General features: G+C 60.1%; 49 protein-coding genes (1 of these 49 cut by a window edge). 32 read left to right on the top strand and 17 right to left on the bottom strand.

Annotated features, from left to right (window positions below; all coding sequences use genetic code 11):
• Window positions 1-230 precede the first annotated feature (230 nt).
• A complete protein-coding gene (locus tag CI807_RS13110) occupies window positions 231-866 on the bottom strand; it encodes a TetR/AcrR family transcriptional regulator (protein ID WP_095014942.1) in 636 nt (211 codons plus the stop codon).
• Between the two features lie 93 nt (window positions 867-959).
• Here CI807_RS13110 and CI807_RS13115 point away from each other — a divergent pair, with 93 nt between their 5' ends.
• The 3 genes from CI807_RS13115 to CI807_RS13130 all read left to right on the top strand — a co-directional run bounded on the left by CI807_RS13115 (window position 960) and on the right by CI807_RS13130 (window position 6,249).
• Window positions 960-2,060, top strand: coding sequence for an efflux RND transporter periplasmic adaptor subunit (locus tag CI807_RS13115; protein ID WP_095014943.1), 1,101 nt, complete (start codon window positions 960-962; stop codon window positions 2,058-2,060).
• Between the two features lie 6 nt (window positions 2,061-2,066).
• Window positions 2,067-5,132, top strand: coding sequence for an efflux RND transporter permease subunit (locus CI807_RS13120; protein WP_095014944.1), 3,066 nt, complete (start codon window positions 2,067-2,069; stop codon window positions 5,130-5,132).
• A gap of 910 nt (window positions 5,133-6,042) precedes the next feature.
• Window positions 6,043-6,249: a hypothetical protein gene (locus tag CI807_RS13130; protein WP_095014945.1), complete on the top strand. Its 207-nt coding sequence runs from the start codon at window positions 6,043-6,045 to the stop codon at window positions 6,247-6,249.
• Window positions 6,250-6,351: 102 nt separating this feature from the next.
• Here CI807_RS13130 and CI807_RS13135 read toward each other — a convergent pair whose 3' ends face one another.
• From CI807_RS13135 to plsB, 3 genes are read right to left on the bottom strand one after another with little or no spacing between them, the layout of a single operon-like run.
• A complete protein-coding gene (locus CI807_RS13135) occupies window positions 6,352-7,041 on the bottom strand; it encodes a DUF4197 domain-containing protein (protein ID WP_017738305.1) in 690 nt (229 codons plus the stop codon).
• A 40-nt stretch (window positions 7,042-7,081) separates the two neighbouring features.
• Entirely contained in the window at window positions 7,082-7,483 is a 402-nt protein-coding gene (locus tag CI807_RS13140) for a YbaY family lipoprotein (RefSeq protein WP_016975828.1), read from the bottom strand.
• A gap of 51 nt (window positions 7,484-7,534) precedes the next feature.
• Window positions 7,535-10,054, bottom strand: coding sequence for a glycerol-3-phosphate 1-O-acyltransferase PlsB (gene plsB, locus CI807_RS13145; protein WP_095014946.1), 2,520 nt, complete (start codon window positions 10,052-10,054; stop codon window positions 7,535-7,537).
• Window positions 10,055-10,236: 182 nt separating this feature from the next.
• Between plsB and CI807_RS13150 the strand changes: the two genes are divergently transcribed.
• A complete protein-coding gene (locus CI807_RS13150) occupies window positions 10,237-10,446 on the top strand; it encodes a cold-shock protein (RefSeq protein ID WP_003219353.1) in 210 nt (69 codons plus the stop codon).
• Between the two features lie 110 nt (window positions 10,447-10,556).
• On the opposite strand, the gene CI807_RS13155 is transcribed toward CI807_RS13150, so the two are convergent.
• From CI807_RS13155 to CI807_RS13170, 4 genes are all read right to left on the bottom strand, one after another.
• Window positions 10,557-10,934: a hypothetical protein gene (locus CI807_RS13155; RefSeq protein ID WP_095014947.1), complete on the bottom strand. Its 378-nt coding sequence runs from the start codon at window positions 10,932-10,934 to the stop codon at window positions 10,557-10,559.
• Between the two features lie 54 nt (window positions 10,935-10,988).
• Window positions 10,989-11,798 (bottom strand): putative RNA methyltransferase, encoded by an 810-nt coding sequence (locus CI807_RS13160; RefSeq protein ID WP_095014948.1) that lies wholly within the window; start codon window positions 11,796-11,798, stop codon window positions 10,989-10,991.
• Complete coding sequence (gene dapE / locus CI807_RS13165) at window positions 11,798-12,949, bottom strand: succinyl-diaminopimelate desuccinylase (RefSeq protein ID WP_095014949.1); 1,152 nt, start codon at window positions 12,947-12,949, stop codon at window positions 11,798-11,800. Before dapE ends, CI807_RS13160 begins: the two co-directional genes overlap by 1 nt.
• Before the next feature lie 228 nt (window positions 12,950-13,177).
• Window positions 13,178-15,769, bottom strand: a complete 2,592-nt coding sequence (locus tag CI807_RS13170) for a glycosyltransferase (protein WP_095014950.1) — start codon at window positions 15,767-15,769, stop codon at window positions 13,178-13,180.
• Window positions 15,770-15,986: 217 nt separating this feature from the next.
• Here CI807_RS13170 and tcdA point away from each other — a divergent pair, with 217 nt between their 5' ends.
• Window positions 15,987-16,796 (top strand): tRNA cyclic N6-threonylcarbamoyladenosine(37) synthase TcdA, encoded by an 810-nt coding sequence (gene tcdA / locus CI807_RS13175; protein WP_095014951.1) that lies wholly within the window; start codon window positions 15,987-15,989, stop codon window positions 16,794-16,796.
• An 11-nt stretch (window positions 16,797-16,807) separates the two neighbouring features.
• Here tcdA and CI807_RS13180 read toward each other — a convergent pair whose 3' ends face one another.
• From CI807_RS13180 to CI807_RS13200, 5 genes are all read right to left on the bottom strand, one after another.
• Window positions 16,808-18,160: an Nramp family divalent metal transporter gene (locus CI807_RS13180; protein WP_095014952.1), complete on the bottom strand. Its 1,353-nt coding sequence runs from the start codon at window positions 18,158-18,160 to the stop codon at window positions 16,808-16,810.
• Window positions 18,161-18,235: 75 nt separating this feature from the next.
• The gene (locus tag CI807_RS13185) at window positions 18,236-18,649 is read right to left on the bottom strand and encodes a SufE family protein (protein ID WP_095014953.1); all 414 of its coding nucleotides are present in this window, start codon (window positions 18,647-18,649) and stop codon (window positions 18,236-18,238) included.
• Window positions 18,646-19,851, bottom strand: coding sequence for an aminotransferase class V-fold PLP-dependent enzyme (locus CI807_RS13190; protein ID WP_095014954.1), 1,206 nt, complete (start codon window positions 19,849-19,851; stop codon window positions 18,646-18,648). Before CI807_RS13190 ends, CI807_RS13185 begins: the two co-directional genes overlap by 4 nt.
• A 64-nt stretch (window positions 19,852-19,915) precedes the next feature.
• Complete coding sequence (gene dapD / locus CI807_RS13195; RefSeq protein WP_095014955.1) at window positions 19,916-20,950, bottom strand: 2,3,4,5-tetrahydropyridine-2,6-dicarboxylate N-succinyltransferase; 1,035 nt, start codon at window positions 20,948-20,950, stop codon at window positions 19,916-19,918.
• Window positions 20,951-20,983: 33 nt separating this feature from the next.
• A complete protein-coding gene (locus CI807_RS13200) occupies window positions 20,984-21,292 on the bottom strand; it encodes an arsenate reductase (protein ID WP_231501198.1) in 309 nt (102 codons plus the stop codon).
• A 257-nt stretch (window positions 21,293-21,549) separates the two neighbouring features.
• Between CI807_RS13200 and CI807_RS13205 the strand changes: the two genes are divergently transcribed.
• Window positions 21,550-23,193, top strand: a complete 1,644-nt coding sequence (locus CI807_RS13205; RefSeq protein ID WP_095014956.1) for a Na+/H+ antiporter — start codon at window positions 21,550-21,552, stop codon at window positions 23,191-23,193.
• Window positions 23,194-23,206: 13 nt separating this feature from the next.
• Here CI807_RS13205 and dapC read toward each other — a convergent pair whose 3' ends face one another.
• From dapC to map, 3 genes are all read right to left on the bottom strand, one after another.
• The gene (dapC, locus tag CI807_RS13210; protein ID WP_095014957.1) at window positions 23,207-24,406 is read right to left on the bottom strand and encodes a succinyldiaminopimelate transaminase; all 1,200 of its coding nucleotides are present in this window, start codon (window positions 24,404-24,406) and stop codon (window positions 23,207-23,209) included.
• A 43-nt stretch (window positions 24,407-24,449) separates the two neighbouring features.
• The gene (locus tag CI807_RS13215; RefSeq protein WP_095014958.1) at window positions 24,450-27,152 is read right to left on the bottom strand and encodes a [protein-PII] uridylyltransferase; all 2,703 of its coding nucleotides are present in this window, start codon (window positions 27,150-27,152) and stop codon (window positions 24,450-24,452) included.
• Window positions 27,153-27,214: 62 nt separating this feature from the next.
• The gene (map, locus tag CI807_RS13220; RefSeq protein WP_012722594.1) at window positions 27,215-27,997 is read right to left on the bottom strand and encodes a type I methionyl aminopeptidase; all 783 of its coding nucleotides are present in this window, start codon (window positions 27,995-27,997) and stop codon (window positions 27,215-27,217) included.
• Between the two features lie 387 nt (window positions 27,998-28,384).
• Between map and rpsB the strand changes: the two genes are divergently transcribed.
• The 23 genes from rpsB to ispD all read left to right on the top strand — a co-directional run bounded on the left by rpsB (window position 28,385) and on the right by ispD (window position 54,535).
• Window positions 28,385-29,122 carry a 30S ribosomal protein S2 gene (rpsB, locus tag CI807_RS13225; RefSeq protein ID WP_003189158.1) on the top strand — a complete coding sequence of 246 codons (738 nt, stop codon included), beginning with the start codon at window positions 28,385-28,387 and terminating at the stop codon, window positions 29,120-29,122.
• Window positions 29,123-29,325: 203 nt separating this feature from the next.
• Window positions 29,326-30,189 (top strand): translation elongation factor Ts, encoded by an 864-nt coding sequence (gene tsf / locus CI807_RS13230; protein ID WP_016975843.1) that lies wholly within the window; start codon window positions 29,326-29,328, stop codon window positions 30,187-30,189.
• 210 nt (window positions 30,190-30,399) lie between these two features.
• Window positions 30,400-31,143, top strand: a complete 744-nt coding sequence (gene pyrH, locus CI807_RS13235) for a UMP kinase (RefSeq protein WP_003189161.1) — start codon at window positions 30,400-30,402, stop codon at window positions 31,141-31,143.
• Entirely contained in the window at window positions 31,140-31,697 is a 558-nt protein-coding gene (gene frr / locus CI807_RS13240) for a ribosome recycling factor (RefSeq protein WP_012722596.1), read from the top strand. The genes pyrH and frr overlap by 4 nt, the downstream gene beginning before the upstream one ends.
• Window positions 31,698-31,714: 17 nt before the next feature.
• Window positions 31,715-32,470, top strand: a complete 756-nt coding sequence (uppS, locus tag CI807_RS13245) for a polyprenyl diphosphate synthase (protein ID WP_016974405.1) — start codon at window positions 31,715-31,717, stop codon at window positions 32,468-32,470.
• Entirely contained in the window at window positions 32,471-33,277 is an 807-nt protein-coding gene (locus CI807_RS13250) for a phosphatidate cytidylyltransferase (protein ID WP_095014959.1), read from the top strand.
• A complete protein-coding gene (ispC, locus tag CI807_RS13255) occupies window positions 33,274-34,464 on the top strand; it encodes a 1-deoxy-D-xylulose-5-phosphate reductoisomerase (protein WP_095014960.1) in 1,191 nt (396 codons plus the stop codon). Before CI807_RS13250 ends, ispC begins: the two co-directional genes overlap by 4 nt.
• A gap of 40 nt (window positions 34,465-34,504) precedes the next feature.
• On the top strand, window positions 34,505-35,857 hold the full coding sequence (rseP, locus tag CI807_RS13260; protein ID WP_095014961.1) for a sigma E protease regulator RseP: 1,353 nt from the start codon (window positions 34,505-34,507) through the stop codon (window positions 35,855-35,857).
• A gap of 74 nt (window positions 35,858-35,931) precedes the next feature.
• Window positions 35,932-38,319: an outer membrane protein assembly factor BamA gene (gene bamA / locus CI807_RS13265; protein WP_028619206.1), complete on the top strand. Its 2,388-nt coding sequence runs from the start codon at window positions 35,932-35,934 to the stop codon at window positions 38,317-38,319.
• A 45-nt stretch (window positions 38,320-38,364) separates the two neighbouring features.
• Window positions 38,365-38,868 (top strand): OmpH family outer membrane protein, encoded by a 504-nt coding sequence (locus tag CI807_RS13270; protein ID WP_003219314.1) that lies wholly within the window; start codon window positions 38,365-38,367, stop codon window positions 38,866-38,868.
• A 3-nt stretch (window positions 38,869-38,871) separates the two neighbouring features.
• The gene (gene lpxD / locus CI807_RS13275; RefSeq protein WP_095014962.1) at window positions 38,872-39,927 is read left to right on the top strand and encodes a UDP-3-O-(3-hydroxymyristoyl)glucosamine N-acyltransferase; all 1,056 of its coding nucleotides are present in this window, start codon (window positions 38,872-38,874) and stop codon (window positions 39,925-39,927) included.
• 111 nt (window positions 39,928-40,038) lie between these two features.
• Window positions 40,039-40,479, top strand: coding sequence for a 3-hydroxyacyl-ACP dehydratase FabZ (gene fabZ / locus CI807_RS13280; protein ID WP_016976866.1), 441 nt, complete (start codon window positions 40,039-40,041; stop codon window positions 40,477-40,479).
• A complete protein-coding gene (gene lpxA / locus CI807_RS13285) occupies window positions 40,476-41,252 on the top strand; it encodes an acyl-ACP--UDP-N-acetylglucosamine O-acyltransferase (protein ID WP_016976867.1) in 777 nt (258 codons plus the stop codon). The genes fabZ and lpxA overlap by 4 nt, the downstream gene beginning before the upstream one ends.
• A gap of 2 nt (window positions 41,253-41,254) precedes the next feature.
• Window positions 41,255-42,394 (top strand): lipid-A-disaccharide synthase, encoded by a 1,140-nt coding sequence (gene lpxB / locus CI807_RS13290; protein WP_095014963.1) that lies wholly within the window; start codon window positions 41,255-41,257, stop codon window positions 42,392-42,394.
• Window positions 42,391-43,023 (top strand): ribonuclease HII, encoded by a 633-nt coding sequence (rnhB, locus tag CI807_RS13295; RefSeq protein ID WP_095014964.1) that lies wholly within the window; start codon window positions 42,391-42,393, stop codon window positions 43,021-43,023. The genes lpxB and rnhB overlap by 4 nt, the downstream gene beginning before the upstream one ends.
• 73 nt (window positions 43,024-43,096) lie before the next feature.
• Entirely contained in the window at window positions 43,097-46,618 is a 3,522-nt protein-coding gene (gene dnaE, locus CI807_RS13300) for a DNA polymerase III subunit alpha (RefSeq protein ID WP_095014965.1), read from the top strand.
• Between the two features lie 128 nt (window positions 46,619-46,746).
• The gene (locus CI807_RS13305) at window positions 46,747-47,694 is read left to right on the top strand and encodes an acetyl-CoA carboxylase carboxyltransferase subunit alpha (RefSeq protein WP_016976871.1); all 948 of its coding nucleotides are present in this window, start codon (window positions 46,747-46,749) and stop codon (window positions 47,692-47,694) included.
• A 131-nt stretch (window positions 47,695-47,825) separates the two neighbouring features.
• A complete protein-coding gene (tilS, locus tag CI807_RS13310; RefSeq protein ID WP_095014966.1) occupies window positions 47,826-49,163 on the top strand; it encodes a tRNA lysidine(34) synthetase TilS in 1,338 nt (445 codons plus the stop codon).
• A 273-nt stretch (window positions 49,164-49,436) separates the two neighbouring features.
• Window positions 49,437-51,068: a CTP synthase gene (locus CI807_RS13315; protein WP_010212443.1), complete on the top strand. Its 1,632-nt coding sequence runs from the start codon at window positions 49,437-49,439 to the stop codon at window positions 51,066-51,068.
• A 5-nt stretch (window positions 51,069-51,073) separates the two neighbouring features.
• Entirely contained in the window at window positions 51,074-51,919 is an 846-nt protein-coding gene (gene kdsA, locus CI807_RS13320; protein ID WP_010212442.1) for a 3-deoxy-8-phosphooctulonate synthase, read from the top strand.
• 157 nt (window positions 51,920-52,076) lie between these two features.
• Entirely contained in the window at window positions 52,077-53,366 is a 1,290-nt protein-coding gene (gene eno / locus CI807_RS13325; RefSeq protein WP_095014967.1) for a phosphopyruvate hydratase, read from the top strand.
• Window positions 53,367-53,549: 183 nt separating this feature from the next.
• Window positions 53,550-53,828: a cell division protein FtsB gene (gene ftsB, locus CI807_RS13330; protein WP_003231201.1), complete on the top strand. Its 279-nt coding sequence runs from the start codon at window positions 53,550-53,552 to the stop codon at window positions 53,826-53,828.
• Window positions 53,825-54,535, top strand: coding sequence for a 2-C-methyl-D-erythritol 4-phosphate cytidylyltransferase (gene ispD / locus CI807_RS13335; RefSeq protein WP_095014968.1), 711 nt, complete (start codon window positions 53,825-53,827; stop codon window positions 54,533-54,535). Before ftsB ends, ispD begins: the two co-directional genes overlap by 4 nt.
• A 90-nt stretch (window positions 54,536-54,625) precedes the next feature.
• Here the strand turns inward: ispD and CI807_RS13340 are convergent, their stop codons facing one another.
• Window positions 54,626-55,525 (bottom strand): LysR substrate-binding domain-containing protein, encoded by a 900-nt coding sequence (locus CI807_RS13340; protein ID WP_095014969.1) that lies wholly within the window; start codon window positions 55,523-55,525, stop codon window positions 54,626-54,628.
• Between the two features lie 109 nt (window positions 55,526-55,634).
• Between CI807_RS13340 and CI807_RS13345 the strand changes: the two genes are divergently transcribed.
• The 3 genes in view from CI807_RS13345 to ispF are tightly spaced (at most 54 nt apart) and all read left to right on the top strand, a layout consistent with a single transcriptional unit that may run on beyond the window.
• Window positions 55,635-56,747 (top strand): S-(hydroxymethyl)glutathione dehydrogenase/class III alcohol dehydrogenase, encoded by a 1,113-nt coding sequence (locus tag CI807_RS13345; protein ID WP_010212435.1) that lies wholly within the window; start codon window positions 55,635-55,637, stop codon window positions 56,745-56,747.
• An 8-nt stretch (window positions 56,748-56,755) separates the two neighbouring features.
• On the top strand, window positions 56,756-57,601 hold the full coding sequence (fghA, locus tag CI807_RS13350) for an S-formylglutathione hydrolase (RefSeq protein ID WP_028619215.1): 846 nt from the start codon (window positions 56,756-56,758) through the stop codon (window positions 57,599-57,601).
• A gap of 54 nt (window positions 57,602-57,655) precedes the next feature.
• On the top strand, window positions 57,656-57,671 hold the 5' portion of the coding sequence (ispF, locus tag CI807_RS13355; RefSeq protein WP_012722614.1) for a 2-C-methyl-D-erythritol 2,4-cyclodiphosphate synthase. Its footprint extends 458 nt past the window's final position; the window shows 16 of its 474 coding nt (coding positions 1-16); its start codon is at window positions 57,656-57,658; its stop codon lies off the right edge, out of view.

A 57,671-nucleotide genomic window follows, 5' to 3' on the forward strand; every position in this document is an offset into this window, starting at 1 on the left:
GGGCCGCCGCCACGCGCCATCCATGGCGCGGGGCGGCTAAACCGGCATCCCTGCCGGTTTACCCCCCAAATCCCTGTCAGATTCCGGCCAGCGTGTTTGACGGGGCGCCTAGGATCAAGATCAAAAGCAAGAGCACGGCGGCCTGACAGCCGGCCTGAGTGGTTGGATCAAAGGCAGGTACGTGTAGGCGTTGGCTTGCCAGCGATGAGGCCCGTCCATGCAACCGGTCTTCATGGCCTGTAGGCCCGCATAAACAACCCCACCACCTCCTGCACATGGGCTTCGGCGGCTTCTTCACTCAGTTGTCCGCCGCAGCCATACAGCAAGCAGAAATTCGCCGTGCCCTTGAGCAGGCAGAAGAAATGCTCGGCCGCCGTAAAGGGCTTGTCGATGCTTAGCGCGCCGTTCTGGTCGATCTTGCCGAGCAGGCGCTCCATGCCTTGCAGCATGCGCATGGGACCTGCTTCGAAGAAGATCTGCGAGAGTTTCACGTCCTGATTGCCGGTGGTCATCATCAGGCGATGCAGGTTGACTGATTCCTCACTGTTGATCAGGCGATGGAACCCCCGCGCGATATTCAACAACACAGTCTCCACAGGCATGCCCGCAGGCAACTCGAAGTACATCACCGGCAGTTGCTCTTCGCACTTGGCCACCACGGCGGCGGTGAACAACGTCTCTTTATCGTTGAAGTGGCTGTACACGGTCAGTTTCGACACGCCGGCCTCAAGGGCCACGGCATCCATGCTGGTACTGGCGTAGCCATTGCTCAAAAACAGGATTTTCGCTGCTTCGAGGATAGCCTGGCGTTTTGCCATGTCCTTGGGGCGCCCGGGGCTATTGGTGTTTACGGGATTGTCGGACATTTTCACCTTTAATACTGGACTGGTGAGTTTGGTATTAATAACATACCCGCCAGTATAATTATTCTTAGCTCCATTTGCGAAAGGTCCTACAGCATGCGCAGTTCTTTCCTGCCCTTTGCGTTGCCTGTCAGTCTGGTCTTCCTGTTGGCCGGATGCGGCCATGAAGAAGCGGCCCAGACTACCATCCGACCGGCCATGGTGGTGCAGCCGCAGCCTTCTTCACAGTCGATGGACAGCTACCCCGGTGAAGTGCGCGCCCGTTATGAACCGGACCTGGCCTTTCGCATCGGTGGCAAAGTCAGCAAGCGGTTGGTGGAAGAGGGCGAGCGGGTCAAGGCCAATCAGGCGCTCGCCGAACTCGACCCTCAGGATGTGCGCCTGCAACTGGAAGCGACCCGTGCCCAAGTCGCCGCCGCCGAGGCCAACCTGAGCCTGGTGCGCGCCGAGCGTGACCGCTACAAGACCCTGATGGACCGTCAGATGGTCAGCCGCTCCCAGTACGACAATTCCGAAAATCTCTATCGATCCGGTGAGGCCCGTCTCAAGCAGATCAAGGCCGAGTTCGATGTGGCCAGCAACCAGGCCGGCTATGCGGTGCTGCGTGCGCCACAGGATGGCGTGGTGGCCAAGCGTGCGGTGGAAGTCGGGCAGGTGGTGTCCGCCGGCCAGACTGTGTTCACCCTGGCGACCGATGGCGAGCGCGAAGTGCTGATCAGCTTGCCGGAGCAGGGTTTCGGCCGCTTCAAGATCGGCCAGCCCGTATCGGTCGAACTGTGGAGTCAGCCCGACCAGCGTTTCAGCGGTCGCATTCGCGAGCTGTCGCCGGCCGCCGATCCAAAGTCGCGTACGTTCGCGGCCCGCGTGGCATTCACTGGGGGCAAGGTCCCAGCCGAACTGGGCCAGAGCGCCCGCGTGTTCATACAGGTCGACGGCGATATTCCGCTCTCGGTCCCACTGTCGGCCCTCAGCGCGGAAAACGGTGCGTCTTACGTCTGGCGTGTGCAGCCCGACAACACCCTCAAGCGCACACCGGTGCGCATCGGTGCCTTCGGTGAAAAAACCGTACCGGTACTGGAAGGTTTGAGCCCTACGGATTGGGTCATTGCTGCCGGTGTACATGTGCTTCACGAGGGCCAGCAAGTGCGCCCTGTGGATCGCTCCAACCGTGTGGTGAATCTGGCGGCCAAGGAGTAGTCCCCGATGGGTTTCAATCTTTCTGAATGGGCGTTGCGTAATCGCCAGATCGTCTTGTTCTTGATGATTCTGCTGGCAGTGGTCGGCACCTTGTCCTACTCCAAACTGGGACAAAGTGAAGACCCGCCGTTCACCTTCAAGGCCATGGTGATCAAGACCAACTGGCCTGGCGCCACGGCCCAGGAAGTCTCGCGGCAAGTCACCGAGCGCATCGAGAAAAAACTCATGGAAACCGGTGAGTACGAGCGCATCGTCTCGTTCTCGCGCCCCGGTGAATCCCAGGTCACCTTCATGGCCCGCGACTCCATGCATTCGGCGCAGATTCCTGAGCTGTGGTATCAGGTGCGCAAGAAGATCAGCGATATCCGCCAGACCTTGCCGCCGGATATCCAGGGTCCGTTCTTCAACGATGAGTTCGGCACCACCTTCGGCAATATCTACGCCCTGACCGGCGACGGCTTTGACTACGCCGTGCTCAAGGACTACGCCGACCGCATCCAGATTCAACTGCAGCGCGTGGCGGATGTGGGCAAGGTCGAGTTGCTGGGCCTGCAGGACGAGAAGATCTGGATCGAACTGTCCAACCTCAAGCTGGCGACCCTCGGTTTGCCGCTGGCAGCGGTACAGCAGGCGTTGCAGGAGCAGAACGCAGTCTCCACAGCCGGGTTCTTTGAAACCCCGAGCGAGCGCGTGCAACTGCGCGTATCGGGTAACTTCAAGACCGTGGAAGAGATCCGCAACTTCCCGATTCGCGTGGGCGACCGTACCTTCCGTATCGGCGACGTAGCCGACATCCACCGTGGCTTCAACGACCCGCCGGCACCGCGCATGCGTTACATGGGCGCAGACGCGATCGGCCTGGCCGTGGCCATGCGTGACGGCGGTGACATCCTGGTACTGGGCAAAGCCCTGGAAGGAGAATTCGCACGCCTGCAGAAGAACCTTCCAGCCGGTATGGAGCTGCGCAAGGTGTCAGACCAACCGGCGGCGGTGAAAACCAGCGTCGGCGAATTCGTGCAGGTACTGGCCGAAGCGCTGGCTATCGTGTTGCTGGTGAGTTTCTTCTCCCTCGGCGTGCGTACCGGCATGGTGGTGGCCCTGGCGATTCCGCTGGTGCTGGCGATGACCTTTGCCACCATGTATTACCTGGGCATCGGCCTGCACAAGATTTCCCTCGGCGCCTTGGTGCTGGCGCTGGGTTTGCTGGTGGACGACGCGATCATCGCCGTGGAAATGATGGCGATCAAAATGGAGCAGGGTTACGACCGGCTCAAGGCCGCCAGCTTTGCCTGGACCAGCACCGCATTCCCGATGCTCACCGGTACGCTGATCACCGCAGCGGGCTTCCTGCCGATTGCCACGGCGCAATCGAGTACCGGCGAATACACCCGTTCGATCTTCCAGGTGGTGACCATTGCATTGCTCGCCTCGTGGGTGGCTGCGGTGGTGTTTGTGCCCTACCTGGGGGAAAAACTCCTGCCGGACCTGGCGAAGATTCATGCGGCCAAGCACGGCACCGATGGCCCGGATCCCTACGGCACACCCTTCTATCAACGCGTAAGACGCCTGGTGGAGTGGTGCGTGCGTCGGCGTAAAACCGTGATCGTCCTGACCCTGCTGCTGTTTATCGGCTCAGTGGCGCTGTTCCGTTTTGTGCCGCAACAGTTCTTCCCGGCTTCCGGCCGCCTGGAGCTGATGGTCGATTTGAAGCTGGCCGAAGGGGCGTCCTTGCGCAACACCGCCGACCAGGTCAAACGCCTGGAAGCCTTGCTCAAGGAGCACGCGGGCATCGACAACTACGTGGCCTATGTCGGCACCGGTTCGCCGCGTTTCTACCTGCCCCTTGACCAACAACTGCCGGCCGCCAGCTTCGCCCAGTTTGTCGTGCTGGCCAAAACCATCGAGGAGCGTGAAAGCCTGCGCACCTGGCTGATCGAAACCCTCAACGAACAATTCCCTGACCTGCGCTCACGGGTCACACGCCTGGAGAACGGTCCACCTGTGGGTTATCCGGTGCAGTTTCGCGTGACCGGCGAACATATCGAAGAAGTCCGCGCCCTGGCTCGGAAAGTCGCTGCAAAGGTTCGCGAAAATACCCACGTGGTCAACGTGCACCTGGACTGGGAAGAGCCGAGCAAGATCGTCTACCTCAATATCGATCAGGACCGCGCCCGTGCCCTCGGCGTGAGCACGGCCAACCTGTCGAAATTCCTGCAGAGCTCGTTGACCGGGTCCAGCGTCAGCCAATACCGCGAGGACAACGAGTTGATCGAAATCCTCCTGCGCGGCACCGTGCATGAACGCACCGAGCTGTCGTTGCTGCCAAGCCTGGCGGTGCCGACCGACAATGGCAAAAGCGTGGCGCTGTCGCAGATCGCCACCCTCGAATACGGTTTTGAGGAAGGCATCATCTGGCACCGCAACCGTCTACCCACGGTGACCATCCGCGCAGACATCTATGGCAAGGAACAACCTGCGACCCTGGTCCAGCAAATCCTGCCGACCCTGGAAGGCGTACGCGCTGAGCTGCCGGATGGTTACTTGCTGGACGTCGGCGGCACGGTCGAAGATTCCGCCCGTGGGCAGAACTCGGTAAAAGCCGGCGTGCCGTTGTTCATCGTGGTGGTGCTGACGTTGCTGATGCTGCAACTGCGCAGCTTCTCACGCACGGCGATGGTGTTTCTGACCGCGCCGCTGGGCCTGATCGGCGTGACGCTGTTCCTGCTGGTATTCCGCCAGCCCTTCGGATTTGTGGCCATGCTCGGCACCATCGCCTTGTCGGGGATGATCATGCGCAACTCGGTAATCCTGGTGGACCAGATCGAACAGGACATCAAAGCGGGCCTGGCGCCGTGGCAGGCGATTATCGAAGCCACCGTCCGACGCTTCCGCCCGATTGTGCTGACAGCCCTCGCGGCGGTTCTGGCGATGATTCCGCTGTCGCGCAGTGTGTTCTTCGGGCCGATGGCGGTGGCGATCATGGGTGGATTGATTGTGGCGACGGCGTTGACCCTATTGTTCCTGCCGGCACTTTACGCGGCCTGGTTCCGCGTCAAGAAGGATGCCCAATAATAAGCGCAAAAACAGCGCCGTCAGCCCGAACCGCGACCGCTTTCGTGGCTTGTATTTCTTCCGGTTGACGGTAATGAGCCCCAAAGGTCTGTTGATTGTTTCGTTTATCGCGCCGCTCACTGCCTTTGCTTCGTGGCAGGGGTATGCCAGGTCATGGCTACCCTGGCATTAGTGGTCATACCGGTGGGGCGGCGTGGATTGTGCTGGCCATTGCGTGTTTTGCACTCTTCTGCTCGGCCGGCTGGTGGGTTCAGTGTTTAGTTGACGGTGTCGATCTCCCAACTGAGTTGTTCGGGATGCGTTCGGACAATACCTCTTGTCATTCACATGGCGATGCAAAGTCGCTCCCCCGCGACAGGAACGAATAGGCCCATCACTCCACTTATGGTGGCCTGGCATACAGGCGCTCTGTGTGGGCTCGCCAATGGCGGCCCGTTCAAAACAAAGTATCGATGGAGTTTCCTATGTTTCTGTTATCTGCACTGGCAAGTTTCAAGGGTGCGGTTTTAGGGTCTTTGCTCAGCAATTTTTTACCCACCAAAGATGGCACGTCGACTACCACCCCTGAATCCGGTCACCACCGTCCAGGCTGGGGGCAACATCGTCCGGCACGACCAACGTTCTCGCGAACACAAAGGGCCAGTCCTCTCAACTTGAAGCCCCATCCACACCCTATTGAGCACCCCCCGGCGTATTTACAGCGACCGATCTCGCCGCTTTTTTCGCTACACCGCTAAAGCGTACCCGGCCCATTTTGAGTCGGGCCGTTTGCTTGAATACTCAGTTGTTTCATACAAGGGAAGGAACCAATTGGTCCAATACGCCACGCAAGATTACCCTGCCATAGATACCAAGTAAGAGGTGTCGCGGTCTGGGATTGGGCCTAAATCTTGAATTTTAAGGAGTGAGTATGCTTGTTTTACCTTTGCTGGCGGTACCGCTGCTGCATATCATGGGGAAAATGATGGGGATGGAGAATGGTTTTGGATCAGGCAAAGGCCATGGCCATGGCCATCAACCGATTAATATCAACATCAACAACGACAACACGTCCTCGTCCCTTTCACAGAACCTTAACGCTGTAAATGTGATGAGCGGATCCAGCATACGCTATTAAGCGTGCCCGCTGGCTCGTCGTATGAGCGCGTCTACATCTGAATAACGTTCCAAAAAAAGCCCTGCTCAAGCAGGGCTTTTTTCACTGACCGACCAGTACGATTCAAAGTGCGCCGAATACCTTTTTGGCAAGGCTGGTGGCCGCCGCTGCCGGGTTCTTGCGAATGGTTTCTTCCTGTTGTGCAATCATCTTGAACAAGCCGTCCAGCGCTTGTTCGGTCACATAGTTTTCGACATTCGCGCTCTTGGCATCCACGGCGCCGAAGGCTGCTGCCTTGCCAGCCAGAGCGTTGTACTGCTGGGCCACACCGACCTTATCGGTAGCGGCCTTGACGATCGGCAGGAACTTGGCGCGGATCTGTTCGCGGCTGCTTTTGTTCAGGTACTGGGTGGCCGAGTCCTGGCCACCGCTGAGGATGCCCTTGGCGTCTGTCACGCTCATGTTTTTCACGGCATTCACCAGGATCGGCTGGGCCTGGGTCACAGCGGATTCAGCGGCTTTGTTCATGCTGGTTTCCAGTTGGGTGACCTGGTCGCCCATGCCGAACATCTTCAGCTTGTCGGCCACTTTGCCCAACTTGCCTGGCAGGCCGATCTTCACTTCCGGGTTGTTGCTGAAACCACCCGGCACCCCCAGTTGTTTCACGGCGATCTGCGCGCCTTGGGTCAGGGCGTCCTTGAGGCCGCCGGAAGCGTCGCCCTGGGACAGGCTGCTCAAGTCCAGGGCCATGGCGTTGGCGCCGAGCAGCAGGCCGGCACACAGGGCAGTAAAACGAAGGGAGTTACGGAGCATGGGCGCTTCCTTTTTGATCTGGCTTAAGTTCTAGAGACTGTCAGTGAGCGACAGCATCAACCCGCAGGCGCAGGGGTTGCGCGTCTTGGCCATTGAGCTGCACAGCGTGCCGTTCGGTGGTGATAAACAGTAGCTTGCCCTCCACTTCGATGCGAGCGCTGACCGAATAAGTATGGCCAGGTTTGACTTGCGCCGGGTCGTAGCTCAGGTGAAACGGCAGCGGTACCTGGCCTTTGACCGGGCCTTTCTGTTCGGCCAGGGTTACGGCCGGAGCGTCCATCAGCGACACGTCCTGCAGGCTGACGCTCAAGGTCGCTGTCGGTGGCAGGGCGATGCGTTGCAGGTAGAACACTTCGCCATCAAGGCTGGCTTTGGGGGCAGGGCTCATGGATTGGCAGGCTCCGAGCAGGGCGGTCAGGCCCAGGAGGATGATTTTTTTCATGGTGTTGCTCCTTTTCAACGGCGCCGGAATCCATCCGGCGCCTCTTTAAATCTAGCGGATTTCTTCAGGTGCACTGGCTTCGGAGTCGACAGAAGCTTCGGCGGCGCCATCCACGCGATGCAACGCCACCTGGCGGATCGACAGGCGAATCTCCGCCGGCAGCACGCGTTTTGCCGCGCCTTCGGCCAGTTCGCCGAGCAGGTCGTGATAACTCAGCTTGCCGGCTTCGTCACGGCGCAGCACATCTTGCTCCAGCAAGGTCTGGATGAAATGTCGGAAAAGGCTCTTGTCGAAGAATTCCGGGGCGTTGAGGCCGTGCAGGATCGACAGGCGCTGGGCCATGATCGTGCACAGGTCTTCCAGTTCTTCGGCGCTGATGCTGTTCTGGCCGCTGTTGAGCAGCAGCGAAATCGCCATATAAAAACGTTGCAGGGTCTGGGCAATGCTCTTGGACAGCAAGGTCAACAGCACAAAGTGTCGCGAACTCGGCGCCGGGCGCAGGTACACGTTGTTTTCGAAACGCAGCAGGCCCTGTTCGACAAAGGCCTCCAGCCATTGGTCGATCACCGTGTCCAGCTCTTCCAGCGACCAACGAATGAACAGTTCCGATTGCAGGTACGGGTACAGCGCGTGGGTGTAACGCAGGATCTGCTCGCGGCTCATCCGTGAGCTGCTCTGGAAGAAGCTCGCCAGCAGCGCCGGCAGGGCAAAGATATGCAAAACGTTGTTGCGGTAATAGGTCATCAGGACGGCGTTCTGTTCGTCCAGGTACAGGATCTTACCCAGGGCGTCGCTCTGTTCCGACAGCAGGTCCATGTCCTTCACATGCTTGATCAGCGCCAGGCCATCGCCTTCGGGCAAGGTGGTGTGAGGCGAGTAGGGCACGCGGCGCAGCAACGCCAGGTACAGGTCCAACTGGCGCGCCATGGCTTGTTCGTCCAGGGCCAGGCGGGTGGTGGACAGCAGCGCCAGGGCCACCAGGTTCACTGGGTTCACGGCGGCGGCTTCGTTCAAATGGCGTGCCACCTGTTCGCCGAGGCGGTTGGTGGTTTCGTTGAGCCAGGCCGGCTTGTAGTTCGGACCCAGTTCCTGGGCACGCCAGTCCGGTTGCTCGCTGTCGAGGAATTCAGCCAGCTTGATCGGCTCGCCGAAGTTGACCGCGACCTGGCCAAAGCGCTGCTTGAGCGCGCCGACCACTTTGAAAATATCGAAGATCGACTCTTTCTTCTTGCTCGCGCCGCGCAACTCGCCCAGGTAGGTGCGGCCTTCGAGTACACGCTCATAGCCGATGTACACCGGCACAAACACGATCGGCATGCGTGAAGAGCGCAAGAAGCTGCGCAGGGTGATCGCCAACATGCCGGTCTTCGGCTGCAACATGCGCCCGGTGCGCGAACGTCCGCCTTCGACGAAGTACTCCACCGGAAAGCCCTTGGTGAACAAGGTATGCAGGTATTCGTTGAACACTGAGGTGTACAGCGGGTTGCCCTTGAAGGTGCGGCGCATGAAAAACGCACCGCCACGGCGCAACAGGCTGCCGATCACCGGCATGTTCAGGTTGATCCCGGCGGCGATGTGCGGGGGCGTCAGGCCATTCTTGAACAGCAGGTAGGACAGCAACAGATAGTCGATGTGGCTGCGGTGGCAAGGCACGTAGATCACTTCGTAACCCTGGGCAACCTTTTGCACACCTTCGATGTTATTGACCTTGATGCCGTCGTAGATCTTGTTCCAGAACCAGCTCAGCACCACTTCGAGGAAGCGGATCGCCGTGTAGGTGTAGTCCGAGGCGATCTCGTTGCCGTAGCGCAGGGCCTGGGCCTTGGCTTTTTCCGGGCTGATCTTCTCCCGCTCGGCTTCATCGGCAATGGCCTGGCGCACCAGCGGCATGTTGACCAGGCCCTTCACCAGGTTGCGCCGGTGGGACAAATCGGGACCGATCACCGCCGTCTTCAGGTTACGAAAGTGCACGCGCAGGATGCGTTGAGCCATGCGCACGGTACGTTCGTGACCTTTATTGTGCTCGATCAATTCACGCAGGTTGATAGGCGCAGAGAATTGCACGCGGGTCTTGCGACCCAGAATCAGGATGCTCAACAGGCGGCGTAGACGCCCGGTGACCGCCCAGCTGTCGGCGAACAACAGCTTCCACGGGCTGGACTCGCTCTCGGGGGACTGGCCCCAGAACACACTGACCGGAATGATTTGTGCATTCTCTTCGGCGTGTTCGGTGAGGGTGTTGACCAGACGCGTCAATGTGGGCGGCGCGCCGCGCTTGTCCTGGCGGCCGAGCCAGTCCGGTTCCGGCGTGAGGTAGAAGAACGCCGCCGGCTCCATCAACGGGCCGACCGAGACCGGCAGCACCGGGCGCGGCAAGCCGGCCTTGGTGCACTCGGCGTCGACCACGGCCAATTCGGTGAGGGAGGGCGATTGCAGGACGTAGAACACCGGCCGGCTGCGGTCCAGGTTAAGGGTCAGGGACGACTGGTTGATCGTCTCCGAGCGAACCCAGAGGTACAACAGTCGGCGCAAGGTGCCGAACACTAGACGGCGGAACGGGGAGCGGGTCATAGGCGTGCTGCTTCAAGTGGAAAAAACCGAGCAGGCGCTCGGGCGGGTAGTGTGCCGTATTCGCCGAAAATCGGCAAAAAAGCAGCGATGTAAACTTGAGTTGATCGTTTTTGAGCCTGTCTTATACTCGGCAGTTCAATGCGAGCGACTCAACAATAAAAATGCATGTGGGAGTAAGACAGATGGCAACGCGTGAAACCGGCAATGTGAAGTGGTTCAACGATGCAAAGGGCTATGGGTTTATCCAGCGCGAAGACGGCAAGGATGTGTTTGTGCACTACCGTGCCATTCGCGGTGAGGGCCACCGCTCACTGGCCGAGGGCCAGCAGGTGGAATACGCCGTGGTGACCGGCGAGAAGGGGTTGCAGGCGGAGGATGTGGTCGGCCTGTAAGGCCGTATGTAGGAGCGAGCTTGCTCGCGAAGATCGCCAACGATAACGCGTTCGTCCTGGATGAACGCGGTGTCCTGAAGTTTTTCGCGAGCAAGCTCGCTCCTACATATTCATGCTGTTTTCCAGGTGATCTGTTCTTCACCGTCTTCGCTGATGCGAATCCAGGTGTCAGCGCTTTCTTCACCTTCTTCCTCAACCCACGTCCCCGGCGCGCAACGCACTTCCACGTTCAGCGCAGCAAACGCAGCGCGGGCGCAGGCGATGTCGTCGTCCCATGGGGTCTGGTCGCTTTCCAGGTACAGGCTGTTCCATTTGCCGACGGCTTTGGGCAGCCAGGTGACGGGCACATTGCCGGCTTTGCATTTGTAGGTCTGGCCTTTCTGGACCCAGTCGGAGCACGGGCCCAGGGCGGCGCCCAGCCAGGCGGCGATGGCCTTGTGGTCGACGTCGGCGTCCTTCAGGTAAATCTCGATATCGGGTTGGCGCATGGATGTTCCTCGTTGCGGGATTCGAAAATCCATTCGCGGGTACTGGAAAGTCAGTTATTGAAGCACGAAATAGTCGTAGCGCATCGACACAGTGACCACCAGCGGCTCAGCCGCCTCAATCACCTGTGCGCGACGCTCGGCGCTGGCACGCCAGCCGTGTGGGGTCATGGCCAGCAGGTTGGCGCGGTCCTGGGGCTCGGCGAGGCTCAGGGTGAATTCCAGCGTCTCGCTGTGCGCCAGGCTCATGCCATCCGGCACCAGGGCCAGGTGCTTGTCGTCGGTGTACTCGCGTACTTCGTCGTACAGGCGCTCGCGCAGTTCCATCAGGTGGCCGCTGGTCGGGCCGACCTTCATTAACCCACCGCCGGGGCTGAGCAGGCGCTTGGCCTCTTCCCAGTCCAATGGGCTGAATACGCTGGCGAGAAACTGGCAGCTGCCTGACGCCAACGGCACACGGGCCATGCTCGCGATCAGCCAGGTCAGCGCCGGGGTGCGCTTGCAGGCACGCTTGACCGCTTCCTTGGAGATATCCAGTGCGTAGCCGTCAGCATGGGGCAGGGCGTCGGCGATTTGCGCCGTGTAGTAACCCTCGCCGCAACCGATGTCCACCCAGCGCTGCGGTGCGCGCTCGGCGGCCAGCTCGGCCAGACGCTTGGCCACCGGGGCGTAGTGCCCGGCGTTGAGGAAGTCGCGGCGCGCTTCCACCATCGCCAGGTTATCGCCCGGGTCGCGGCTGTTCTTGTGCTGCACCGGCAACAGGTTCAGGTAACCCTGGCGTGCGCGGTCGAAACGGTGTCCGGCCGGGCACGCCACGCCATTGTCCACCGCGTTCAGCGGTGCGCTGCAAAGGGGGCACGCGAGCATCAGGCGAGCAACTTGATCAGGGTCTGGTAGTAGATTTCGGTCAGCACATCGAGGTCACTGGCGAGGATGCGCTCGTTGACCTGGTGGATTGTCGCGTTGACCGGGCCCAGCTCGACCACTTGCGTACCCAGCGTGGCGATGAAACGCCCATCCGAGGTACCGCCGCTGGTGGACGCCTTGGTCTCACGCCCGGTGATCGCCTTGATGCTGGCCGAGACTGCATCCAGCAACGCGCCCGGTTCGGTGAGGAACGGCAGGCCCGACAACGCCCACTCCACATGCCAGTCCAGGCCATGCTTATCGAGGATCGCCGCAACGCGCTGCTGCAGGCCTTCAACGGTGGACTCGGTGGAGAAGCGGAAGTTGAACACTGCCGTCAGGTCACCCGGAATCACGTTGGTCGCGCCGGTACCGGAATTGAGGTTGGAGATCTGGAAGCTGGTCGGCGGGAAGAAGGTGTTGCCGTCGTCCCAATGCTCGGCAGCCAATTCGGCCAGGGCTGGCGCAGCCAGGTGGATCGGGTTCTTCGCCAGGTGCGGGTAGGCCACGTGGCCTTGCACGCCGCGTACGGTCAGGGTGGCGCCGAGGGAGCCGCGACGGCCGTTCTTGACCACATCGCCCACCAGCGTAGTGCTCGAGGGTTCGCCGACGATGCACCAGTCCAGGCGCTCCTTGCGTGCCGCCAGGCGCTCGATCACGGCTTTGGTGCCATGGTGCGCCGGGCCTTCTTCATCGCTGGTGATCAGGAAGGCCACCGAGCCCTTGTGGTCCGGGTAGTCGGCGACAAAACGCTCCGACGCCACCAGCATCGCGGCCAGGCTGCCTTTCATGTCCGCCGCGCCACGCCCGCAGAGCATGCCGTTTTCATCGATCAACGCGTCGAACGGGTCGTTCTGCCAGGCCTGTACCGGGCCGGTCGGCACCACGTCGGTGTGGCCGGCGAAGCACAGCACCGGGCCGTCATGCTTGCCGTGGGTGGCCCAGAAGTTGTCCACGTCTTCGATGCGCATCGGCTCAAGCGCAAAACCGGCGTCGCCCAGGCGCTGCATCATCAGCTTCTGGCAATCGGCGTCAATCGGCGTGACCGATGGGCGACGGATCAGGTCGATGGCAAGTTGAAGGGTCGGCGAAAGGTCGGCATGGGCCGTCATGGGGGGAACTCCGGGAAGCATATTATGGGGCGGCAACGTTCTACTGTAGGAGCCGGCTTGCCGGCGATGTTCGCAAGGGCAGCGCGCCTCTTTCAGACAGAGCGCGTCATCGTTGACGTCCATCGCTGGCAAGCCAGCTCCTACAGTTAAAGCAAGGCGTGCAAAACGGCCGTTATCTTATAGCAAAACGGCGGCCAGAGGCCGCCGTTTAGTGCATTGCGCAAGTTTTTACACGGCTGTGACAGGCTCAGCCTTCACCGCAGGTTTCGGCAGCGAAGACAGGAACGCCATGATCAGTGCCGCCACATACGGCAGCGACTGCACCAGCAACATCACCACCCAGAAGCGGATGTCATTGCTCGGCAGGCCTTGCACCAGGTAAATCCCCAGCGCCGCGCCCCACAACAGCAGCATGATGAACATTTCTTCGCGAGCTTCGGAAATCGCCACCCAGAAACCGTGGTTATCCGCGTTTTTCGGGGTACGGAAGAACGGAATGCTGGTGGTGAAGAAGCCATACAGCACCGCCTTGGCAATGGTGTGTGACAACGCCAGGCCGGCCAGGGCCGCGCAAAACGCATCCTTCAAGTTCACGCCTACCGCGCGACGGTAGAGGAAGATGATCTTGCCCACCTTGAACACAAACAACGCCAACGGCGGGATCGCGAAAATCAGCAGCGGCGGGTCAACCCGCGTCGGCACGATGATCATCGCCGCCGACCACAACAACGCGCCGACGGTGAAGAAGATGTTCATGCCATCCGCTACCCACGGCAACCAGCCCGCGAGGAAGTGGTAACGCTGGCCACGGGTCAGCTCGGTGTCCTTGCCGCGCAACAGGCTTGCGGTGTGACGCTTGATGATCTGGATCGCGCCGTAAGCCCAGCGGAAACGCTGTTTCTTGAAGTCGATAAAGGTATCCGGCATCAGGCCCTTGCCGTAGCTGTCGTGGTAATACGCCGCCGACAGGCCTTTCTCGAATACACGTAGGCCCAGTTCGGCATCTTCGCAGATGCACCAGTCGGCCCAGCCCAATTCTTCAAGCACCGAGCGCCGGGTCATGGTCATGGTGCCGTGCTGGATGATCGCGTCACGGTCGTTGCGGGTGACCATGCCGATATGGAAGAAGCCCTTGTATTCCGCGTAGCAGAGCTTCTTGAAGGTGCTTTCGTTCTGGTCGCGGTAATCCTGCGGCGACTGCACCACGGCGATTTTCGGGTCGGCGAAGTGCGGCACCATGTGCTTGAGCCAGTTTGGTGACACGCAGTAGTCCGAGTCGATCACCGCGATCACTTCGGCGTCCTTGGCGGTGTGCGGGATCAGGTAGTTCAGCGCACCCCCCTTGAAACCGGCCAGGGGCGCGACGTGGAAGAACTTGAAGCGCGGGCCCAAGGTTTCGCAGTAGTCGCGCACCGGTTCCCACACCGCTGGGTCCTTGGTGTTGTTGTCGATGATCAGGACTTCGTAGTCCGGGTAATCGAGGGCGGCCAGGGCGTCGAGGGTCTGTTTGACCATCTCCGGCGGCTCGTTGTAGCACGGCACGTGGATCGATACTTTCGGGCGGTAGTCCGAGTCCCCTTCAACCGGCAGGAATTCACGCCGACGCTTGTGGGTCCACACCGCTTCCGCCAGTTTGTGGGCTTCGGTCAGCAACACGATAAACACGCCCAGGGCGCCGAGGGCGAGCAGGATGCCCACGGTGACACTGAACCAGGTGCTGTATTGCTGGCTGTAGTCGTAGCCGATCCACACCAGCACCGAACCGCAGAGGAACGCGATAAAGGTCAGGAAGGTACGGCCGCGTTGGCGCAGCGCCGAGCCGTCGATCATCAACAACGTCAGGGACAGCAGCGCGAGCACCACCGAACCAATGGCCAGCACGCGCCATTGCGGGATCGCGACCACCGGCCCTTCAAAGTTGAATTTCTGCTGGCGCGCGGCGTTGTACACACCCCAGTAAGCGCCCGCCGAACCTTCGTCGCTGACTTTCCACGGCTGATCGAAGGCCTCGATCACGAAGTAGTTGAAGCCCTGGCGGTTCAGCTTGTTCACCAACGTGCGCAGGTAGATCGCCTGGTCGGCGGGGGAGGTTTCATTACCCCCGCGCATGCGGCCGTTGCTCGGCCAGCCGACTTCCGACAGCAGCAGCGGTTTTTTCGGGAACAGTTTCTTCAGGTCGCGGGCACGGTCGAGTACGTACTGGCCGGCCTTGTCCATCGGGATGTATTCCCAGAACGGCAGGATGTGCGCGGCGATCAGGTCGACGTGCTTGGCCAGTTGCGGGTTTTTCTCCCAGATATGCCATTGCTCGGACGTGGTTACCGGCACTTTCACGGCGGCGCGCACCCGGTCCAGCAGCACGATCAGCGCTTCTGGGGTGATTTCTTCACGGAACAGCGCCTCGTTGCCGACCACCACCCGCACAACGCTGCGCGAGCTGTTGGCGATTTCGATGGCGCGCTGGATTTCGCGCTCGTTGCGCTCAAGGTCCGGGCTGATCCAGATCCCCAGGGTCACGCGCAGGCCGAATTCTTCCGCCAGCTTGGGGATATCCCCCAGGGTACCGTCGACCGAGTAGGTACGGATGTTGTCCGTCAGCTTGCTCATGATCTCGAGGTCGCGACGCATCTGGTCGTCGGTCGGGTACTGGTCTTTCTGCGGGTACTGACCTTGCTGGAACGGCGAGTAGGAAAAACCGGAGATCTGCTCAGGCCAATTGGGGGTGGTGACGGGGCGGTTGATCAGCGCCCAGAAACCGGTGAACAGCGCGGCGATTGCCAGCACGATCACCAGGTTGAGTCCAAATTTACGCGATGCCATGGCTATTTCGGGTTCCAAAGGGTGTGGAACGAAAAGAGGTGTCGGCCTGCGCCGAACGGCGCGCATCCTACACCGGCCCTTCCCTGACCGTACAGCAAGCAGAGAAAAACCGGACATTAGTCAGCGAAAGGCCATCTAAGTTCTTTACTTGTAGCTTGTCGCTTCGAACTTGTCGCTCTGTAGTCCATAATGCGCGCCGGTTTTTGGGGTAATGGTCATGAGTACAGAAGATCCGCGGTTTGCAGGCGTCGCCCGCTTGTATGGCATAGAAGGCCTGGAACGCTTGAAAGCGGCCCATGTGGCGATCGTCGGCGTCGGCGGCGTGGGTTCGTGGGCGGCGGAAGCGATAGCCCGTTGCGGGGTCGGCGAGATTTCGCTGTTTGACCTGGACGACGTCTGCGTCAGCAACAGCAACCGGCAGCTACACGCGCTGGACAGCACCGTGGGCAACCCCAAGGTCGAGGTGATGGCTGAGCGCCTGCGCGGCATCAACCCGGATTGCACGGTGCATGCGGTGGCGGACTTCGTGACCCGCGACACCATGGCCGAATACATCACGCCGGACATCGATTGCGTGATCGACTGCATCGACGCGGTCAACGCCAAGGCCGCGCTGATCGCCTGGTGCAAGCGCCGCAAGATCCAGATCATTACCACCGGTGGCGCCGGCGGGCAGATCGACCCGACGTTGATCCAGGTCTGCGACCTGAACCGCACCTTCAATGACCCGTTGGCGTCGAAAGTGCGCTCGACCCTGCGCCGCGACTACAACTTCTCCCGCACCGTGACCCGCCATTACAGCGTGCCGTGTGTGTTTTCCACTGAACAGCTGCGCTATCCCAAGCCGGACGGCAGCATTTGTTTGCAGAAGAGTTTTGTCGGGGATGGCGTGAAGCTGGACTGCGCGGGCGGCTTTGGTGCGGTGATGATGGTGACCGCCACGTTCGGCATGGTGGCGGCCACCAAGGCGGTGGATAAGATTGTGGCCGGCGTGCGCCGGCCTTCAGAGCGGGTCAAAAGCGCCTGATGGGTTGGGCCTCAGGCCAGCGCAAAGTCGTACAGCAGCTTGAGGTTCAGTACCACGATCACGGCGGTAACTGCCCAAGCCAGCACGGCGACCCAGGTGGACACCACAAACTCGCCCATCTTGCGCCGGTCGGTGACGAACCGCACCAGCGGAATCGCCGCGAAGGGCAACTGCATCGACAGCACCACTTGGCTGAAGATCAATAACTGTGCCGTGCCTTTCTCGCCATACAGCGCAGTGACGATAATCACCGGAATCACCGCCAGACCCCGGGTCAGCAGGCGGCGCATCCAGTGCGGCAAGCGCAGGCGCAGGAAGCCTTCCATCACGATCTGCCCGGCCAGCGTCGCTGTCACCGTGGAGTTGACGCCCGATGCCAGCAGGGCCACTGCGAATAGCGTCGACGCAATGCTTAAACCCAACAGCGGCGAAAGCAGTTCAAAGGCCTGTTCGATTTCAGCCACATCCGTGTGCCCGCTGGTGTGGAATGCTGCCGCCCCGACAATCAGAATTGCCGCGTTGATAAACAGCGCCAGCATCAGCGCGATGCTGCTGTCGGTCGTCGCCCACTTGATGGCGTCGCGTTTGCCGGGGTTGTCGCGTGGGTAATTGCGGGTTTGCACGATCGAGGAGTGCAGGTACAGGTTATGCGGCATGACCGTCGCCCCGAGGATGCCGATGGCGATGTAGAGCATGGCCGGGTTGGTCACCACTTCAGTGGATGGGATAAAGCCGTTGATAATCGCAGCGATTGGCGGCGCGGCGGCGGCGACCTGCACCGCGAAGCAGGTGCCGATGACGATCAGCAAGGCAATCACAAAGGCTTCCAGGAAGCGGAAGCCCTTGTTCATTAAAAGCAGCAGCAGGAAGACGTCCAGCGTGGTCAGCAGTACGCCGCCCATCAGCGGAATGCCAAACAGCAGTTTCAGGGCGATGGCGGTGCCGATGACTTCGGCCAGGTCGCAGGCGATGATCGCCAGTTCGCAGATGACCCAAAGGGCGAAGCTGACCGGACGCGGGTAATGATCGCGGCATGCCTGCGCCAGGTCGCGCCCGGTGGCGATGCCCAGGCGTGCCGACAATGCTTGCAGCAAGATGGCCATCAGGTTTGACAGCAGGATGACGCACAGTAGCGTGTAGCCAAATTGCGCGCCACCGGCCAGATCGGTCGCCCAGTTGCCGGGGTCCATGTAGCCGACCGACACCATGTAGCCCGGCCCGGAAAACGCCAGCAAGCGGCGTAGCCAAGTGCCCGTCGCTGGAACATTCACGCTTGCATTGACTTCGGACAGGCTTGGCTGGCGATGCGAGGCGTCGGCAAATCGCCAGGCGGCAGGGGCAGAAGGGAGCACAGGCTTGGACATGGCACAACTCCAGTGGACCGAAAGCGATACTGCAGAGATCGCCGTTCCAGAGAGACGTAGCCGTGAATGAAGAATTTAAGCCTGGCTCACGCTCAGTGTGCGCATGCGTTGAAGGACCGCGTTGAGCCCGTTGCTGCGCGAGGGTGAAAGCTGGCGTGACAAGCCCAGTTGGGCAAACCAGTCAGGCAGGTCGACTGCCTGCAACTCGGCGCCAGACAAACCGTTGACCCGTGCCAGCAGTAACGCCACCAGCCCACGGATCATGCGTGCATCGCTGCTCGCGGCGAACTGCCAGTGGCCATCGTGCAGACGGCCGACCAGCCACACCAGGCTTTCGCAGCCCTGCACGAGGTTGGCGTCGACTTTATCCTCATCCGCCAGGGCCGGCAGGCGCTCACCCCATTGCATCAGCATCCGTGCGCGCTGTTCCCAACTGCCGACAGCCTGAAAAGCCTCCAGCGCGGCCACTGCCTCCACCGGCAAGTTCATCGCAGCATATCCAAGGATTGATCCAGTGCCTCAAAGAAGCGTTCCAGGTCATCGGAATCGTTATACAGCGCCAGGGACACGCGAATCGCCCCCGACAAGTGCATCGCCTTGAGCAGCGGCATGGCGCAGTGATGCCCGGCGCGCACGGCGATGCCTTGCTCGGTCAGCAGGTGCGCGAGGTCGGCGTTATGCACGCCATCGACCACAAAGCTGACCAACGCCACCTGGGGCGAACCCAGCACGTGCACGCCATTGCGCGCTTTGAGCCCGCGCAACAGGTAATCATGCAACGCCGCTTCATGGGCGATCACGGCCTGTTGATCCAGCGAATTCAGGTAATCCAGGCTGGCGCCCAGGCCAATCACGCTGGCAATCGGCGGGGTGCCGGCTTCGAAACCCAGCGGCGCCGGGCGGAAGCTGGCGCTGTGGTAGTCGGCCTGCTGCACCATCTCGCCGCCGAACTGCCAGTGGCGCACGTGGTGCAGGGCCTCGTTACGGCCAAACAGCACGCCGACGCCGTCCGGGCCATACAACTTATGGCTGGAAAACACGTAGAAGTCGCAACCCAGGGCCTGCACGTCGTGACGACCATGGACGATGCCCTGGGCGCCATCGATCACGGTCAGCGCGCCGTGTGGCTGGGCGAGTGCCATCAGAGCGTCCAGCGGCTGCCAGGCGCCGAGCACGTTGGAGAGCTGGCTCACTGCCAGTAGCCGTGTACGCGGGCCGATCAACTCGGCAGCGGCAGCCAGGTCGATCACGCCGTCATCACTCAGTGGCAGTACCACCAGGTTCAGTGCGCGGCGCTTGGCCAATTGCTGCCAGGGCAGCAGGTTGGCGTGGTGTTCCAGGGCGCTGATGACAATCTCATCGCCCGCATTGAATAAGTGCTCCAGGCCATAGGCCAGGAGGTTGAGCGCAGAGGTCGCGCCGTGGGTGAACACGATCTGCCCGCTGTCGCCTGCATTCAACCACTGCGCGACCTTGCTGCGGCTGTCTTCAAACGCCTGGGTCGCATGGGCGCCTGGCAAATGCTGGGCCCGGTGCACATTGGCTGCGCCGTTGGCGTAGTAATGGCTGATGGCATCCAGTAAGGCCTGGGGTTTTTGCGTGGTGGCGGCGTTGTCCAGGTAGGTCTGGTCTTGCCGTTGCAGGGTGGCGATGGCCGGAAAGTCGGCGCGCCAGGGGGAGGGCACTAGCATGGTGTTCAAGACTCGTATAAGCGAGCCCCAGGGTCGGGGCCCGCTAGGGGCATCGAGTGGCTGCTTAGTTGTGAGCGTGCAGCGCTTCGTTCAGTTCGATGGCCGATTTGTGGGTTTTGCACTCCACGGCACCGGTCTCGGAGTTGCGGCGGAACAGCAGGTCCGGCTGGCCGGCCAGCTCGCGTGCCTTGACCACTTTGACCAGTTGGTTCTGCTCGTCCAGCAGCGCAACCTTGGTGCCGGCAGTGACGTACAGGCCTGACTCAACGGTGTTGCGGTCGCCCAGCGGGATACCGATACCGGCGTTGGCGCCGATCAGGCAGCCTTCGCCAACCTTGATCACGATGTTGCCGCCGCCCGACAGGGTGCCCATGGTGGAGCAACCGCCGCCCAGGTCCGAGCCCTTGCCGACGAATACGCCCGCCGATACACGGCCTTCGATCATGCCCGGGCCTTCGGTGCCGGCGTTGAAGTTGACGAAACCTTCGTGCATCACGGTGGTGCCTTCGCCGACGTAGGCGCCCAGGCGGATACGCGCGGCGTCAGCGATACGCACGCCGCTCGGCACCACGTAGTCGGTCATTTTCGGGAACTTGTCCACCGAGAACACTTCCAGCAGCTCGCCACGCAGGCGGGCCTCCAACTGGCGTTCGGCCAGTTCGTTGATGTCGATCGCGCCCTGGCTGGTCCAGGCCACGTTTGGCAACTGCGGGAACACACCGGCCAGGCTCAGGCCGTGGGGCTTTACCAGGCGGTGGGACAGCAGGTGCAGCTTGAGGTAGGCCTCTGGCGTGGAAGTCAGTGCGGCGTCTTCGGCGAGCAGGGTGGCGACCAGCGGCGTGTGGCTTTCAGCCAGGCGATTGAGCAGCGCGGCTTGGGTAGCGTCGACATTCTTGAGCGCATCAGCCAGTTGCAGCGCTTGGCTGATGGTGAAGGTGATCGCCTGGTTGCCTTCGGTGTAGCCGAGGATCGGTGCAACGGCTTTGATGATTTCTGCCGACGGGTTGAGCAGCGGTTGTGCGTAAAACACTTCCAGCCAAGCACCTTGGCGGTTCTGAGTGCCGACGCCGAAGCCCAGGCTGAACAGGGAATTGGACATGCTGTTACCTCTACAAAAATGGTAAGGGCTGGCCTACTTGAGGGCCGCCGAATAACTATCTGGCTTGAAGCCAATCAGGGTTCTGTCACCGAGATCAAGCACCGGGCGCTTGATCATCGAAGGTTGTGCGAGCATCAATTCAATGGCTTTCGACTGATCGAGATCGGCTTTGCGTTCGTCTTCGAGTTTGCGAAAGGTGGTGCCCGCACGGTTCAAAACCACCTGCCAACCGTGCTCATTGCACCATTGGGTCAAGTGTTCGCGGTCGATACCGGCCGTTTTGTAGTCGTGAAACTCATAGTTGACGCCGTGCTCATCGAGCCAGGTGCGCGCCTTTTTCATGGTGTCGCAGGCTTTGATGCCGAAAAGGTGCAACGTTTTGCTTGAAGCGGTCAAGGAATTGCCCCCCTTTGGACCAAGTGGAAACGAAAGGTCACGGATTATGCCATGACCAGCGGTCTCTGGTGCCCCTCGTCATGCTGGCGTGCGACTTATGTGCAAATGCCAGCCGGCAGCATAGGTCGTTAATATGGCACTTCAACGGCGAGTTGTTGCCTGATGTGTGTCGTTGCAAGTCGATTGTCCGGGAAACCCGCGTTATGCAAACCGCCTACACCGTTCTTATCCTGCTGATGCTGGTCAGCGTTTCGCGTCTGGTCGGGCGTGTCATTCCTCTGCCGTTGCCGCTGGTGCAGATCGCTGCCGGTGCCTTGCTGGCCTGGCCGACGCTGGGGCTGCATGTGGCGCTGGACCCCGAGTTGTTCCTGTTTCTGTTCTTGCCGCCGTTGTTGTTCTCCGATGGCTGGCGGATGCCCAAGCGAGAGTTGTGGCGCCTGCGCGGGCCGATCCTGACACTGGCGGTGGGCCTGGTGCTGTTTACCGTAGTGGGCGCCGGTTACTTCATTCATTGGATTTTGCCTACGATCCCGTTGCCGGTGGCCTTCGCCCTGGCGGCCGTGTTATCGCCGACGGATGCCGTGGCGGTGTCGGCCATTTCCCAGAACCGCTTGCCCACGCCGCTGATGCACATGCTCCAGGGCGAGGCCTTGATGAATGATGCCTCGGGTCTTGTGACCTTCAAATTCGCCCTGGCAGCGGCGTTGACCGGGGTGTTTTCCCTGGCGGATGCCAGCCTCACGTTTGTCCTGGTGGCCGTCGGTGGCCTGGCGGTCGGCGTGGCGCTGAGTTGGCTGGTCGGTCGTTTGCGCGCGTGGATGATCGCGCGGGGCTGGGACGACCCGGCAACTCACGTGGTGTTCATGTTGCTGCTGCCGTTTGCGGCCTATGTGCTGGCCGAACGGCTGGGGGCTTCGGGCATTTTGTCGGCGGTTGCGGCGGGCATGATGCAGAGCTGGCTCGACCTGCTGCCGCGCCAGACCAGCACGCGTTTGCTCAATCGTAGCGTGTGGTCGTTGCTGGAGTTCGCCTTCAATGGGTTGATCTTCCTGCTGCTGGGCCTGCAACTGCCGGACATCATCAAGGCGGTGGTCAGCCATGAGCCGACACTGTGGCCGACCCTGTTTTATCGCTGCCTGGATGTGGTCGCGATCTTCCTGGTGCTGGTGGTGCTGCGCTTTATCTGGGTGCAGAGCATCTGGCGGCTGTCGGGCTTGTTGCGCAGGATTCGTGGGAAAAGTGAGTTGACGCTGGTGCCGACCGCGCGTTCCTGTTGGTTGTTGACGGTCGGCGGCGTGCGTGGTGCGGTGACGTTGGCGGGTGTGATGTCGGTGCCGTTGCTGCTGGCTCCGGGCCAGGATTTTCCCGAGCGTGACTTGCTGATCTTCATCGCGGCAGGCGTGATTCTGTTGTCGCTGATTGCAGCCTGCATCGCCTTGCCGCTGTTGTTGCGCGGTATCGAAAAGAGCCCCGATGAAAAGCGCCACAAGGAAGTGCGCGAAGCCTGGAAGAAAACCGCCGTGGCCGCGATCCATGCACTGGAAACCGAAGAGCCCGGTGAAGCCGGGACCCAGGATGCCGCCCAGTCGGCATTGGTCGCTGAGCTCAAGGCACGATTGATGTCGGAATATCGCCATCAATTGGAGGTGTTCAACGACTCGACTGAAGCCCAAATGCTGGCGCAGCAGTTGGACCAGTTGGAGCGCAAACTGCGGCTCAAGGCCCTGCGGGCGCAGCGCTTGGAGTTGTACAGCCTGAGCCGTCATCACCAGATTGGTGATGACGTGCTGCGTGAGGTGCTGGCGGAGTTGGATATGAGTGAGGCGAATCTGGGACAGGTGAAGTGACCCTGATCGCGCCTTAGAGGCGACGTTGAATAAACCCGCGAATCCGCTCAGCCGCTTCCACACACTCCGCCAACGGCGCAACCAACGCCATGCGCACACGACCGGCGCCAGGGTTGAAGCCATCCACCTCCCGCGACAGGTACGAACCCGGCACGACGGTCACATGCTCCTCCACGAACAGGTCGCGGCAGAACGCAGCGTCGTCGCCATTCACATTCGGCCACAAATAGAAGCCGCCATCCGGGCTCTCTACGTCCAGTACCGGCTTGAGAATCGCCAGTACTGCGTCGAATTTCTCGCGATACAAGTCACGATTGGCCAGCACGTGGGCTTCGTCCTGCCAGGCCACAATACTGGCCAGTTGGGTTTGCACCGGCATCGCACAGCCATGGTAGGTGCGGTACAGCAGGAAGGCCTTGAGGATGTCTGCGTCGCCGGCCACAAAACCGGAGCGTAGGCCCGGCAGGTTGGAGCGCTTGGACAGGCTGTGGAATACCACGCAGCGCTTGAAGTCCTGGCGGCCCAGTTCGACGCACGCGCTCAACAGGCCGGGCGGCGGGGTTTGTTCGTCGAAGTACAACTCGCTGTAGCACTCATCGGCGGCAATGACGAAGTCGTATTCGTCGGCCAGGGCAATGAGTTTTTTCAGGGTGTCGACCGGGATTAGCGCGCCGGTCGGGTTGCCGGGCGAGCACAGGAACAGGATCTGGCAGCGTTTCCAGATGTCCGGCGTCACAGCGTCGAAGTCCGGGTTGAAGCCATTGGCGTCCAGGCACGGCAGGTAGTGCGGCTTGGCTCCGGCCAAGAACGCGGCGCCTTCGTAGATCTGGTAGAACGGGTTCGGGCTGACCACCAGTGCATCGTCGCCACGGTTGACCACGGTCTGGGTGAAGGCGAACAGCGCTTCACGGGTGCCGTTGACCGGCAGGATGTTGCGCGCCGGGTCGAGCCAGCCCTTGGGTACGTTGAAGCGGCGTTCGCACCAGGCACCGATGGCCTCGCGCAGGGCCGGGATGCCCAGGGTGGTCGGGTACACGGCCATCTGGTCGAGGTTGTTGCTCAATGCTTCAGCGACGAACTGCGGGGATTTGTGCTTCGGTTCGCCGATGGACAAGGCAATAGGGCGCTTGTCCGGGTTCGGTGTGACGCTGCCCAGCAGGGCGCGCAGTTTCTCGAAGGGGTAGGGCTGGAGCTGGTTCAGAGCGTTGTTCATCGGTGGATCTCGTGCAAGGCGTTAAAAACTGGGGCGGCGCTTTTCAAATGGTCAGGCGTGTCAGCTCGACGCCGGGTTCCTGGGTCACGCTCAGTTGCTGGACGATGGCTTCCTGCAGGCGCAGACACAGTTCCGGGTCGGACAGCGGTTGGTTGTCGGCATCGGTGATGAAAAATACGTCTTCCACACGTTCACCGAGGGTCGCAATCTTGGCGTTTTGCAGCGACAGGTCGAACTCCAGGAAAATCCCGCCGATGCGTGCCAGCAGGCCCGGACGATCCGGGGCGCTGAGTTCCAGTACCGTCACCGGGCGCTGGGCGTCGTTGGAAATGGTCACCTGTGGCGCAAACGCAAAGTGCTTGAGTTGGCGCGGTACCCGACGCTGGATGATGGTCGGGTAGTCGTCAGGGTTGCGCAGGGCCTCGGTCAGGCCTTCGCGGATCTTTTTCACGCGCACCGGGTTGTCGCCAATCGAGTCGCCATCGGTGTCGAGCACGATATAGGTGTCGAGGGTGAACTGGCTGCTGGAGGTGATGACGCGGGCGTCATGGATGTTCAGGTTGAGCTGGTCCATGGCCGCCACGGTCACGGCGAAGAAGTCGTGCTGGTCGGGTGCGTAGATGAAGATCTGTGTGCCGCCCTCGAATTCGCGCTGGGTGGTTTCCTTGATCAGCACCAGCGGGCCACCATCGGCGGGCTGTTGCAGGATTGCGTCAGTGTGCCAGGCCACATCGCCGGCGGTGTGGCGCAAGAAGTAATCGTCGCCCAGTTGCGACCACAATTGCTCGACGTCGTCCGGATCGTTGCCGCCGCGCACCAGAATGTCCAGGGCCGCGCTCTGGGTGCGGCGGATCTGTTCTTCGCGGTCCACCGGGTTTTCCAGGCCACGGCGCAAGGCGCGCTTGGTCTCGGTGTAGAGCTGGCGCAACAGGCTGGCACGCCAGGAGTTCCACAGTGTCGGGTTGGTAGCGTTGATGTCGGAGACGGTCAGCACGTACAGGTAGTCGAGGCGGGTTTCATCGCTGACGATCTGCGCAAAGTCGTGGATCACCTGCGGGTCGGACAAGTCCTTGCGCTGGGCGGTGGTCGACATCACCAAATGGTTTTGCACCAGCCAGACGATCAGGCGGCTGTCCCAAACGGGCAACTGATGACGCTGGCAGAAAGCTTCGGCGTCAACCGCGCCCACCTCGGAGTGGTCGCCATGCCGGCCCTTGCCGATGTCGTGGTACAGGCCGGCCAGGTAGATCAGCTCGGGCTTGGGCAGCTTGGCCATGAGTTTGCTGGCCAGCGGGAATTTCTCTGACACTTGCGTGTACTGAAGCTTACGCAGGTGCTTAATCAGGTTCAGGGTGTGCGCGTCCACGGTATAGATGTGGAACAGGTCGTGCTGCATCTGCCCGACGATAAAACCGAACTCCGGCAGGTAGCGCCCGAGGATCCCGTAACGGTTCATGCGCCGCAGGTTGCGGTGGATGCCGATCTTGCACTTGAACAGCTCGATGAACAGGCTGGTGTTGCGGATATCGTTGCGGAAATCATCGTCGATCAGGTGACGGTTTTCCCGCAGCAGGCGGATGGTGTCGGCGCGCACGCCCTTGATTTCCGGCTGCTGGGCCATCAGTACGAAGATTTCCAGCATGGCGAACGGTGTGCGGCGGAACACGTTGTCGTTGCGCGCCTCGATATAGCCGTCATGCAACTGGAAGCGCGCGTTGATCGGCTGCGGCGGCGCTTCGTCTTCGGGGGCCAGGATCACTTCTTCGAAGTGCTGGATGATCAGGTCGCTGAGCTGGGCAATGCTCATGACCACCCGGTAGTACTGCTGCATGAAGCTTTCGATGCTGGTCTTCGCGTCTTCACCTTCAAAACCCAGCAGGGTAGCGATGGAGCGCTGGTGGTCGAACAGCAGGCGGTCTTCGGAGCGTCCGGCAAGCATGTGCAGGGCGTAGCGCACCTTCCACAGGAATTCCTGGGACGAGGCGAGCAGGGCGTTTTCGCTCTCCACCAGGAAACCCTCGCCAGCCAGGGCGCGCAGGTTCAGGGTGCCGTACTGGCGACGGGCAACCCACAAAATCGTCTGGATGTCCCGCAGCCCGCCGGGCGAGCCTTTGACGTTGGGTTCCAGGTTGTATTCGGTGTCGTTGTACTTGTGGTGCCGGGCCTTTTGCTCGGCACGCTTGGCCAGGAAGAAGTCCTTGCTTGGCCACATGTGCGCGGTGCTGGTGACTTCGAGCATGCGCTGACGCAGGCGCTCGGGGCCAGCGATGGTGCGGCTTTCCATGAGGTTGGTGATGACGGTGAGGTCGGCGCGGGCCTCTTCGGCGCATTCGTCGACCGAGCGCACGCTTTGGCCGACTTCCAGGCCGATGTCCCACAACAGCGTCAGAAAACGCTCGATGGAATCGCGAAAGATCTCATGGTCGGCGCTGTCCAGCAGGATCAGCAGGTCGATGTCGGAGTAAGGGTGCAACTCGCCGCGCCCGTAGCCGCCGACCGCCACCAGGGCGATGTCGGCGTCTTCGCTCCAACTGAACTGTTCCCAGGCCTTTTGCAGGATGTTATCGACGAACCAGGCGCGGTCCTCGATCAGCCGGCGGATGTCCCGGCCACTGCGAAAGCGCTCGTCGAGCACGTCGCGGGCCTGGCGGATGGCCTTCTTGAACGCGGCAATTGGGCTCGCTTTCAGGGCCAGTTCGGCCTGGAACTGGCCACGGTCGAAGAGTTCGGGATCCACCTGGGGCATCGATCGGCTTTCCTTTCTAGCTATAAGTCAGTCACGGGGTTGCGGGAAAACCGAAGCAATCATCACGCCGAAACGCGTGGGATGGTGTCGTCAGCGCGCAGGGTGAAGATCTCGTAGCCGGTTTCGGTGACCAGCAGGGTGTGTTCCCACTGGGCCGAGAGCTTGCGATCCTTGGTGATAGCGGTCCAGCCGTCACCCAGCACCTTGGTGTCGGCCTTGCCCTGGTTGATCATCGGCTCGATGGTGAAGGTCATGCCGGCTTTGAGTTCCATGCCGGTGCCTGCGCGGCCGTAGTGCAGGATCTGCGGCTCTTCGTGGAACACGGTACCGATACCGTGGCCGCAGAATTCGCGCACCACCGAGAAACCATTCTTTTCAGCGTGCTTCTGGATCACTTCACCGATGTCGCCCAGGCGGCAGCCGGGTTTCACGATCTCGATGGCCTTGTACATGCATTCCTGGGTGACCTGGGACAGGCGCTCTGCCCAGACCGGCACAGTGCCGACGTGGAACATGCGGCTGGTGTCGCCGAAGTAGCGGTCCTTGATCACCGTGACGTCGATGTTCAGGGTGTCGCCGTCCTTCAACGGTTTGTCACCTGGAATCCCGTGGCAGACCACGTGGTTGACCGAAGTGCAGATCGACTTGGGGAAGCCCTTGTAGTTCAGCGGGGCAGGGATGGCACCCTGCACATTGACTATATAGTCGTGGCAGATCTGGTTCAGGGTTTCGGTGGTGACGCCGGGCTTGACGTGTTCGGCGATCATTTCCAGCACGTCGGCAGCCAGTTTGCCGGCGATGCGCATGCCAGCGATGTCTTCGGCGGTTTTCAAGCTAACGGTCATACAGGCTCTCTCTAGCGCGACGCGCTGAAATCAATACGGTTTACGGGCGTGCGACAAAAGGTTGCAAAATTCGCACAAGCCACAGAAAACGCGATTCTAACAGACGATGGCCTCAAATCATGAGCCTCTGATGATCGCTTCTCTCTATAAGGTAGGGCTATATCAGCTCTATTCAAGGGGTTACACGAAAGCGCGCTGCGGTAAGTGTGATTGCGTATTCCGTTTTTGCCGATGCTGTGGTATAAAATGCGCCGCTTTCCGGGGATGCCCCGCAGAGCTTAAATCCACACACGTGTCGACACGATGACCTGGGTGCCGGAGGCCTTGATGCCGCTGGTTGGTCATTGGGATACGTGGAGGCCAAACCCGACTTATTAAGGAACTATCATGTCCCAAGTCAACATGCGCGATATGCTGAAGGCCGGTGTGCACTTCGGTCACCAGACCCGTTACTGGAACCCGAAAATGGGTAAATACATTTTCGGCGCGCGTAACAAGATCCACATCATCAACCTTGAAAAAACCCTGCCAATGTTCAACGAAGCTCTGACTTTCGTAGAGCGCCTGGCCCAGGGCAAAAACAAGATTCTGTTCGTCGGCACCAAGCGTTCCGCTGGCAAGATCGTTGCTGAAGAAGCAGCACGTTGCGGTTCGCCGTACGTCGATCACCGCTGGTTGGGCGGCATGCTGACCAACTTCAAAACCATCCGTGCTTCCATCAAGCGTCTGCGTGACCTTGAAGTACAAGCCGAAGACGGTACTTTCGCCAAGCTGACCAAGAAAGAAGCGCTGATGCGCTCCCGTGACCTGGAAAAGCTCGATCGTTCCCTGGGTGGTATCAAGGACATGGGCGGTCTGCCTGACGCACTGTTCGTTATCGACGTTGATCACGAGCGCATCGCGATCACCGAAGCCAACAAGCTGGGCATCCCGGTTATCGGCGTAGTCGATACCAACAGCAGCCCGGAAGGCGTTGACTACATCATCCCAGGCAACGATGACGCAATCCGCGCTATCCAGCTGTACATGGGTTCGATGGCTGACGCTGTAATCCGTGGTCGCAACCACGTTGCTGGTGGTACCGAGCAGTTCGTTGAAGAAGCTCCGGTAGCTGCCGCTGAGTAATTAGCGCCCTGGCGTTGACTCAGTAAGCAAAAAGGGGGCTTGGCCCCCTTTTTGCCACCTCGAAAACCGTTTGTCGGCGCTCATTTGTGATAGCGCAACCTAGCGACTGTAACGTGCAGCGGCCTACAACGGAGATTCGGGAAGAATTGATCGCCCGTTTGATCGGGTGGAATGGTTGAAAACCTATCCAAGAGGATTTTGAAATGGCAGAGATTACTGCAGCGTTGGTTAAAGAACTGCGTGAGCGTACCGGCGAAGGCATGATGGATTGCAAAAAGGCCTTGACCAAGGCCGGCGGCGACATCGAAAAAGCCATCGACGACATGCGTGCTTCGGGCGCCATCAAGGCCGCCAAGAAAGCCGGCAACGTAGCTGCTGAAGGCGCTATCGCTCTGGTTGAAGACGGTAAAGCCGCCGTTCTGCTGGAAGTGAACTCGCAGACCGACTTCCTGGCCCTGCAAGACGACTTCAAGGCATTCGTTGCTGCCAGCGTCAAGAAAGCATTCGACGAGAAGCTGACTACCGTTGAGCCTCTGATCGAAGCGCAAGAAGCTGATCGCCTGGTACTGGTCGGCAAGGTTGGCGAAAACGTCAACATCCGTCGCCTGACTCGCGTTGAAGGTGATGTGGTTGGTGGTTACCTGCACGGCAACAAGATCGGTGTAGCCGTTGTTCTGAAAGGCGGCGACGTTGAGCTGGCTAAAGACATCGCTATGCACGTTGCTGCAAGCAACCCAGAATTCCTGCTGCCTTCGGAAGTTTCTGACGAAGCCATCGAGCGTGAAAAAGCTGTGTTCCTGAGCCTGAACGCCGACAAGATCGCCGGTAAGCCAGAAAACATCGTTGAAAACATGATTAAAGGCCGTATCAGCAAGTTCCTGGCTGAAGCGAGCTTGGTTGAGCAGGCGTTCGTCAAGAACCCTGAAGTCAAGGTTGGCGAACTGGCCAAGAAAGCCGGTGCTGAAATCGTTTCCTTCACTTACTACAAAGTAGGCGAAGGCATCGAGAAGCCGGTCGACAACTTCGCTGAAGAAGTTGCTGCCCAGCTGGCTGCCGCCAAGCAATAAGACAGTTTTCAACTGTCGCCCGAAAGAGGCTGCCCGCTCACGCGCGCAGCCTCTTTTCAAATGGGAAGGCCGATTTTAATTGGCTTCCCTTCGGAACTGGCTTACAAAGCCGTGTTCCGATGGCGCTGTAGCAGCGTCCAGCTAGAGTGAACGCAAGCCGTAAACGGCTCGCCAAGAATTTTTAAAAATACGCCGCAGGAGAGATTCGCAATGGCTCAGCAGGGCAGTGGTTATCAGGCTCGCTATAAACGCATTCTACTCAAGCTTAGCGGCGAGGCCCTGATGGGCTCGGAAGAGTTCGGGATCGATCCCAAGGTGCTCGACCGCATGGCGCTGGAAGTTGGCCAACTGGTCGGCATCGGCGTACAGGTCGGCCTGGTGATCGGCGGTGGCAACCTGTTCCGCGGCGCGGCACTGAGCGCCGCTGGCATGGATCGGGTTACTGGCGACCACATGGGCATGCTGGCCACTGTGATGAACGCCCTGGCCATGCGCGACGCCCTGGAGCGTGCCAACATCTCGGCTATCGTGATGTCAGCTATTTCCATGGTCGGCGTAACCGATCACTATGACCGCCGCAAAGCCATGCGCCACCTGAATTCCAAGGAAGTGGTGATCTTCGCCGCTGGTACGGGCAACCCGTTCTTCACCACCGACTCCGCAGCCTGCCTGCGCGCCATCGAAATCGACGCTGACGTGGTGTTGAAGGCGACCAAGGTGGATGGTGTGTACACTGCCGATCCATTCAAAGACCCGCATGCCGAGAAGTTCGATCATCTGACCTACGATGAAGTACTGGATCGCAAGCTGGGCGTGATGGACCTGACGGCTATTTGCCTGTGCCGCGACCACAAGATGCCGCTGCGCGTATTTAACATGAACAAGCCCGGCGCCCTGCTGAATATCGTACACGGCGGCGCAGAAGGGACTCTGATCGAGGAAGGCCAACAATGATCAACGAAATCAAGAAAGACGCCCAGGCGCGTATGCAAAAATCCCTGGAATCCCTGAGCCATGCATTTGGCCAGATCCGTACCGGCAAGGCGCACCCAAGCATCCTGGGCAGCGTGATGGTGCCTTACTACGGTTCCGATACCCCGATCAGCAGCGTTGCCAACATTACTGTTAAAGACTCGCGCACCCTGCAAGTCGTAGCGTTCGAGCGCAACATGCTGGGTGCTGTCGACAAGGCCATCCAGAGCGCCGGTTTGAACCTCAACCCGACCAACCTGGGTGAGCTGCTGCTGATCTCCATGCCGGCCCTGACTGAAGAAACCCGTAAGGGTTTCACCAAGCAGGCGCGCAGCGCTGCCGAAGACGCCCGTGTTGCCGTGCGCAACATCCGTCGTGATGCCTTGGGTGACTTGAAGAAACTGGTCAAGGACAAGGAAATCAGCGAAGACGAAGAGCGTCGTGCCACCGCTGATATCGACAAGCTGACCAAAGATGCCGAGGCCCAAATCACCAAGGCTACCGAAGAAAAAGAAAAGGACCTGATGGCCGTATAAGGGGTCAGGACGCCTTCATGGAAAAGACCAAGCAGACTGTACCCTCTGTGGTGCCGCGCCATGTCGCGATCATCATGGATGGGAATAATCGCTGGGCGAAGAAACGCTTTATGCCGGGTGTTGCCGGGCATAAAGCGGGTGTCGATGCGGTTCGCGCTGTGATCGAGGTGTGCGCCGAGGCCAAGGTCGAGGTGTTGACCTTGTTCGCCTTCTCCAGTGAGAACTGGCAGCGGCCCGCCGAAGAAGTCAGCGCCTTGATGGACCTGTTCTTCAAGGCCTTGCGTCGTGAAGCCAAGCGGCTCAACGACAACAACATCAGCCTGCGCATCATCGGCGATCGCTCGCGCTTTCACCCTGAACTGCAAGCCGCCATGCGTGAAGCCGAGGCCATTACAGCTGGGGCCAATCGATTTGTGCTGCAGATCGCAGCCAACTACGGCGGCCAGTGGGATATCGCCCAGGCAGCACAGCGTCTGGCGCGTGAAGTACAGGCCGGTCATCTGCGGCCCGACGACATCACCCCTGAACTGTTGCAAACCTGCCTGGTGACCGGCGACCTGCCGTTGCCTGACTTGTGCATCCGTACCGGTGGTGAGCACCGCATCAGCAATTTCCTGTTGTGGCAGCTGGCTTACACCGAGCTGTACTTCTCCGACCTGTTCTGGCCGGACTTCAAACACGATGCCATGCGTAACGCGCTGGCCGATTTCGCTTCCCGTCAGCGTCGCTTCGGTAAAACGAGCGAGCAGATCGAAGCTGGAGCCCGGGTTTAAATGCTTAAACAACGTATCATCACAGCACTGATCCTGTTGCCGATCGCCTTGTGTGGGTTTTTCCTGCTCGACGGTTCCGCCTTTGCGCTGTTTATCGGCGTGGTGGTCACCCTGGGTGCCTGGGAGTGGGCGCGCCTGGCGGGTTTCAGCGCGCAATTGCCGCGCGTCGTGTATGCCGCGGTCGTAGCTGCCTTGGCGTTCCTCCTGTACATCCTGCCGGACATAGCGCCCTGGGTGTTGGGGGCGGCGGTGCTGTGGTGGGCGCTGGCGACATTCCTGGTGCTGACCTATCCGGGCACCAGTGGCAAGTGGTCCAGTGTGGCCTGCAAGTTGGTAATCGGTTTGCTGATCTTGCTGCCGGCGTGGCAAGGGCTGGTGGAGATCAAGCGTTATCCAATGGGTAACTGGCTGATCCTGGCCGTCATGGTGCTGGTCTGGGGTGCTGATATCGGCGCCTACTTCTCCGGTCGTGCCTTCGGCAAGCGCAAGCTGGCGCCGGCGGTCAGTCCAGGCAAGAGCTGGGAAGGCGTGTATGGCGGCCTGGCGTTGACCCTGGTGATCACGCTGGTCGTCGGTGTAGTGCGTGACTGGTCGGTGAAGGAAATTTTTCTGGCGCTGCTGGCCACTGCCATTGTCGTGTTTATATCGGTCGTAGGTGATCTCACCGAAAGCATGTTCAAGCGTCAGGCCGGAATCAAGGACAGCAGTAACCTGCTGCCAGGTCACGGCGGCGTGCTGGACCGTATCGACAGCCTGACCGCTGCCATCCCGATCTTTGCCGTACTGTTGTGGATGACCGCTTCGTGAGCCGCCTGCAGCAAGTCACCGTGCTGGGCGCAACCGGCTCGGTGGGGTTGAGCGCCCTGGACGTGATCGCTCGTCACCCTGATCGCTACCAAGTCTTCGCCCTGACCGGTTTTACCCGCCTGAGCGAACTGCTGGCCTTGTGTGTGCGTCACGCGCCGCGCTTTGCCGTGGTGCCTGAGGCCGCTGCGGCTCGGAGCCTGCAGGATGATCTGCGGGCTGCCGGGCTTGCCACTCAAGTGCTGGTGGGGGAGGAGGGGCTGTGCCAGGTCTCGGGCGATGCTGAAGTGGATACCGTGGTCGCCGCTATTGTCGGCGCTGCGGGCCTGCGCCCAACACTGGCTGCCGTGGATGCTGGTAAGAAGATCCTGCTGGCCAATAAAGAAGCGCTGGTCATGTCCGGTGCGCTCTTCATGCAGGCGGTGCGTAAGAGTGGCGCGGTGCTGTTGCCGCTGGACAGCGAGCACAACGCAATCTTTCAATGCATGCCCGGCGATTATGCGCGTGGCTTGAGCCAAGTGGGCGTACGCCGGATCCTGCTGACTGCCTCTGGTGGTCCGTTCCGACAAACCCCGCTGGCTGAGCTGGAGCATGTGTCGCCCGACCAGGCGTGCGCTCATCCGAACTGGTCCATGGGGCGTAAAATCTCCGTGGATTCGGCGAGCATGATGAACAAAGGCCTGGAGCTGATCGAGGCGTGCTGGTTGTTCGATGCACGGCCGGATCAGGTCGAGGTGGTGATTCATCCACAAAGTGTGATTCATTCTCTCGTCGACTACGTGGACGGCTCGGTCTTGGCACAGTTGGGCAACCCCGATATGCGCACGCCGATTGCCAATGCCCTGGCCTGGCCAGAGCGGATTGACTCGGGCGTAGCGCCTTTGGACCTGTTTGCCGTGGCCCGCCTGGACTTCGAGGCGCCGGACGAGCAGCGCTTCCCCTGCCTGCGACTGGCGCGGCAAGCGGCTGAAGCGGGTAACAGTGCACCAGCAATGCTGAACGCGGCCAATGAAGTGGCCGTGGCAGCGTTTCTCGAACGGCGCATCCGCTTTCCGCAGATCGCGAGTATTATCGAAGACGTCCTGGCCCTTGAGCCTGTCGTGGCGGTGAATGATCTGGCGGCAGTGTTCGAGGCGGATACCAAGGCCCGAGCCTTGGCAGAACAATGGTTGAGCCGCAACGCGCGTTAGCCTGATCTTCAGGCACTGGATTGGAATGCGGAGAAATTAGATGAGTGCGCTTTACATGATTGTCGGCACCCTGGTTGCTCTGGGTGTGCTGGTTACCTTTCACGAATTCGGCCACTTCTGGGTGGCGCGTCGTTGCGGCGTCAAGGTACTGCGCTTTTCCGTCGGTTTCGGCATGCCGCTGGTGCGCTGGCACGACCGTCGTGGTACCGAGTTCGTGATTGCAGCGATCCCGTTGGGTGGCTACGTCAAGATGCTCGATGAGCGCGAAGGTGAAGTACCGGCAGACCAGTTGGACCAATCCTTCAACCGCAAGACCGTTCGTCAGCGCATTGCTATCGTCGCCGCCGGCCCGATCGCCAACTTCCTGTTGGCAATGGTGTTCTTCTGGGTCTTAGCCATGCTGGGCAGCCAGCAGGTGCGTCCGGTGATTGGTGCGGTCGAGTCGGACAGTATTGCCGCCAAGGCTGGATTGGTTGCCGGGCAGGAAATTGTATCCATTGATGGCGAACCCACCACGGGATGGGGCGCGGTCAATTTGCAGTTGGTGCGTCGGCTGGGTGAAAGCGGCATCGTCAAGGTAGTGGTGCGCGAGCAGGATTCCACCAGCGAAACCCCACGTGAGCTGGCTCTCGACCATTGGCTCAAGGGTGCTGATGAGCCTGATCCGATCAAGTCTCTGGGTATCCGCCCATGGCGTCCGGCCTTGCCGCCGGTCCTCGCTGAGCTGGATCCGAAAGGTCCGGCCCAGGCTGCCGGCTTGAAAACCGGTGATCGTCTGTTGGCCCTCGATGGTCAGGCGCTGGGTGACTGGCAGCAGGTGGTCGACCTGGTGCGTGTACGTCCTGATACCAAAATTGTGCTGAAAGTCGAGCGCGACGGTGCTCAAATCGACGTCCCTGTGACCTTGTCGGTGCGTGGGGAGGCCAAGGCGGCCGGGGGTTACCTGGGTGCCGGGGTCAAAGGTGTCGATTGGCCGCCATCCATGGTGCGCGAGGTGAGTTACGGGCCTTTGGCTGCGATTGGCGAAGGTGCAAAACGCACCTGGACCATGAGTGTGCTGACCCTCGAATCCCTCAAGAAAATGTTGTTCGGCGAGCTCTCGGTAAAAAACTTGAGTGGACCGATAACCATTGCTAAAGTGGCGGGCGCTTCTGCCCAGTCGGGTGTCGCGGATTTCCTGAATTTCCTGGCTTATCTGAGTATTAGCCTGGGTGTTCTGAATTTGTTGCCCATTCCTGTACTGGATGGGGGGCATCTGTTGTTTTATCTGGTCGAGTGGGTGCGTGGTCGCCCCTTGTCGGATCGGGTGCAGGGTTGGGGGATACAGATCGGTATCAGTTTGGTGGTCGGGGTGATGTTATTAGCCCTGGTCAACGATCTGGGTCGACTGTAACGCTTCGCTGAATTGCGAATCTGCCGCATTTTGCGGCAGTTTGTTTATTGCCAGTTGGAATAAGAAAGGACTTCATGAAACGTCTGCTGCTAACTGCGGTTCTCACCGTATTGATGATCGCCGAAGTTCACGCCGAGTCCTTCACCATCTCCGATATTCGCGTCAACGGCCTCCAGCGGGTTTCCGCGGGTAGCGTCTTTGGTGCATTACCGTTGAACGTCGGTGAACAGGCTGATGACCGTCGCCTGGTGGAATCCACTCGTGCGCTGTTCAAAACCGGTTTCTTTCAAGACATCCAACTGGGTCGCGAAGGCAACGTCCTGGTCATCACCGTGGTCGAGCGACCTTCCGTCGCCAGTATCGAGATCGAAGGCAACAAGGCGATCTCTACTGAAGACCTGATGAAAGGTCTGAAACAGTCCGGCCTGGCCGAAGGCGAGATCTTCCAGCGCGCCACCCTCGAAGGTGTGCGTAACGAACTGCAACGCCAGTACGTTGCCCAGGGTCGCTACTCCGCCACCGTGGAAACGGAAGTGGTGCCGCAGCCCCGTAACCGTGTCGGCCTCAAGGTCAACATCAACGAAGGCACCGTGGCGGCGATCCAGCACATCAACGTGGTGGGCAACACCAAGTTCGCTGATGAAGACCTGATCGACCTGTTCGAACTCAAGACCACCAACTGGTTGTCGTTCTTCAAGAACGATGACAAGTACGCCCGTGAAAAGCTGTCCGGTGACCTGGAGCGCCTGCGTTCCTACTACCTGGACCGTGGCTATATCAATATGGATATCGCTTCGACCCAGGTGTCCATCACCCCGGACAAGAAGCACGTCTACATCACCGTCAACGTCAACGAAGGCGAGAAGTACAAGGTTCGTGACGTAAAACTGAGCGGCGACCTGAAAGTACCTGAAGACCAGGTCAAGGCGCTGCTGCTGGTGCAGAAGGACCAAGTGTTCTCGCGCAAGCTGATGACCACGACTTCCGAACTGATCACCCGCCGCCTGGGTAACGAAGGCTACACCTTCGCCAACGTCAACGGCGTGCCGACACCCCATGATGATGACCACACCGTGGACATCACCTTCGTGGTCGATCCAGGCAAGCGTGCTTACGTAAACCGTATCAACTTCCGCGGCAACACCAAGTCTGCGGACGAAGTGCTGCGTCGCGAAATGCGTCAGATGGAAGGTGGCTGGGCGTCGACTTACCTGATCGACCAGTCCAAGACCCGTCTTGAGCGCCTGGGCTTCTTCAAGGAAGTCAACGTCGAAACCCCGGCCGTACCGGGTGTGGATGACCAGGTTGACGTGAACTACGCCGTGGAAGAACAAGCGTCGGGCTCGATCACCGCCAGCGTCGGCTTCGCACAGAGTGCCGGTTTGATCCTCGGTGGTTCGATTACCCAAAACAACTTCCTGGGTACCGGTAACCGCGTGTCCATCGGCCTGACTCGAAGCGAATACCAGAGCCGATACAACTTCGGTTACACCGACCCCTACTGGACTGCTGACGGTGTGAGCCTGGGCTACAACGCCTTCTACCGCACCACCGACTACAAAGACCTCGACGTTGACGTTGCAAGCTATGCGATCGACAGCCTCGGCGCCGGTGTGAACATCGGTTACCCGATCAGCGAGACTTCGCGTCTGACGTTCGGCCTGACTGCACAGCAGGATGAGATCAAGACCGGTGTGTACACCGTGGATGAGATCTTCGACTTTACCCGTCGCGAAGGTGACAAGTTCCTGAACTTCAAGGCGTCCGCCGGCTGGTCCGAGTCGACCCTGAACAAAGGTGTACTTGCGACCCGTGGTCATTCCCAGAGCCTGACCCTGGAAACCACCACGCCGGGCAGCGACCTGTCGTTCTTCAAGCTCGACTACCGTGGCCAGCTGTTCACGCCGTTGAGCGACAACTACACCATGCGCCTGCACACTGAACTGGGTTATGGCGATGGTTATGGCTCCACCAATGGTCTACCGTTCTACGAGAACTACTACGCGGGTGGCTTCAACTCCGTACGTGGTTTCAAAGACAGCACCTTGGGCCCACGTGGTACTCCAAGTCGTGGTGTTGGCATAACCGGTAACCAAGGCACTGTGGCGGATTCGGACAACGACCCGCTGCCGTTCGGTGGTAACGTGTTGATCCAGGGTGGTGCGGAGATCCTGTTCCCACTGCCATTCGTGAAAGATCAGCGTTCCCTGCGGACTTCGGTCTTCTGGGACGTGGGTAACGTGTTCGACTCCAAGTGCGAGCAGATCCGTAACCCGAGCGGTGTGAAGTCCAACACCCAATGCAACGATGTGAGCCTGAGCAACCTGGCAAGCTCCGTGGGTGTGGGTGTGACCTGGGTGACTGCGCTTGGCCCATTGAGCTTCGCTCTGGCCATGCCGATCAAGAAACCGGATAACGCTGAAACCCAGATTTTCCAATTCTCCCTCGGCCAGACGTTCTAAGCGTCTGACCCAAGATAACGACAACGGATTCTGTAGGAGTACATCGTGCGTAAGTTGACTCAATTGGTTCTGCTGGCAACCGTGCTGGTAGCGACCCCGGCCTTCGCCGAAATGAAAATCGCCGTCCTGAACTATCAGATGGCCCTGCTGGAATCCGATGCGGCCAAGAAATACGCCGTGGATGCCGAAAAGAAATTCGGTCCGCAACTGACCAAGCTCAAGACGTTGGAAAGCAGCGCCAAGGGCATCCAGGATCGCCTGGTAGCCGGTGGTGACAAGATGCAGCAAGGCGAGCGCGAGCGTCTGGAGCTTGAATTCAAGCAAAAGGCCCGTGACTACCAGTTCCAGTCCAAGGAACTGAACGAAGCCAAGGCTGTTGCTGACCGTGAAATGCTGAAACAACTGAAGCCGAAACTCGACAGCGCTGTTGAAGAAGTCATCAAGAAAGGTGCCTTTGACTTGGTGTTCGAGCGTGGCGCTGTGATCGACGTCAAGCCTCAATACGACATCACCCGTCAGGTGATCGAGCGCATGAACCAGCTGAAGTAAGCCATGACCGCGACTATCAAGCTCGGCGAGTTGGCCGAGTTCCTGGGAGCCACCTTGCGTGGCTCCTCGGAGAAGGAAATCACTGGGCTAGCCACCTTGCAGGAGGCTGGCCCAGCTCAGTTGAGCTTCCTCGCAAACCCCCAATACCGTAAATACCTGGTCGACAGCCAAGCCGCAGCCGTGTTGCTGAAGGCCGCTGACGCAGAAGGGTTTGTCGGGGATGCGCTGGTGGTGGCCGACCCGTATCTGGCTTATGCACGGGTGTCGCACCTGTTCGATCCGAAACCCAAGGCTGCCAGCGGTATTCATCCGTCGGCGGTTATTGCTGATGATGCGCAGGTTGATCCAGCGGCCAGTATCGGTGCGTTTGCGGTGATCGAAAGTGGCGCACGCATTGCGGCGGGTGTAACGGTTGGTGCCCATTGCTTTATCGGTGCGCGCTGCGAGATCGGTGCTGACGGTTGGCTGGCTCCGCGTGTGACCCTGTACCACGACGTGCGTATTGGTGAGCGTGTGGTTATCCAGTCGGGTGCCGTAATTGGCGGTGAAGGCTTCGGTTTTGCCAATGCCAAGGGTATCTGGAACAAGATTGCCCAGGTCGGCGGCGTACTGATCGGCGACGATGTGGAAATCGGCGTGAACACGGCTGTTGATCGCGGGGCCCTGGCCGATACGGTGATCGGCAACGGTGTGAAACTCGACAACCAGATCCAGATCGCCCACAACGTGCAGATTGGCGACCACACCGCCATGGCGGCCTGCGTGGGTATCTCCGGCAGCACCAAGATCGGCAAGCATTGCATGCTCGCCGGTGGCGTAGGGCTGGTGGGACATATCGATATTTGCGACAACGTCTTTATCACCGGCATGACCATGGTCACCCACTCGATCACCGAGCCAGGCGCCTATTCTTCCGGTACCGCCATGCAGCCCGCGGCTGAATGGCGCAAGAGTGCAGCACGGTTGAGGCAGCTCGACGACATGGCTCGACGTCTCAAACAGCTGGAAAAGCGTGTTGGGGACGTGACCCCTGGCGGTAATGCTTCATCAGAAGGCTGATACCATTTCCATATCAAGTGTGCACAGCCGCTAGACTGCCTCCTTGATTTGCTAGCGGGGCGTGCTTTTAGTTCGCCCGCCCCCAATCTTTATTACAGGCTTCCCCCCGAAATGATGGACATCAACGAGATTCGCGAATACCTGCCTCACCGTTACCCGTTCCTGCTGGTGGACCGCGTAGTGGACCTCAACATCGAGGAAAAGCGCATTCGTGCCTACAAGAATGTCAGCATCAACGAACCATTCTTCAATGGTCACTTTCCTGCGCACCCCATTATGCCGGGCGTGTTGATCATCGAAGCGATGGCCCAGGCTGCCGGTATCCTTGGTTTCAAAATGCTCGACCTCAAGCCTGCCGACGGCACGCTTTACTATTTCGTGGGCTCCGACAAGTTGCGTTTCCGCAACCCGGTGACCCCGGGTGACCAGTTGATCCTGGAAGCCAAGTTCATCAGCTGCAAGCGCCAGATCTGGAAGTTCGAATGCCAGGCCTCGGTGGACGGCAAGCCGGTGTGCTCCGCCGAGATCATCTGTGCGGAACGCAAACTATGAGTTTGATTGACCCTCGCGCAATCATCGATCCGTCGGCCGTTCTGGCCGCCGACGTTGAGGTCGGCCCCTGGTCGATCATCGGCGCAGGTGTGGAAATCGGCGAGGGGACTGTCATCGGGCCGCACGTGATCCTCAAAGGTCCGACCCGCATTGGCAAACACAATCGCATCTACCAGTTCTCCTCGGTAGGTGAAGACACCCCGGACATGAAGTACAAGGGTGAAGAGACTCGTCTGGTAATCGGTGATCACAACATCATTCGAGAAGGCGTGACCATTCACCGTGGCACCGTGCAGGATCGTGCCGAGACCACCCTGGGTGATCACAACCTGGTGATGGCCTACGCGCACATCGGCCACGACAGTGTCATCGGCAACCACTGCATCCTGGTCAACAACACTGCATTGGCCGGACATGTGCATGTTGATGATTGGGCGATCCTGTCCGGCTTCACCCTGGTGCATCAGTACTGCCATATCGGCGCCCACAGCTTTTCCGGCATGGGCACCGCCATTGGCAAGGATGTTCCAGCATTTGTGACGGTATTCGGCAACCCGGCCGAAGCGCGCAGCATGAACTTCGAAGGCATGCGCCGTCGTGGGTTCAGCGAAGACGCCATCCATGCCCTGCGCCGTGCCTACAAGGTGGTTTACCGCCAAGGGCTCACGGTTGACCAGGCATTGACCCAATTGGCCGAGCCGGCAGCGTTGTTCCCGGAAGTCGCGGTGTTCCGTGACTCGATCCAGGCGTCGACTCGCGGCATCACCCGCTAATCATGGCTAATCTGCGTATCGCGCTGGTAGCCGGGGAAGCTTCCGGCGACATTCTGGGCGCAGGTCTTATGCGGGCACTCAAGGCCCAGCATCCGGCGGTTGAATTCATCGGTGTCGGCGGTCCGCTGATGCAGGCTGAAGGGCTCACGTCCTACTTTCCCATGGAGCGCCTGTCGGTCATGGGGTTGGTCGAGGTGCTGGGTCGCCTGCGCGAGCTGCTGGCCCGTCGCAAGCTGCTGATTCAGACCCTGATCGAAGAAAAGCCCGACGTGTTCATCGGCATCGACGCGCCAGACTTCACCCTCAATATCGAACTCAAGTTGCGTCAGGCCGGGATCAAGACCGTGCATTACGTCAGCCCGTCCGTGTGGGCGTGGCGGCAGAAGCGCGTGCTGAAGATCCGCGAAGGCTGCGATCTGATGCTGACACTGCTGCCGTTCGAGGCCAGGTTCTACGAAGAGAAGGGCGTGCCGGTACGGTTTGTCGGGCATACCCTGGCCGACACGATTCCGTTGCAGGCTGACCGCGCCGCCGCGCGTGCCGAACTGGGCTTGCCCGACGGCCCGTTGGTCGCGCTGATGCCGGGCAGTCGTGGTGGCGAAGTTGGCCGCCTGGCCTCTGTATTCTTCGATGCCGCCGAGCGTCTGCAAGCGTTGAAATCAGGGATACGTTTCGTGCTGCCTTGCGCGAGCCCGCAGCGTCGCGCACAGATCGAAACGCTGCTGGAAGGTCGCAACCTGCCGTTGACCTTGCTCGACGGCCAGTCGCACCTCGCCCTGGCGGCCTGTGATGCGGTGCTGATCGCTTCGGGCACGGCTACCCTGGAAGCTTTGCTGTACAAGCGCCCAATGGTGGTGGCCTACCGCCTGGCGCCGCTGACCTTCTGGATCCTCAAGCGCATGGTCAAAAGCCCTTACATCTCCCTGCCCAATCTGCTGGCCCAACGCCTGTTGGTGCCGGAGTTGTTGCAGGACGATGCAACGCCTGAGGCCCTTGCGCAAACCCTACTACCCTTGATCGATGGCGGCGAAGAACAGACCCGCGGTTTCGACGACATTCACCGCATACTGCGCCGTGATGCCTCGAACCAGGCGGCCGACGCCGTGTTGACCTTGATCGGCCAGAAACAGGAAGCCTTATGACGACGCAAATGGGCCTGGATTTCAGCCTGGTTGCCGACGCCCACGAACTGGTCGCCGGTGTCGACGAAGTCGGGCGTGGGCCTTTGTGTGGTGCCGTGGTCACGGCGGCGGTGATTCTCGATCCGAACCGCCCGATCCTCGGCCTCAATGACTCGAAGAAACTCACCGAGGCGCGCCGTGAAAAGCTTTACGACGAGATCATCGAAAAAGCCCTGAGCTGGCACATCGCCCGGGCCGAAGTCGAAGAAATCGACGAGCTGAATATTCTTCACGCCACCATGCTCGCGATGCAGCGTGCGGTTGAAGGCCTGCACATCACGCCAAAAATGGCGATGATCGACGGTAACCGTTGCCCCAAGCTGGCCATGCCTTCTGAGGCAGTGGTGAAGGGTGATAGCAAGGTGCCTGCCATCGCAGCCGCCTCGATCCTGGCCAAAGTCAGCCGTGATCGTGAAATGGCCGCGTTCGAATTGATCTACCCCGGCTACGGCATTGGCGGGCATAAGGGCTATCCGACGCCCGTTCATCTGGAAGCCTTGGCTCGCCTGGGGCCTACGCCGATCCATCGCCGCTCGTTCGCCCCGGTTCGCCAGGCCTATGAGCTGCGCGAGAGCCTCAACGAGGTCTAGTCGCAAGGCTGATGTTTTGCTCAAGGCCCGGTACAATCCGGGCCTTGTTGTTTTCCACGTATAAGAGATCACTATGCCGGCTTCATTCGTTCACCTACGCCTGCACACTGAATACTCCCTGGTCGACGGCCTGGTACGGATCAAACCGCTGGTCAAAACCCTGGTGGGCATGAACATGCCTGCGGTCGCGGTGACCGATCAGAACAACATGTGTTCCCTGGTCAAGTTCTACAAGAACGCCATGGGCGCCGGCATCAAGCCGATCTGCGGCGCCGACCTGTGGCTGTCCAACAAAGATCCGGATAATGCACTTAGCCGCATCAGCCTGTTGGCGATGAACGGCGTGGGTTACCGCAACCTCACTGAACTGATTTCTCGTGGTTTCATCGACGGCCAGCGCAATGGCTCGATCATCATCGAGCGCGAATGGGTCGCCGAGGCGAGCGAAGGCCTGATCATGCTGTCGGCCGCCAAAGAGGGCGAGATCGGTATCGCGCTGCTGGGTGGCAATCCTCAAGAAGCCGAAGTACTCGCCAAGGAGTGGATGCAGGTCTTCCCCGATCGTTTCTACCTGGAAGTCCAGCGCACCAATCGCCCCAACGACGAAGAACACCTGCACGCCGCCGTGGCCTTGGCCGATAAGCTGGGCGCGCCGCTGGTCGCAACCAACGATGTGCGCTTCATCAAGAAGGAAGATTTCGAGGCCCACGAAACCCGCGTGTGCATCGGCGAAGGCCGGGCCCTGGATGACCCGCGCCGCTCGAAGAACTACAGCGAAGAGCAGTACCTTAAAAGCGCCGACGAAATGGCCGAGCTGTTCAGCGACCTGCCCGAGGCCCTGGAAAACTCTGTCGAAATCGCCAAGCGCTGCAACATTGAAGTGAAGCTGGGCAAGCACTTCCTGCCCAACTTTCCGATTCCCGATGGCATGACCATCGACGAGTACTTCCGCAAGGTGTCTTTCGACGGCCTCGAAGAGCGGTTGACTGTCCTGCTGCCCAAGGACACCACCGAAGATTACGATGCCAAGCGCCAGGTCTACGTCGATCGGCTGAATTTCGAGCTGGATATCATCATCCAGATGGGGTTCCCCGGTTACTTCCTGATCGTAATGGACTTTATCCAGTGGGCCAAAAGCAACGGCGTGCCGGTAGGTCCAGGCCGGGGGTCGGGTGCCGGCTCGCTGGTGGCCTATGTGCAGAAGATTACCGACCTCGATCCGCTGGAATATGACCTGCTGTTTGAACGGTTCCTGAACCCGGAACGGGTTTCCATGCCCGACTTCGACGTTGACTTCTGCATGGACGGCCGTGACCGCGTGATCGAATACGTGGCCGAGAAATATGGCCGCAACGCGGTGAGCCAGATCATCACCTTCGGTTCCATGGCGGCGAAAGCTGTAATCCGTGACGTGGCGCGGGTGCAGGGCAAGTCCTACGGCCTGGCGGACCGCTTGTCGAAGATGATCCCGTTCGAAGTCGGCATGACCCTGGAAAAAGCCTACGAGCAGGAAGAAATCCTGCGCGACTTCATCAAGATCGATGAAGAAGCCGCCGAAATCTGGGACATGGCGCGCAAGCTTGAAGGCGTGGTGCGTAACGTCGGTAAGCACGCCGGTGGTGTGGTGATTGCCCCGACGAAGCTCACCGACTTTTCGCCGATCTACTGTGACGAAGAAGGCGACGGCCTGGTAACCCAGTTCGACAAGGACGACGTGGAGGCGGCCGGCCTGGTGAAGTTCGACTTCCTCGGGCTGCGGACCCTGACGATCATCGACTGGGCGCTCAAGACCATCAACCGCGACCGCGCCAAGGTCAACGAAGAACCGCTGGATATCGCGTTTATTCCGCTGGACGACAAACCGACTTACACCTTGCTGCAAAAAGCCGAAACCACGGCGGTGTTCCAGCTTGAGTCGCGGGGTATGAAAGAGCTGATCAAAAAGCTCAAACCCGACTGCCTGGAAGACTTGATCGCACTGGTGGCCCTGTTCCGTCCGGGCCCGCTGCAATCGGGCATGGTGGACGACTTCATCAACCGTAAGCACGGTCGCGCCGAACTGGCGTATCCGCACTCGGACTACCAGTACGAAGGCCTCAAGCCGGTGCTGGCTCCGACCTACGGCATCATCCTGTATCAAGAACAGGTGATGCAGATCGCCCAGGTGATGGCCGGTTACACCCTGGGTGGCGCGGACATGCTGCGTCGCGCCATGGGTAAGAAAAAGCCCGAGGAAATGGCCAAGCAGCGCGGCGGTTTCATCGAAGGTTGCGCCACCAACAATATCGACGCGGACCTGGCGGGTAACATCTTCGACCTGGTGGAAAAGTTCGCCGGTTATGGCTTCAACAAATCCCACTCGGCCGCCTACGGCCTGGTGTCGTACCAGACTGCCTGGCTGAAAGCCCACTACCCGGCGCCGTTCATGGCCGCGGTACTCTCGGCGGATATGCACAACACCGACAAGGTCGTGACCTTGATCGAGGAAGTGCGCACCATGAAGCTGCGCCTTGACGCGCCGGACGTGAACGCCTCTGAGTTCAAGTTCACAGTGAACGACGAAGGCCGCATTATTTATGGCCTGGGCGCGATCAAAGGCGTGGGCGAAAGCCCGGTGGAAGCTATCGTCGAAGCGCGTCAGAGTGGGCCGTTCGCCGACCTGTTCGACTTCTGCGCGCGGGTCGACCTCAAACGCATTAACAAGCGCACCCTCGACGGCCTGATCCGCAGCGGCGCACTTGACCGTCTTGGCCCGTATTTCCATGATGAGCCGAAGGCTTACCAGGCAAATATTGATCGCAATCGTGCGGTGCTGCTCACCGCGATGGAAGAAGCGATCAAGGCCGCCGAACAGACCGCCCGCACCCATGACAGCGGCCACGCCGACCTGTTTGGCGGGTTGTTCGTCGAAGAGGACGCGGACGTCTACGGTAACCACCGCAAGGCCAAGGAGCTGACCCTCAAGGAGCGCCTCAAGGGTGAGAAAGACACCTTGGGCCTGTACCTCACCGGTCACCCGATTGATGAATACGAGGGCGAGATCCGCCGTTTCGCCCGTCAGCGCATCATCGACCTGAAGCCTGCGCGGGATACCCAGACCGTCGCCGGCATGATCATCGCCCTGCGGGTGATGAAGAATAAAAAGGGCGACAAGATGGGGTTCATCACCCTCGACGACCGCTCGGGCCGCATTGAGGCCTCGCTGTTTGCCGACGCATTCCATTCTGCGCAGTCGCTGTTGCAGACCGATGCGATGGTGGTGGTGGAAGGGGAGGTCAGCAACGATGACTTCTCCGGTGGCCTGCGCCTGCGGATCAAACGGGTGATGAGCATGGAGGATGCGCGCACCAATCTGGCCGAAAGCCTGCGCTTGAAGGTGAAAACCGAAGCACTCAAGGGCGATCAGCTACGCTGGTTGGGTGATTTGCTCAAGCGCCACCGTGGCGCGTGCCCGGTGACCATGGAGTACACCGGCAGCGACGCCAAGGCCATGTTGCAGTTTGGCGAGACTTGGCGAATTGATCCGGCTGATGGCTTGATTCAAGCTTTGCGTGACCAGTTCGGGCGAGACAACGTCTTCCTCCAATACCGTTGACGGTCAGGGCACCTGATCTCGACTGAACATTTAATCTCGACCTAAACGCGCCTCTCCCTTAAGGTAGGGCGCGAATAGACAACCGGCTGGCCAGGCACTCCCTGGCCGTCGACCCAAGACGGACGCTTATGAACCCGAATTTTCTTGATTTCGAACAGCCGATCGCTGACCTGCAAGCCAAGATTGAAGAACTGCGCCTGGTCGGCAATGACAATTCGCTGAATATCGGCGATGAGATCGCTCGCCTGCAAGACAAGAGCAGCACGCTCACCGAAGACATCTTCGGCAAGCTGACCAGTTGGCAGATCGCGCGCCTGGCCCGCCACCCGCGCCGTCCGTACACCCTGGACTACATTCAGCACATTTTCACTGAGTTCGACGAGTTGCATGGCGACCGCCACTTCTCCGACGACGCGGCCATCGTGGGCGGTATCGCTCGCCTGGACGACCAGCCGGTGATGGTGATCGGTCACCAGAAAGGCCGTGAAGTGCGCGAGAAAGTCCGTCGCAACTTCGGCATGCCGCGTCCAGAGGGCTACCGCAAGGCGTGCCGCCTGATGGAAATGGCCGAACGCTTCAAGATGCCGATCCTGACCTTCATCGACACGCCGGGCGCCTACCCAGGTATCGACGCTGAAGAGCGCAACCAGAGCGAAGCGATCGCCTGGAACCTGCGCGTCATGGCCCGCCTGAAAACCCCGATCATCGCCACCGTGATTGGTGAAGGGGGGTCCGGCGGCGCATTGGCCATCGGCGTCTGCGACCAACTGAACATGCTGCAATACTCGACCTACGCGGTGATTTCGCCCGAAGGTTGCGCCTCGATCCTGTGGAAAACCGCCGAAAAAGCGCCGGACGCTGCCGAAGCCATGGGCATTACCGCCGATCGCCTCAAAGGCCTGGGTATCGTGGACAAAGTCATCGCCGAGCCGCTGGGCGGCGCCCACCGCGACCCGGCTGCTGCTGCCGCGACGATCCGCGCTGAACTGGGTTCGCAACTGGCGATGCTCAAGAAGCTGGATAACGAAGCGCTGCTGGCCCGTCGTTATGAGCGTTTGATGAGCTACGGCCTCTAAGCACGACGCAACACCCTGTAGGAGCCGGCTTGCCGGCGATGAGGCCAGCAAGGGCATCGCAAGGCCTGAGGCTGCCATCGCCGGCAAGCCGGCTCCTACAGTTTGTGGTTCAGCTCGGACGGTACGGTGCAATGAAACCTTTCAACCCGAATCTGCCTGCCAAGCTGCTGCATGCCCTGGCTCCCTGGCGCGATGCCCCGGCCTGGCACATCGCATTCTCGGGTGGACTTGATTCCACCGTCCTGCTGCATCTCCTGGCCAACCTGGCCAACCTGGCCAAAACCGACACCCTACCGCCCCTCAGTGCTGTCCATGTTCATCATGGCTTGCAAGCTGCCGCCGACGCCTGGCCCGAGCATTGCCAATCGATTTGCGACAGCCTGGGTGTGCCCCTGCGCGTCATGCGCGTGCAGGTCCAGCACGGCGCCAGCCTTGAGCGCGCCGCCCGTGACGCGCGTTACCAGGTGTTTACCAAGGTAACCGGAGCAGAGGAGGTGCTACTGACGGGCCAGCATCGCGACGATCAGGCAGAAACCTTGTTGTTCCGCCTGCTGCGTGGGGCGGGTGTGCGCGGGCTGGCGGCAATGCCAATGCAGCGCCCGCTGGCGGCTGGCTATCTTGTACGGCCCTTGTTGGATGTCTCGCGTGCAGAGCTGGAAGCCTATGCCGAGGCGCATCAGCTCACATGGATTGAAGATCCTTCGAACGAGGACTCGCGGTTCTCCCGTAATTACTTGCGCCACCGCGTGCTTCCAGTACTGGCGGAGCGCTGGCCCCAGGCTAGCTCAAGCCTCGCTCGGGCCGCCGAGCACTTGAGTGAGGCTCAGGCCCTGCTGGATGAACTGGCGCAGATGGACCTGCGAGCCGCCAATCAATCTTCGCCGTTTCCCTGGCTGCATTTGCCGTCCTTGGCCCTTGCTCCTTTGCGCGAGCTTTCCTGTGCCCGCCAACGCAACGCCCTACGTCACTGGCTAACCCCTCTGACCCGTTTACCCGACAGCGACCACTGGGCCAGTTGGCATGCTCTACGGGATGCCAAGGGCGATGCACAGCCCCTGTGGCGCCTGGCGGGCGGTGATCTGCACCGCAGCGGTGAGCGTATCTGGTGGCTGCCCTCCACTTGGTCGGAATTTTCCGACGCGTCGGTGAGCTGGCCTGATCCGCAAAACCCACTAGAGTTACCCGGCAATGGTCAGGTGAAACTGACGGGCAGGGTGCCTGGAGGTCCATTGACGATCCGCTACCGTCAGGGCGGCGAAATCCTCGCAGTGCCAGGCCGCGGTCGGCGCGACTTGAAGCGCCTGCTTAACGAAAGTGGCCTGCCGGGCTGCGTCCGTGGCAGATTGCCGCTGCTGTACCAGGGCGAGCAATTGCTGGGTGCGCCCAGCCTTGCGGGACTCTGGCCGGCACCGAGTGATGACTGGCAATTACATTGGATGCCACAGACCTGCGATCAAGGTTTGAGCTGATAGAGCCTTTCCGGTAGACTACGCTCCCTTCTTGATACAACTTCTGTGGATTCTCCTGAATTGCAGCAGTTGCCGATTACCAAGCAGTCTTTGCTGGGCGATTCCAAAAAATGTGTAGCGATCAACGTACCGGTGTTTCATTGCTGGTCTGTCACCACGCGGCGGTTTTTTTGAAAGGTGCACTGTGATTAATGCAGGTGATCGGGGGCTTCGGCCTTCCTTCGCTTTCCCCGGCGGCTCGGACCGCTTTAACGCAGACTTCTAGGGTTTTTCATGACGCGCTACATATTCGTCACGGGCGGTGTTGTTTCTTCATTGGGGAAAGGCATCGCATCGGCTTCATTGGCGGCCATCCTGGAGGCGCGGGGACTTAAGGTCACCATGCTCAAGCTGGACCCGTACATCAACGTTGACCCGGGCACCATGAGCCCGTTCCAGCACGGTGAAGTGTTCGTCACCCACGACGGCGCCGAGACCGATCTGGACCTGGGCCACTATGAGCGGTTCATCCGCACGACCATGACCCAGAACAACAACTTCACCACCGGCCGTGTCTACGAGCACGTGCTGCGCAAGGAGCGTCGTGGTGACTACCTGGGTGCAACCATCCAGGTGATCCCGCACATCACCGACGAAATCAAGCGCCGCATCATCAAGGGTGCAGGCGATGCCGACGTGGCCATGGTCGAGATCGGTGGCACCGTAGGTGACATCGAGTCGCAACCGTTCCTCGAAGCCATCCGCCAGCTGCGTTTCGAAGTCGGCGCCAAGCGCGCGATGCTGATGCACCTGACCCTGGTGCCGTACATCGCCACCGCCGGCGAAACCAAAACCAAGCCAACCCAGCACTCGGTCAAGGAACTGCGTTCCATCGGCCTGCAGCCGGACGTGCTGGTGTGCCGCTCCGATCACCCGATCGACATTTCCTCGCGTCGCAAGATCGCGCAATTCACCAACGTTGAAGAACGTGCGGTGATCGCGCTGGAAGACGCTGACACCATCTACAAGATCCCGGGCATCCTGCACTCGCAAGGCCTGGACGATTTTGTGGTCGAGCGTTTCGGCCTGCAATGCAACGGCGCGGACCTGTCCGAGTGGGAAGCCGTGGTCGACGCCAAGCTCAACCCTGAGCACGAAGTCACCATCGCCATGGTCGGCAAGTACATGGAACTGCTGGACGCGTACAAGTCGCTGATCGAAGCGATGAGCCATGCCGGTATCAGCAACCGTACCAAGGTCAACCTGCGCTACATCGACTCCGAAGACATCGAGAACCAAGGCACTGCCTTGCTCGAAGGTGTGGACGCGATCCTCGTTCCCGGCGGTTTCGGCCTGCGTGGCGTGGAAGGCAAGATCACCGCTGTTCAATATGCTCGCGAGAACAAGGTTCCGTACCTGGGTATCTGCCTGGGCATGCAAGTGGCCGTCATCGAGTTCGCCCGTAACGTGCTGGGCTGGAAAGACGCCAACTCCACCGAGTTCGACAGCAAGAGCGGCCACCCGGTCGTGGGCCTGATCACCGAGTGGGAAGATGCCACCGGCGCGGTCGAGACTCGTACCGAAGCCTCCGACCTGGGCGGCACCATGCGCCTTGGCGCGCAAGACTGCCTGCTGGAGCCGGGCTCGCTGGTTCACGATTGCTACGGCAAGGACGTGATCGTCGAGCGTCACCGTCACCGCTACGAAGTGAACAACAACCTGCTGCCGCAGATCAAAGAAGCCGGCCTGAAAATCTCCGGCCGCTCCGGTGATGGCGCGCTGGTTGAAGTGGTTGAAGCACCGGATCATCCATGGTTCGTCGCTTGCCAGTTCCACCCTGAGTTCACCTCGACGCCGCGCGACGGTCACCCGTTGTTCAGCGGCTTCGTCAAAGCTGCACTGACGCAACATCAGAAGAAGGCGTAACCCTGATGGCCCAGAAGATCATTCGTGTCGGCGACATCGAGATTGCCAACGACAAGCCCATGGTGCTGTTCGGCGGCATGAACGTGCTGGAAAGCCGCGACATGGCGATGCAGGTCTGTGAAGAGTACGTCAAGGTTACCGAGAAGCTTGGTATCCCTTACGTGTTCAAGGCCAGCTTCGACAAGGCCAACCGTTCGTCCGTGACCTCCTATCGCGGCCCGGGCCTTGAAGAAGGCATGCGGATCTTCCAGGACATCAAGCAAGCCTTTGGCGTGCCGATCATCACCGACGTCCACGAGCCTGAACAGGCTGCCGTGGTCGCCGAGGTGTGCGACATCATCCAGTTGCCGGCCTTCCTGTCGCGCCAGACCGATCTGGTCGTCGCGATGGCCAAGACTGGCGCTGTGATCAATATCAAGAAAGCCCAGTTCCTCGCGCCCCAGGAGATGAAACACATCCTGAACAAGTGCGTGGAAGCGGGTAACGACCAGTTGATCCTCTGCGAACGCGGTTCTAGCTTCGGCTACAACAACCTCGTGGTGGACATGCTCGGTTTCGGCATCATGAAACAGTTCGAGTACCCGGTGTTCTTCGACGTGACCCACGCGCTGCAAATGCCCGGTGGTCGCGCCGATTCCGCGGGCGGGCGCCGTGCCCAGGTGCTGGACCTGGCCAAGGCTGGCATCAGCCAGTCCCTGGCGGGCCTGTTCCTGGAAGCCCACCCGGACCCGGATAACGCCAAGTGCGACGGCCCATGCGCCCTGCGTCTGGACAAGCTGGAGCCATTCCTGGCCCAGCTCAAGCAGTTGGACGAACTGGTCAAGAGTTTTCCGACGGTAGAGACCGCGTAAGCTTCGTTTCTCCGGTAGAATTTCCCACGCTTTACGCTCAGGCCTGCGGGCCTGAGCCTTGTCGTCTGCAAGCCTGCCTCGTTGTTCCACCCTTGCGGTCGGTCAAAAGATTTCCTTCAGCTGCGTCGTTTTCGTCAACTTTGGAGTGTTTACAACAATGGCAAAAATCGTCGACATCAAAGGTCGTGAAGTTCTCGACTCCCGTGGCAACCCCACCGTCGAAGCCGACGTGCTTCTCGATAACGGCATCATCGGCAGCGCCTGCGCGCCGTCCGGTGCTTCTACCGGTTCGCGCGAAGCGCTGGAACTGCGTGATGGCGACAAGAGCCGTTACCTGGGCAAGGGTGTACTCAAGGCTGTAGCCAACATCAACGGCCCGATCCGTGACCTGTTGTTGGGCAAGGACCCGCTGGACCAGAAAGCCCTGGACCACGCGATGATCAAGCTCGACGGCACCGAAAACAAAGGCAGCCTGGGCGCCAACGCCATCCTCGCCGTGTCCCTGGCTGCGGCCAAGGCTGCTGCCCAGGATCAGGACCTGCCGCTGTACGCGCACATTGCCAACCTGAACGGCACGCCGGGTGTTTACTCCATGCCGGTGCCGATGATGAACATCATCAACGGTGGCGAGCACGCCGATAACAACGTCGACATTCAGGAATTCATGGTGCAGCCGGTTGGCGCCAAGTCCTTCTCCGAAGGTCTGCGCATGGGCACCGAGATTTTCCATCACCTCAAAGCTGTGCTGAAGGCCCGTGGCCTGAGCACTGCCGTAGGTGACGAAGGTGGTTTTGCACCGAACCTGGCGTCCAACGAAGATGCACTGAAAGTGATCTCCGAAGCCGTGGCCAACGCTGGCTACAAGCTCGGCACCGACGTGACCCTGGCCTTGGACTGTGCGGCCAGCGAGTTCTTTGAGGACGGTAAGTACAACCTGTCCGGCGAAGGCCAGGTGTTCAACTCCGAAGGTTTCGCTGACTACCTGAAAGGCCTGACCCAGCGCTACCCGATCATCTCGATCGAAGACGGCCTGGACGAGTCCGACTGGGACGGTTGGAAAATCCTCACCGACAAGATCGGCGAGAAAATCCAGCTGGTGGGCGACGACTTGTTCGTGACCAACACCAAGATCCTGAAAGAAGGCATCGATAAAAAGATCGCCAACTCGATCCTGATCAAGTTCAACCAGATCGGCACCCTGACCGAAACCCTGGAAGCCATCCAGATGGCCAAGGCTGCGGGCTACACCGCCGTGATCTCCCACCGCTCCGGCGAAACCGAAGACTCGACCATTGCCGACCTGGCCGTGGGCACCTCGGCGGGCCAGATCAAGACCGGTTCCCTGTGCCGTTCCGACCGCGTTTCCAAGTACAACCAATTGCTGCGTATCGAAGAGCAACTGGCGGGCAAGGCCAAGTACAACGGTCGCGGCGAGTTTCGCGGCTGATCGCACTTGTTGGTAAGGCATGGTAAAAAGTCAGCGGATTGCGTCGGAAAACTCACGACAGTGTGGATTTCGACGCTAATCTGATGGCTATCAAGCACGAGCCTGGTTCTTCCAGGCTTCGTGCTATCAGTTGCTTCAAAAGTTTTGCATGGCTGTCTTTTTTCACTGGATACCCGATATTCGATGCGCAGTCCCAATTGGTTGTTCCTCGTCTTGCTCTTGTTGCTGGCTGGCCTGCAGTACCGCCTATGGGTGGGTAATGGCAGCTTTGCGCAGGTAAAAGACCTGACCGAGCAAATTGCTGCACAGCACGCCGAAAACGAGATCCTGCTGGAGCGTAACCGCGTCCTCGATGCCGAAGTGCTTGAGCTGAAAAAAGGTACGGAGACCGTGGAAGAGCGGGCTCGTCATGAACTGGGCATGGTCAAGGAGGGCGAAACCCTCTACCAGTTGGCCCAATGAACCACCGTTTACCGGCCTTCTGGGCCGTGATTCCTGCCGCGGGCGTCGGTGCCCGTATGGCCGCGGACCGTCCCAAGCAATACTTGCAACTGGGCGGGCGCACTATTCTCGAACACAGCCTTGGCTGTTTTCTCGACCATCCAACGCTCAAGGGCTTGGTGGTCAGTCTTGCTTCTGATGATCCTTATTGGCCCACGCTGGCGTGTGCTGCCGACCCGCGCATTCAATGTGCGGACGGCGGCTCGGAGCGTTCGGGCTCGGTACTTAACGCGCTGTTGCACCTGAATGCCTTGGGTGCGAGCGATGATGACTGGGTATTGGTGCACGATGCGGCACGGCCCAATCTGAGCCGTGATGATCTCGACAAACTGCTGCTTGAACTGGCAGATGATCCGGTCGGCGGCCTGCTGGCCGTACCGGCCCGCGACACCCTCAAGCGTGTCGACAAGCAGGGCCGTGTGGTCGAGACCGTCGACCGCAGCCTGATCTGGCAGGCCTACACGCCGCAGATGTTCCGCCTCGGAGCCTTGCATCGCGCGTTGGCCGACAGCCTGGTGGCGGATGCCGTCATCACTGACGAAGCCTCGGCCATGGAATGGTCCGGCCAGGCGCCGCGCCTGATCGAAGGGCGCTCGGACAATATCAAGGTGACCCGGCCGGAAGATCTGGAGTGGTTGCGCTTGCGGTGGGCGAATCGATCTCTGTAGGAGCGAGCTTGCTCGCGAAAAACTTCAACGATAACGCGGTTCGTCTGGGTTAACGCGGCGCTCTCAGGTTTTTCGCGAGCAAGCTCGCTCCTACAGTGCGTTGTACTCTGGCCGCTCGGCCAACCCCTCCTTCAAAAAGTCCACCAACTTCCTCACCTTCGGCGACAAATGCCGCTGCTGCGGATACAGCGCCCACACCGCCGTGTTCGGTGGCTGATGCGCCTCCAGCAACGACACCAACGCGCCACTGTGCAGGTGCTCCAGCACGTAATAGTCCGGCAACTGGCACAACCCCACACCTTGCAACGCTGCGTCCAGCACCGCTTGCCCACTGTTGCAGCGCCAGTTTCCCTGCACCCGCTGAGAAAATTCCCGCCCGTCCTGAGCCAACTGCCAGATGTCAGAGCTGCCGATCAAGCAGTTGTGCCGACTCAACTCCGACAAGCTATGCGGCCGACCATACCGCGCCAAGTAGGACGGCGACGCGCACAAGTACATGCGCCTCGGTGCCAGTCGGCTGGCGACCATGCGCGAATCCTGCAATCGCCCCAGGCGGATCGCCAGGTCGAGGCCTTCGTGCACCAGGTCCAACTGGCGGTTGCTCAGCTCAATATCCACGCGCAACTGCGGATAGAGCGCCATGAAGCGGGTGACCAGCGGCACGATAAAGCGCTCGCCGTACGCCACCGCGCAGGTCATGCGCAACATGCCCTTGGGTTCACTGGTGAGGTCGCCCACCGCGCGCAAGGCTTCTTCGCGACCGTCCTGCAGGCGTTGGCAATGTTGCAGGAACGTCTGGCCCGCTTCGGTCAGGGTTACCTTGCGTGTACTGCGGTACAGCAGTCGCGTTTGCAGGCGTTCTTCCAGGCGCGCCACTTGGCGGCTGATGTGGGACGACGACACGCCCAGGCGTTCCGCCGCTGCCGTGAACTGACTGCATTCGGCGACCGCGACAAACTCGTCGATGCCTTCCCAGCGGTTTTCCTGCATGTCGATTATCCCTGTACAGCAATAAAGTTTTGCTTTTGGCTGGATTATTAATCAGCCAGCCATGTTTTACACTCTGCGCCTCAGTTTTTAACTCCATGGAGAAACCCGGATGATCAAGTCCCGCGCCGCCGTAGCCTTCGAAGCCAAGAAGCCTCTTGAAATCGTTGAAGTGGATGTCGCCATGCCCAAGGCCGGCGAAGTGCTGTTGCGCGTGGTCGCCTCCGGTGTATGCCATACCGACGCCTACACCCTGTCGGGCGCGGACCCCGAAGGCATCTTCCCATCGATCCTCGGTCACGAAGGTGGCGCCGTGGTCGAAGCGATCGGCGAAGGTGTTACATCGGTAGCAGTGGGTGACCATGTAATCCCGCTCTACACCCCGGAGTGCGGCAAGTGCAAATTCTGCCTCTCGGGCAAGACCAACCTGTGCCAGGCCATCCGTTCCACCCAGGGCAAAGGCCTGATGCCGGACGGCACCACGCGCTTTTCCTACAAAGGCCAGCCGATTTTCCACTACATGGGCACCTCGACGTTCTCCGAGTACACCGTGCTGCCGGAAATTTCCGTAGCCAAGATTCCTAAAGAAGCCCCGCTGGAAAAAGTCTGCCTGCTGGGCTGTGGCGTCACCACCGGCATCGGCGCGGTGATCAATACTGCCAAGGTCAAGCCGGGCGACACCGTGGCCATTTTCGGCCTAGGCGGTATCGGCCTGTCGGCGGTGATCGGTGCGGTCAAGGCCAAGGCCGGGCGTATCATTGCCATCGATATCAATCCGGCCAAGTTCGAAATCGCCAAGCAACTGGGCGCCACCGACTGTATCAATCCGAAAGATTACGATCGCCCGATCCAGGACGTGATCGTCGACCTCACCGATGGCGGCGTGGACTTCTCCTTCGAATGCATCGGCAACGTGCAACTGATGCGCGCCGCCCTTGAGTGCTGCCACAAAGGTTGGGGCGAGTCGGTGATCATCGGCGTTGCCGGTGCCGGCCAGGAAATCGCCACCCGTCCGTTCCAGTTGGTGACCGGTCGCGTCTGGCGCGGTTCGGCTTTCGGCGGTGTGCGCGGCCGCAGCGAATTGCCAAGCTACGTGGAAATGGCCCAGACCGGCGAAATCCCGCTGGATACCTTCATCACCCACACCATGGGCCTGGAAGACATCAACAAAGCGTTTGACCTGATGCATGAAGGCAAGAGCATTCGTACCGTCATCCACTTCTGAGGTCGACCATGAGTCTGGAAAACCTGTCGTGCCAGAAAAGCTTCGGCGGCTGGCATAAACGCTACAAGCATCATTCCGATGTGCTCGGTTGCGACATGACCTTCGCCGTCTACCTGCCGCCGCAAGCGGAAGAGGGCGGCAAGTTGCCGGTGCTGTACTGGCTGTCCGGCCTGACCTGCACCGACGAGAACTTCATGCAGAAGGCTGGCGCCCAGCGCATGGCTGCCGAGCTGGGCTTGATCATCGTCGCGCCGGACACCAGCCCGCGTGGGCCGGGTGTACCCGGCGATCCGGATAACGCCTGGGATTTTGGCCTGGGCGCCGGCTTCTACCTGAATGCCACGCAAGAACCTTGGGCCAAGCACTATCGGATGCATGACTACGTGGTGCAGGAATTGCCGGCATTGGTTGAAGCGCATTTCCCGGCTTCGGACAAACGCGGCATCAGCGGCCACTCCATGGGCGGCCACGGGGCGCTGGTGTGTGCCTTGCGCAATCCTGGGCGATACCTGTCGGTGTCGGCGTTTTCGCCGATCAACAATCCTATGGATTGCCCGTGGGGCCAGAAGGCCTTCTCGCGTTATTTGGGGGAAGAGCGCTCGAAATGGCGCGAATGGGACGCCTGCGTGCTGATCAGCGAAGCTTCGGAAAAGCTGCCGCTGCTGGTGGACCAGGGCGATCGCGACGATTTCCTCGCTGTGCAACTCAAGCCTGAAGCCCTGCAGCAAGCGGCCAAGGCGGCCAACCATCCGCTGGAACTGCGCCTGCAACCCGGCTACGACCACAGCTACTTCTTTATCGCCAGCTTCATCGAAGACCATTTGCGACACCATGGCCGTGCTTTGCTCGGTTAATGTGAGGCAAAAGTAGGTAGAATCACGCCCTGAATTAAATCGGGGCGTTTTTTTATGCGTATTGGCCACG

The organism is Pseudomonas sp. NS1(2017) (assembly GCF_002269425.1).
GTDB lineage: Bacteria > Pseudomonadota > Gammaproteobacteria > Pseudomonadales > Pseudomonadaceae > Aquipseudomonas > Aquipseudomonas reactans.

Bases quoted from the DNA above. Each gene is read 5' to 3' on its own strand.
- CI807_RS13110 (WP_095014942.1), bottom strand. From the start codon at position 866: ATGTCCGACAATCCCGTAAACACCAATAGCCCCGGGCGCCCCAAGGAC.
- CI807_RS13115 (WP_095014943.1), top strand. From the start codon at position 960: ATGCGCAGTTCTTTCCTGCCCTTTGCGTTGCCTGTCAGTCTGGTCTTC.
- CI807_RS13120 (WP_095014944.1), top strand. From the start codon at position 2,067: ATGGGTTTCAATCTTTCTGAATGGGCGTTGCGTAATCGCCAGATCGTC.
- CI807_RS13130 (WP_095014945.1), top strand. From the start codon at position 6,043: ATGCTTGTTTTACCTTTGCTGGCGGTACCGCTGCTGCATATCATGGGG.
- CI807_RS13135 (WP_017738305.1), bottom strand. From the start codon at position 7,041: ATGCTCCGTAACTCCCTTCGTTTTACTGCCCTGTGTGCCGGCCTGCTG.
- CI807_RS13140 (WP_016975828.1), bottom strand. From the start codon at position 7,483: ATGAAAAAAATCATCCTCCTGGGCCTGACCGCCCTGCTCGGAGCCTGC.
- plsB (WP_095014946.1), bottom strand. From the start codon at position 10,054: ATGACCCGCTCCCCGTTCCGCCGTCTAGTGTTCGGCACCTTGCGCCGA.
- CI807_RS13150 (WP_003219353.1), top strand. From the start codon at position 10,237: ATGGCAACGCGTGAAACCGGCAATGTGAAGTGGTTCAACGATGCAAAG.
- CI807_RS13155 (WP_095014947.1), bottom strand. From the start codon at position 10,934: ATGCGCCAACCCGATATCGAGATTTACCTGAAGGACGCCGACGTCGAC.
- CI807_RS13160 (WP_095014948.1), bottom strand. From the start codon at position 11,798: ATGCTCGCGTGCCCCCTTTGCAGCGCACCGCTGAACGCGGTGGACAAT.
- dapE (WP_095014949.1), bottom strand. From the start codon at position 12,949: ATGACGGCCCATGCCGACCTTTCGCCGACCCTTCAACTTGCCATCGAC.
- CI807_RS13170 (WP_095014950.1), bottom strand. From the start codon at position 15,769: ATGGCATCGCGTAAATTTGGACTCAACCTGGTGATCGTGCTGGCAATC.
- tcdA (WP_095014951.1), top strand. From the start codon at position 15,987: ATGAGTACAGAAGATCCGCGGTTTGCAGGCGTCGCCCGCTTGTATGGC.
- CI807_RS13180 (WP_095014952.1), bottom strand. From the start codon at position 18,160: ATGTCCAAGCCTGTGCTCCCTTCTGCCCCTGCCGCCTGGCGATTTGCC.
- CI807_RS13185 (WP_095014953.1), bottom strand. From the start codon at position 18,649: ATGAACTTGCCGGTGGAGGCAGTGGCCGCGCTGGAGGCTTTTCAGGCT.
- CI807_RS13190 (WP_095014954.1), bottom strand. From the start codon at position 19,851: ATGCTAGTGCCCTCCCCCTGGCGCGCCGACTTTCCGGCCATCGCCACC.
- dapD (WP_095014955.1), bottom strand. From the start codon at position 20,950: ATGTCCAATTCCCTGTTCAGCCTGGGCTTCGGCGTCGGCACTCAGAAC.
- CI807_RS13200 (WP_231501198.1), bottom strand. From the start codon at position 21,292: ATGAAAAAGGCGCGCACCTGGCTCGATGAGCACGGCGTCAACTATGAG.
- CI807_RS13205 (WP_095014956.1), top strand. From the start codon at position 21,550: ATGCAAACCGCCTACACCGTTCTTATCCTGCTGATGCTGGTCAGCGTT.
- dapC (WP_095014957.1), bottom strand. From the start codon at position 24,406: ATGAACAACGCTCTGAACCAGCTCCAGCCCTACCCCTTCGAGAAACTG.
- CI807_RS13215 (WP_095014958.1), bottom strand. From the start codon at position 27,152: ATGCCCCAGGTGGATCCCGAACTCTTCGACCGTGGCCAGTTCCAGGCC.
- map (WP_012722594.1), bottom strand. From the start codon at position 27,997: ATGACCGTTAGCTTGAAAACCGCCGAAGACATCGCTGGCATGCGCATC.
- rpsB (WP_003189158.1), top strand. From the start codon at position 28,385: ATGTCCCAAGTCAACATGCGCGATATGCTGAAGGCCGGTGTGCACTTC.
- tsf (WP_016975843.1), top strand. From the start codon at position 29,326: ATGGCAGAGATTACTGCAGCGTTGGTTAAAGAACTGCGTGAGCGTACC.
- pyrH (WP_003189161.1), top strand. From the start codon at position 30,400: ATGGCTCAGCAGGGCAGTGGTTATCAGGCTCGCTATAAACGCATTCTA.
- frr (WP_012722596.1), top strand. From the start codon at position 31,140: ATGATCAACGAAATCAAGAAAGACGCCCAGGCGCGTATGCAAAAATCC.
- uppS (WP_016974405.1), top strand. From the start codon at position 31,715: ATGGAAAAGACCAAGCAGACTGTACCCTCTGTGGTGCCGCGCCATGTC.
- CI807_RS13250 (WP_095014959.1), top strand. From the start codon at position 32,471: ATGCTTAAACAACGTATCATCACAGCACTGATCCTGTTGCCGATCGCC.
- rseP (WP_095014961.1), top strand. From the start codon at position 34,505: ATGAGTGCGCTTTACATGATTGTCGGCACCCTGGTTGCTCTGGGTGTG.
- bamA (WP_028619206.1), top strand. From the start codon at position 35,932: ATGAAACGTCTGCTGCTAACTGCGGTTCTCACCGTATTGATGATCGCC.
- lpxD (WP_095014962.1), top strand. From the start codon at position 38,872: ATGACCGCGACTATCAAGCTCGGCGAGTTGGCCGAGTTCCTGGGAGCC.
- fabZ (WP_016976866.1), top strand. From the start codon at position 40,039: ATGATGGACATCAACGAGATTCGCGAATACCTGCCTCACCGTTACCCG.
- lpxA (WP_016976867.1), top strand. From the start codon at position 40,476: ATGAGTTTGATTGACCCTCGCGCAATCATCGATCCGTCGGCCGTTCTG.
- lpxB (WP_095014963.1), top strand. From the start codon at position 41,255: ATGGCTAATCTGCGTATCGCGCTGGTAGCCGGGGAAGCTTCCGGCGAC.
- rnhB (WP_095014964.1), top strand. From the start codon at position 42,391: ATGACGACGCAAATGGGCCTGGATTTCAGCCTGGTTGCCGACGCCCAC.
- dnaE (WP_095014965.1), top strand. From the start codon at position 43,097: ATGCCGGCTTCATTCGTTCACCTACGCCTGCACACTGAATACTCCCTG.
- CI807_RS13305 (WP_016976871.1), top strand. From the start codon at position 46,747: ATGAACCCGAATTTTCTTGATTTCGAACAGCCGATCGCTGACCTGCAA.
- tilS (WP_095014966.1), top strand. From the start codon at position 47,826: ATGAAACCTTTCAACCCGAATCTGCCTGCCAAGCTGCTGCATGCCCTG.
- CI807_RS13315 (WP_010212443.1), top strand. From the start codon at position 49,437: ATGACGCGCTACATATTCGTCACGGGCGGTGTTGTTTCTTCATTGGGG.
- kdsA (WP_010212442.1), top strand. From the start codon at position 51,074: ATGGCCCAGAAGATCATTCGTGTCGGCGACATCGAGATTGCCAACGAC.
- eno (WP_095014967.1), top strand. From the start codon at position 52,077: ATGGCAAAAATCGTCGACATCAAAGGTCGTGAAGTTCTCGACTCCCGT.
- ftsB (WP_003231201.1), top strand. From the start codon at position 53,550: ATGCGCAGTCCCAATTGGTTGTTCCTCGTCTTGCTCTTGTTGCTGGCT.
- ispD (WP_095014968.1), top strand. From the start codon at position 53,825: ATGAACCACCGTTTACCGGCCTTCTGGGCCGTGATTCCTGCCGCGGGC.
- CI807_RS13340 (WP_095014969.1), bottom strand. From the start codon at position 55,525: ATGCAGGAAAACCGCTGGGAAGGCATCGACGAGTTTGTCGCGGTCGCC.
- CI807_RS13345 (WP_010212435.1), top strand. From the start codon at position 55,635: ATGATCAAGTCCCGCGCCGCCGTAGCCTTCGAAGCCAAGAAGCCTCTT.
- fghA (WP_028619215.1), top strand. From the start codon at position 56,756: ATGAGTCTGGAAAACCTGTCGTGCCAGAAAAGCTTCGGCGGCTGGCAT.